Source organism: Stenotrophomonas maltophilia group sp. vghtpe118, assembly GCF_052605195.1.
In genome coordinates this window covers 4,015,227-4,072,897 of the sequence record NZ_CP199672.1, presented here as the reverse complement: position 1 = coordinate 4,072,897, position 57,671 = coordinate 4,015,227, and the positions used below count along the sequence as shown (strand labels likewise).

Below are 57,671 nucleotides of genomic sequence, written 5' to 3'. Positions count from 1 at the left end.
CCAGAAGCAGCGCTTCAACGTGCTGCTGTCGACCACGATCATCGAATCGGGCATCGACATCCCCAACGCCAACACCATCATCATCAACCGTGCCGACCGTTTCGGCCTGGCCCAGCTGCACCAGCTGCGTGGCCGCGTGGGCCGTTCGCACCACCGTGCCTACGCCTACCTGATCACCCCCGACCGTCGCGCGATCACCCCCGACGCCGAGAAGCGCCTGGAAGCGATCGCCTCGATGGACGAGCTGGGCGCCGGCTTCACCCTGGCCACGCACGATCTGGAAATCCGCGGCGCCGGTGAACTGCTTGGCGAGGACCAGAGCGGGCAGATGGCCGAGGTCGGCTTCAGCCTGTATACGGAGCTCCTGGAACGCGCGGTACGCAGCATCAAGCAGGGCAAGCTGCCCGACCTGGATGCCGGTGAGGAAGTGCGCGGCGCCGAGGTCGAGCTGCATGTGCCGGCACTGATCCCGGAAGACTACCTGCCGGACGTGCACACCCGCCTGACCCTGTACAAGCGCATTTCAAGCGCGCGCGACAGCGATGCACTGCGCGAACTGCAGGTGGAGATGATCGACCGCTTCGGCCTGCTGCCGGATGCAGCCAAGCACCTGTTCGCCATCGCCGAGCTGAAGCTGAAAGCCAATACGCTGGGCATCCGCAAGCTCGACCTGGGCGAGAACGGCGGCCGCATCGTGTTCGAGTCCAAGCCGAACATCGATCCGATGGCGGTGATCCAGCTGATCCAGAAACAACCGAACCTCTATGCCATGGAAGGGCCCGACAAGCTGCGCATCAAGCACCCGCTGCCGTTGCCGGAAGACCGCTTCAATGCGGCCCGCGCCCTTCTGACCACACTTGCCCCGGGTTGATCGCCCCCCGAACACCCCGCACCGGTCCCCACCCGGTGCGGGCGGATGACCATGTTCCCTGACGCCGTACCCGCCCCCGACCTGCTGCACGCGCAGGCCTGCCTGATCGATGCCCTCTCGATGTCGCTGCAGATGCGCGACGCCTACACCCGCCACCACTGCGACCGCGTTGGCCTGCTCGCGCAGCGCCTGGCCACGCACTGCGATCTTGATGATGAGGCTCGTGCGCAGATCGGCCTGGCCGCGCGCTTCCATGACATCGGCAAGATCGGCATACCCGATGACGTGCTGCTGGCACCCCGCCGGCATACCGACGAGGAGCGCGCGATCATGCGCGAGCATCCGGTACGCGGCGAACACATCTTCCTGGCCACCGGCCGCAGCGACGCCTTGCCGGTGGCGCGGCTGATCCGCGCCCATCACGAGGCCTTCGATGGCAGCGGCTACCCCGATGGGCTGCGCGGCGAATCCATCCCGCTGGGTGCGCGCATCGTCACCATCGCCGATGCCTACGATGCGATGACCAGCGTGCGCCCGTATCGCGACGCGATGGAGCATGAGGCCGCATTGCGGATCATCGACGAGCAGGCCGGCGGGCTGGTGGATCCGTACGTGCTGCAACGCTTCCATCGCATGCTGGAGCGGGAACCGGCGCTGGCCTGAGATCGGCCGGGCAAACGAAAGGCCCGGCGTTCGCCGGGCCTTTCGCTTCTCGCATCACGGGTAATCGATCACCAGATCACCACACGCTTGTCGTCGGCGCGCACCATCGCATCACCCGCCTTGCACTGGAATGCAGCGGCGAACGAGGGCATGTTCGACGGCGCACCGTTGGCACGGAAGTTGGCCGGCGCGTGCGGATCGGTGTTCAGGCGCACGCGCAGCTCACCATCGGTGAAGTTGCGGCGCCACACGGTGGCCCAGTTCATGAAGAAACGCTGGTCCTGGCTGTGGCCGTCAACCTCGACGTTCGCCTTCGGGTCTTCCTTCAGCGCCATCTGCAGCGCGTCATAGGCCACGGTCAGGCCGCCCAGGTCGCCGATGTTCTCGCCCAGGGTCAGCTTGCCCTTCACGAACACGCCCGGCACCGACTCGTAGCCGTCGAACTGGGCGACCAGCTGGTCGGTACGTTCGGTGAAGGCCTTGCGGTCGGCGTCCGTCCACCAGTTGTCGAAGTTGCCGTTGGCGGCGAACTGGCTGCCCGAGTCGTCGTAGCCGTGCATCATTTCGTGGCCGATGACCGCACCGATGCCGCCGTAGTTCAGCGCCGGATCGGCCTTGGCGTCGAAGAACGGCGCCTGCAGGATCGCCGCTGGGAATACGATCTCGTTCTTGGTGGCGTTGTAGTACGCATTGACGGTCTGCGGGGTCATGCCCCACTCGGTCTTGTCCACCGGCTTGCCGATCTTGTCCAGCATGTAGCGGTAGTTGAACGCGCGTGCTGCCTGCATGTTGCCCAGGTAGCTGTCGCCGTTGGTCTGCAGGCCCGACCAGTCACGCCACTTGTCCGGGTAGCCGATCTTCGGGGTGAAGCTGGCCCATTTTTCCAGTGCCTTCTTCTTCGTTTCCTCGCCCATCCACGGCAGCTGCTCCAGGCGCGCCTTCAGCGCCTGCGACAGGTTCTCCACCAGGTGCTGCATGGCCACCTTCGACTCGGCCGGGAACACGGCGTCGACGTACAGCTGGCCCAGGGCTTCACCCATGCCACCATTGACCGACTCCAGCACGCGCTTCCAGCGCGGCTGCATTTCCTTCTGGCCACGCAGGGTGGTGCCGTAGAAATCGAAGTTGGCCTTCTCGAACTGGCTGCTCAGGTACGGCGCGGCATCATCGATGGTGTGGAAGCGCAGGTAGGCCTGCCAGGTGCTGGCGGGCACATCGGCCAGCATCTTGTCCATTTCACCGAAGAAGCCCGGCTGCGCCAGCGAGAACTTCTGCGCGGCCGGTACCTTCAGGGTGTCGAACAGCGCGGTCCAGCTGAAGTTCGGGGTCAGCCTGTCGGCGTCGGCGGCGCTGAGCGGGTTGTAGCGCTTGGCCGGGTCACGCATTTCGATGCGCGACATCGAGGCCTTGGCCAGGCGGGTTTCGAAGGCCATCACGGCCTTGGCCTGCTCGGCGGCCTGCGCCGCGTCCACACCGGACAGGGTCAGCACCTGTGCGATGTAGGCCACGTAGGCGTCGCGGATCTTGGCCTGCGCATCGTCGAAGTAATAGCCCTTCTCCGGCAGGCCCAGGCCGCCCTGGCCGACATAGGCGATGACGTTGGCCGAATCCTTGTAGTCGGCATTGGCGAACAGCGAGAACAACACGCCCTTGCCTTCGGCCTGGCTGTCGCGCAGGTACTGGGTGATGGCGGCGGTGTCGTTCAGCGCGGTGATCTTGTCCAGCTGCGGCTGCAGCGGCGCCAGGCCGGCGGCTTCGATCTTGGCCTCGTCGTTGCCGGTCTTCCAGATGTCACCGATCTTGGCTTCCACCGAGCCGGCCTTGGCCTGGCTGGCGGCGGCCTGCTGCACCAGCGCGTGCTGCACTTCCAGCGAGCGCTCGCGCAGGATCTCGAAGCTGCCCCAGGTGGTCTGGTCGCCCGGCACCGGGTTGGCCTTCAGCCACTTGCTGTTGACGAAGCCATTGAGGTCGGTACAGGCCGAAATGGCCGGATCGAGGTCGGCGCTGTTGAGCGAGATCAGCGGCGTCTTGATCTGCGACAGGTCGAAGGCCGGCTTGGCGTCGGCACTGGCCGCCGGCGCGGTTTCGTTCTTGCCACAGGCGGCCAGCGAGGCAGCGATGGCGATGGTCAGGCCCAGCGGGACCAGGTTGCGGACGTTCATGAGGCTCTCCTGCGGGTAATTTCACAGGGTAGCCGGGGGCGTGAGGTTGGGGACCGGCCAAAGGTCACAGAGCCCACGGCGCAGCTCCCGCCGCGCGCCGGTATGCTCTGGCCTCTGCGATCACTGGACCTCATGACCATGGACGAACCTGCGCTGCTGCTGGCCCTCGACACCTGTGAGTTTCTGTTTCTTGCTGAGATTGGCGAGCCGGAAGCGAATCGTCTGCGCCTGGTCGTCGAGGAGGGCCGGGTGGTCGGAAAGCCCTCCCGGGTGGAGCTCGGTCATGGACGTTCAATCGATGATGTGCGTGCGATAGAGGTGGTGCCCCACTCGCAGCGGTTTGAACTGATCTGGGACCACTACATCAGCTACGCCGTGCACAACGAGTCCTACCAGAGCTGGGACGACTCCGAAGCCTGGAGCGGCAACCTGTTCCGCCGCTACAGCCATTCGAAGTTCCTTGAATATCTGGGCCGTGCCACCTTCGCTGATACCCGTTACCCGGGCCCATTCACGCATTATCAGGTGATATGCCAGGACCACGTCATCGACATTGCTGCGCTGCAGTCGCCGAAGGTGCGCCTGCTGGGTCCTTCGTAGCTGGCACATGCAGCCCCAATGAAATGGCTCTACCGGGTTGCGACAGCGTCAGCCGAGCGTGGGCTCGGCTCTACAAAAAGAAGGGCCGGCTTGCGCCGGCCTTCTGTTTCTTATTTCGCCTTGCCCTGGTTGGCTACGGCTTCGGCGGCCTTGCGCGCCGCTTCCGGGTCGCCCAGGTAGCGGAACGACTGCACGGTCAGGTCATCGTTCAGTTCGAACAGCAGCGGGATGCCGGTCGGGATGTTCAGCTCGAGGATTTCCTCGCGCGAGACGTTGTTGAGGTACTTGTACAACGCACGCAGCGAGTTGCCGTGGGCGGTGACCAGCACGGTCTTGCCGTCCTTCAGCTGCGGCGCGATGGCGTCGTGCCAGTACGGCAGCACGCGGTCCAGGGTGGTGGCCAGCGATTCGGTGCCCGGCAGCGCGTTGCGGTCCAGGCCGGCGTAACGGCGGTCATGGATCGGGTGGCCCGGATCTTCCAGGTCCATCGGCGGCGGCGGGATGTCGTACGAACGACGCCACACCTTGACCTGCTCTTCGCCGTGCTTGGCAGCGGTCTCGGCCTTGTCCAGGCCCTGCAGGCCGCCGTAGTGGCGCTCGTTGAGGCGCCAGGACTTGTTCACCGGCAGCCAGTCCTGCTCCAGCTCGGCCAGCGCACCCTGCAGGGTGTGGATGGCGCGCTTCAGCACGGAGGTATGGGCGACGTCGAACTGCAGGCCTTCCTCGCGCATCAGGCGGCCGGCGGCGGCCGCTTCCCGGCGCCCCTGCTCGGTCAGGTCGACATCGACCCAGCCGGTGAAGCGGTTGTCCAGGTTCCACTGGCTCTGGCCATGGCGCAACAGTACGAGTCTACGGGTCACTGCAGGGTCTCCAACGCGAGGAAAGGCAGGCCGCCATTGTAGCCCCGGCGGCCGCTCACCGTGCCGTGGCGCCACGCATGCGATGCTGCAGCCAATGAATACGGTGATCGACCCCGGGCGCTGGGAAGGCAGCGTCACCGCCGCTCGAGCGCAACAGCTGCAGCTGGCCGGCCGCGTGGAACGCCAGGACCGCCTGCCACGCAAGGTGCGCTGGCTGGCCGGGCTGGATGTCGGATTCGAGGACAACGGTGCCATTACCCGCGCCGCGGCGGTGCTGCTGGATGCAAGGACGCTGCAGCCCGTGGCGCAGGAGATCGCGCGCATCCCCACAGCGATGCCCTATATCCCCGGCCTGCTCAGCTTCCGCGAGCTGCCGGCACTGCTGGCCGCACTGGCACTGCTGCCGCGAACGCCGGACCTGGCGTTCGTCGATGGCCACGGCATCAGCCATCCGCGCCGGCTGGGCGTCGCCGCGCATCTGGGCGTGGTCACCGATCTGCCGAGCATCGGCGTGGCGAAATCGAAACTGGTGGGAAGGTTCGTCGAACCGGGCGCCGAAGCTGGTGCGCATACACCGCTGCTGGATGGCGACGAGCAACTGGGCTGGGTGCTGCGCAGCAAGGTTCGCTGCAAGCCGCTGTTCGTGGCCGGTGGCCATCGGGTCAGTGCCGATACCGCGCTGGGCTGGGTGCAGCGCACCCTGCGCGGCTACCGGTTGCCGGAGCCAACCCGGCTGGCGGATCGGCTGGCCTCGCGGCGGGACGAATAGCTGCGCCGGCCATCTCCCGGCGCGCGCGTCAATCGTCGATCAACGATGCACGTGGCCACGATGGCCCTGCGCGTCCTCGCCGTGGTCGTGGCCCTCATGGCCCTTGTGTCCGCCGCCGTTGGCCGGCGCCGGTTCGCCACAGGCTTCGCCGCAGTGGTCCGCCTCGATCTGCAGCGTCACGTGCTCGATACCGAAGTCATCATGCAGGCGACCGCCCAGCTCGCGGCGCAGCGCATCGGCGTCGGTGCCGTCGCGCATCACAATGTGCGCGGTCAGCGCCGGCGTGCTGGAAGCCAGCGCCCACACGTGCAGGTCATGCACGTCCAGGACTGCGGCGTGGCCGGACAGGCTGTCGCGCACCCTGTCCACGTCCATGCCCTTGGGCACGCCTTCCAGCAGTACGTTGATCGCCTCACGCATCAGTACGTAGGTACGCGGCAGCACCCACAGGCCGATCAGCACGGCCAGGATCGGGTCGATCGGTTTCCATCCGGTCCACTTGATCAACAATGCGCCCGCAATCACTGCCACCGAGCCGAGCATGTCGGCCCACACTTCCAGGTAGGCGCCCTTCACGTTGAGGCTCTCGCCACTGCCCGCCTGCAGCAGGCGCATCGAGATCAGGTTGATGACCAGGCCCGCAGCCGCGATCACCAGCATGCCGGAGGAGGCGATCTCCTGCGGCTGGCGGAAGCGGCCGATCGCCTCCCACAGGATGTAGGCGGCGACCACGAACAGCATGGCACCGTTGATCATCGCGCCCAACGCTTCCAGCCGTGCATAGCCGTAGGTGCGGCGCGCATCCGGCGGGCGCCGGCTCAGCCGTACCGCAACCAGCGCGATCATCAGCGCCAGCGCGTCGGTGGCCATGTGCGCGGCGTCGGACAACAGCGCCAGGCTGTTGGTCCAGAACGCGCCCACCACCTCGACGACGAGGAAGGTGGAGGTCAGGCCGAGCGCCCACCACAAGGGCTTCTCGTGGCGGATCTGGGACGGCAGGTGATCGTGGTCGTGGCCCATGGCAACAGCTCCTTTGCGATGCGGTGCAGGCTACGCGGTGCCGGCGGAGGAGACTATTACGATGTTTATAACATTGCAGGCCACACGAGCCCTCGCCGGCCTGCCGTCAGAACCCGAAGCGCAGGCTGGCCCAGTAGGCGCGGCCCGGTTCGTTGTAGGTCGCCGCGCCGGCATCGCTGCTGTTGGCCTCGCGGAACAGGCGCTTGTCGGCCAGGTTGTTCACGCCGAAGCCGAAGCTGACCGTCTCGGTCACCTTGTAGCGCGCGCTCACGCCCCAGATGTTGTACGCGCCACGATCCTGCAGCGCGATCGATGCATCGCAGCTGCCGGTGCAGCGGGGGTCGTTGTTGATGTTGGTGGTGGCCGGTTCCTGCTTGCCGTAGAACGTGCCGGTCAGCAGCAGCGACAGCCTGTCGGTGGCCTGCCAGTCCAGCATGGTGTTGATCGTGTACTTCGGGATCACCGACAGCGGCTGGCCGGTGCTCTTGTTCTCGTTTTCCACCATGTAGGTGAAGTTGTTGCTCCACTTCAGGCGGTTGCCCTGCTCGCCCAGCAGCGGAATCACCAGGTTGCCTTCAAGCCCCTGCACGATCGCCTTCGGCGCGTTCTCCCAGCGGAAGATGCGGCCCTTGGTGTCGGCGGTCAGCCCGATCTGGGTGTAGCCGGCCTGGATCTTGTCCTTGTAATCGTTGTGGAAGTAGGTCAACGACGCCTGCCAGCCGCTCTGCGGTGCCCACTCGATGCCCAGTTCCTTGTTCAGGCTGGTTTCCGCCTTCAGGTCTGCGTTGCCGCGCATGTAGCAACCGGCGCCCAGGCTCGGCAGCGCATTCGGGCAGCCGTTGCCACGGGTGTAGTACAGATAGTCCGGATTCGACTGGTACAGGTTCGGCGCCTTGAACGCGCGGGCGATGCCGCCCTTCACCACCCAGTCGCTGTTGATGCGGAACTGCGCATTGAGGCTGGGGCTGGTGTTGTTGCCGAACTGGCTGTGGTGGTCGAAGCGCAGGCCCGGGGTAACGATCCAGCGCTCGCCCAGGTAGATGTTGTCTTCCACGAACACCGCCGTGGTCTGCGCATCGGCCTTGCCGCGCGCACGATCGGCCGACAGCCCCGGGATGCCACCGCCGCTGCTGCTGGACTGGCTCATCGAATAAGGGTCGGTCAGCCGGCTGTCCAGGTATTCAAAGCCCAACGTCCAGATGTTCTCGGCGCCGCCCAGCGTGGTCGGGAAACTCACTTCGCCATCCAGCTGGTAGTTGCGCAGGCGCGAGGTCGACCAGTCGGTGCCGTTGAAGCTGCCTTCCGGGCCACCGGCCAGGCCTTCGTTGATGCGCGAGTTGTTCACCGCTTCAACTGCAGCGGTCACCCGCGAGGTGACATCGCCCCAGCGGCCACGATGGGTGATCGCGCCGGTGTTGCGGTACATGCGGTTGGTTTCCGCCTTGCCGTCGGCCAGGGCGGCCAGATCGATGCCGGTCGAAGTGCCGGTGGTGCTGACCGCGCGGTCACCAGCATAGATGTTGCCCTGGCGGCTGGTGCCGGCCTCGAACTCGACCACCTGGTCGGCGGTCACGTCCCAGCGCAGCAGCGCGTTGATGTCGCGGTTCTTGACGCCCTCGCGGCCAGCCGGTGGCACTGCGTTCGGCTGGGTGGCGTACTGGCGGTTGAGATCGAGTGAATCGGCGTCGGTCTTGTTGAGGTTGCCGTACAGGCGGAACGACAGCGTGTCGGTCATCGGCCCACTCAGCTGCAGGCCGACGCGCTCGCTGCCACCTTCGGCGCTGTGTTCGGGCACCAGCCCGTACAGGTCGACCGCACCGGTCAGGTCGCCGGTCGGGTGCTTGGTGATGATGTTGACCACGCCACCGGAAGCACCGGAGCCATAGCGTGCCGCCGCCGGTCCGCGCAGCACTTCGATGCGCTCGATCATCTCCGCCGGCACCCAGTTGGTGTCGCCGCGCGTGTTGCGCTCGCCACTGCGGCCCATGCGCACGGCATCGCGCGCACCGATGCGCTTGCCGTCGACCAGGATCAGGGTGTTTTCCGGGCCCATGCCGCGCAGGTCGATCTGGCGGTTGTTGCCGTACTGGCCCGAGGCGCTGTTGCCGGTGAGGTTGACGCCCGGCATGGTGCGCAGCAGTTCGGCGATGTCGTTGGCCGGTGGGCGCCTGGCGATGTCCTCTGCGGTGATGGTCGAGGTACCCAACGCCTGGCGGGCAATCTGCGAAGCGGTGACGTGCACCGTGTCGATATCGGTGGCGTCGGCTTCAGCCTGGGCGGTCAGGGCGCTGCCCGCCAGCAGGGCGGCAACGGCGAGCGCCAGCGGGCGCGGCGAGAGGACAACGGCAGGAGACATGATCTGGACCTTCTGGCAGGGCAACGGGGCCTCTGGCAAAGGGCTTGAGGCAACGACGAGGGGGAGGCGGAGCGTCGCTGCAGTCGCCTGCGGCCCGATCCGTGCGCGCATTCTCCCATCAATGCGAGTGATTCTCAAATGCGTTCGCTCATTGCTACCGCAGGCCTGATGTGCCCTGCGTGCCGGACGACCCTGCATCGCGCTTAAACTGGCCGGCTTGCCCACCATCAACCGCACGCCACCGCGGCCGATACCCGTGGTTTGCCGTACGCAGTCAGAGATCGACGTGGAACCACCCCAACTGGACGATGCCAGCCAGCCGCTGGCCGAGGCCTGGCAGCACTGCCTGCAACAGGCCGGCCCTGCCGCCACCGCGCTGCTGCACGCCGCCGCAACCGATGCCCCGCCGGCGTTGGCCCAACGCTTCTACGAAGTGCTGTTGCAGGACGGGCGTGCACGCCGCTTCCTGTCCCACGATCAGGTCAAGCAACGCCTGCAACCGGCCATGCAGCGCTGGCTGGTGCAGCTGCTGACCACCGATGCCGACGGCATTGCCGCCACCGTTGCCTCGCAACGGGTGATCGGCGATGTGCATGCCCGGGTCGGCATTCCGGTCGACCTGGTCACCCGCGGCGCACGCGTACTCAAGCACGAGCTGTTCGTGCGCCTGCGCGACGACGCGCCCGACAGCGCCACCGCGTTCGCCGCCATCGACTGCCTCAGCGCGATCATGGACATCGCCATGGAAGGCATGACCCTGGCCTACACCCATGCACGTGAGCGCTCCACCCGCGCCGATGCTGCCTACCGGTTGTTCTCGCTGGTGCAGAATGTCGGTACTGAACGCGAGCGTCAGCGTGCACTGCTGCTGGACTGGGAGAACGCCCTGCTGTACGCACTCGCCGGCCACGTGCAGGCCAGCGAAAGCGCCAGCCTGGCGACCTCGGAATTCGGCCTGTGGTTCACCCACAAGGGCATCCCCAGCTTCGGCGAGAGCAGCGAAACCCAGCAGGTCGGCCAACTGATGGCCCGCATCGACGGCAACCTGCAGCGGGCAAACCATGACACCCCGGCGCAACGACTGGCGGTGCTGCCGGCCATTCGCGAGGACCTGGCCGCCATCCGTACCCTGATGACGCTGTTGTTCGAACGCATCGGTGAACTGGATGCCGGCAGCGATGCCCTGACCAACCTGCTCAACCGCCGCTTCCTGCCTACCGTGCTGCGCAGGGAGATCGAGCTGGCCACGCGCAACCGCACGCCGTTCTCGCTGCTGCTGCTCGACCTGGATCACTTCAAGGCGATCAACGACGGCCACGGCCACGATGCCGGCGACCGCGCGTTGCAGCACGTGGCCGGCCTGCTCGGCCAGCTGACCCGCGGCAGCGACTACCTGTTCCGCTACGGCGGCGAGGAGTTCGTGGTGGTGCTGGTTGCCGCCAGTGAGTCACAGGCCTCGGTGATCGCCGAGAGCCTGCGCCGGCAGATCGCGCAGTCGCCAGTGGCACTGGCCAACGGCCAGGTTCTGTCGCTGACTGCCAGCATCGGCGTGGCCGGCCATGATGGCCACCCGGACTACGAACGCTTGATGGCACGTGCCGACGCGGCGATGTACGAGGCCAAGCGCAGCGGCCGCAACCGCGTGGTGGTGGCCAGCGCCGACCTGCAGGAAGCGCCGGGGCGGCGCGCGTTGCAGCGCTGAACTGGCGGAAATGAAGAATCCCGGTGGCGGATAGAGTCGACTGTTAGTACTACCGCGCGCAGCGCGGAGCTTTTTGCCGTCGGAACGAGGAGCAGTCGACTAACAGTCGACTCTACCGATTCGCGCGGCAGCCGCTGCTTTCACCGCCCGCCTCCGCCACGCTGCCCACCACAGCAGCGCCAGCAGCGCGATGCCGGCGCCCAGCAGGCACACGGCAGGCCAGCCGTGCCGGGCGTGCACCCAGGGCCCGGCAGCCGCACCGGCACCACTACCCACCGCATAGAAGAGCATGTAAAGCGCCACCAGGCGTCCATGCTGCTCGCCCGGCGCGCGCAGCAGCAGCGCCTGGTTCGAGACATGCAGCGCCTGCCCACCCAGATCGAGCACGATCACGCCCAGCAGCAGCAACGACAGCGACTGCGGCAGGCCCAGCAGCGGCCACCACGCGACCAGCATCAACAGCAGCGCGCCAAGACTGACCCGATCGGCAAAACCGCGGTCCATCCAGTGCCCGACCCGCGACGCCATCAATGCACCTGCCACCCCAGCCAGGCCGAGCGCACCGATGGCCGCAGTGGACCACTGCAGCGGTGGGGCCGACAGCGGCAAGGGGGCCGCCGCCCAGAACACGTTGAGTCCGGCAAACAGCAGCAACGCCAGTGGACCGCGCTCGCGCAGCGTTCGATCCCGGCGCAGCATGCCCAGCATCGAGCCGATCAGGTCGCGCCAACGCGGCGGCACCACGGGTATCGGCACAGCCGGCAGGCGCCGCCACAGCAGTGCGGCCAGGGTCGCCATCAGCGCTGCCGACAGCAGATAGACTGCTTGCCAGCCGGCAATGGCCGCCACCGTGCCGGACAGCACGCGCGCCAGCAGCAACCCGATGAACACCCCGCCCTGCACCACCCCCACCACGCGCCCGCGCTGCGCGGCCGGAGCCATCGCTGCCGTGTAGGCGATCAAGCCTTGGGTCAGCGCGGTGCCCAACAGCCCGGCCAGCAGCATGCCCGACAACAGCCAACCGGCCGTGCGTGCCGCTGCCAGCCACAGCAGGGCTGCCACCAGTGCCGCCAGCTGCAGCCGCAGCAGGTGCCGCCGGTCACCGCGATCAGCCAGCGGCAGCAACCCGAGCAATGCCAGCACGCTGCCGGCCTGGGTCGCGGCCAGCACCGCGCCGGCAACCGCCCGCTCCAGCGCGAAGGCGTGTGCAAGCTGATCCAGCAGCGGCTGCGCGTAATAGACGTTGGCAACGCTGGCGCCGGCGGCAACCGCAAGCAGCACCAGCAGGGGGCGTGGAATCGGCATGGCATTCGTCATCTGGTTTCATATTGAAACCAGATGCAGGCTAGCTACTTTGGTTTTAAACTGCAACCACATAGGACGGAGACCGCCATGCACGCAGACAGCCCCTGCCCCGTTGCCCGCAGCGCCGACCTGCTCGGTGATCGCTGGGCACTGCTGGTGATCCGCGATGCCTTCGACGGCGTCAGCCGCTTCGGCGACTTCCAGCGCAGCCTGGGCGCCGCCCGCAACATCCTCAGCGATCGCCTGCGCAGGCTGGTCGAGGCCGGCATCCTGCAACTGCAACCGGCCTCCGACGGCTCGGCCTACCAGGAATACGTGCTCACCGCCGCGGGCCAGGCGCTGTTCCCGGTGCTGGTCGCGCTGCGCCAATGGGGTGAACGCCATCGCTTCGGTGCAGACGAAGCTCATTCGCAGCTGATCGAATCCAGCACGCGGCGACCGCTGCCGTACATGCAGCCGCGCGGGCGCGACGGTCGGCCCCTGCAGGCCGCCGCCACCCGTGTGCGCAAGCTCAGGGACGACGGGCACAGCGCCTGACCCGCCCATTCGCGCACACCGCGACCCGGTCGCGCCGGTTAGCATCGGATGTTTCCGCCGCCGGACAACGACGATGTCGCGCTATCGCCCTTCCCTGATGACCGCCCTGCTGCTGCCGTTGCTGGCCTGCAGCGCCGGAACCACGCAGGCCCGCGAGGTTGCCGCGCCCGCCGACCACGTGCAGGCCGATGGCCCCTATGTGTTCCGCCAGGGCGACCGGGTGCAGGCCAAGTGGATCTGCGCCGACAAGGTCGAATCGCGCACGCTTGCCTCCGGGGCAACAGGGACCGATATCGCACCGCGCTGCGGCTACGAACACACCGTGCATGTGGCTGCGCCGAATGCAGCCTCGGTCTCGGTGCTGCCGGCCACACCGCGCATCGTCGCGCTGTCCGACATTCACGGCCAGTACGGGTTGCTGGTGCGCCTGCTGCGTGCCCATCACGTGATCGACGCGCAGGATCGCTGGGCGCTGGGCAAGGACACGCTGGTCATCGCCGGCGACGTGTTCGACCGCGGCCCGCAGGTGACCGAGGCGTTCTGGCTGCTCTACGGCCTGCAGCAGCAGGCGGCCGCCGCCGGTGGCGCCGTGCACTTCGTGCTCGGCAACCACGAAACCATGGTGCTGTACGACGACCTGCGCTACGTCAACCCCAAGTACCTGCGCAGCGCCCAGCTGCTGGGCCGCAGCTACCCGCAGCTGTATGGCGCCGACTCGGTGATCGGGCAGTGGCTGCGCACCCGACCGGTACTGCTGAAGATCGGCGATACCCTGTTCCTGCACGGCGGCATCTCGCCCGAGGCGGTGCAGCTGGCGCTGGACCCGGCACGCACCAACGCGGCCTACCAGGCCTCGCTGGGCCTGCCCAAGGCCGAAGTGAAGGCCGACCCGGCCACCGCACCGCTGTATGACGGCAAGACCAGCCCGATCTGGTACCGCGGCTATTTCGATGGCCGCCTTGACACCGCGGGTGTGCAGGCCGTGCTCGACCGCCTGCAGCTCAAGCGCATCGTGGTCGGCCATACGTCGATGCCACACGTCAGCAGCTTCCACGGCGACCGCGTGATCGCCATCGACAGCAGCATCAAGAACGGCGAGAACGGCGAACTACTGTTCATCGAGGAGGGCAAGCTCAGCCGTGGCCTGCTGGATGGCTCCCGGATGCCGCTGGCGCTGGGTGAGCCGGGGCTGCAGGACTGAATGGAGGGACAGCGTGACGGCGCCGGGAGGTGCCGGCGCGCTCCACCTTCACCCGGTTTGCGGCTACCCTTCGGCAGCCGAGAGGCCCGCCCGTCCAGCCGGTGGGCCTGACTGTTACAGGAGCCCCGCGCATGCGCGTTCTGATTGCTGAAGACGACCCGGACATCGCCTCCGGCCTGTGCGCCTCGCTGCGCCGGCAGGGGCACGTGGTCGACCACGTCGACAACGGTGCGCACGCCGATGCAGCACTGGGCTCGACCCAGTATGCACTGCTGGTGCTGGACCTGGGGCTGCCGCAACTGGATGGCCGCGACGTGCTGCAACGACTGCGCCAGCGTGGCGATGGCCTGGCGGTGCTGGTGGTGACCGCGCGTGACGGCCTGGCCGAGCGGGTGCGCGTGCTCGACCTCGGTGCCGACGACTACCTGGTCAAGCCGTTCGCACTGGATGAATTCGAAGCCCGCGTGCGTGCACAGCTGCGGCGGGTCACCAGCAATGGCAATCCGGACCTGCGCATCGGCCGCTTGCGCCTGGACCTGGCCGGGCACCGCGTATGGATCGACGACCAATCACTTGAACTGACCGCACGCGAGTTCGGCCTGCTGTCGGCGCTGGCGGTGCGTGCAGAGCGCATCGTGTCACGCGCGCAACTGGTGGAAGCGCTGTGCGACTGGGGCCAGGACCTGACCGACAACGGCCTGGACATCGCCCTGCACCGCCTGCGCCGCAAGCTGCAGCCGGGCGGCATGGGCATCCGCACCGTGCGCGGGCTGGGCTACATGCTGGAAGATGCGCAGGACGACAGCGCCCCGTGATCAGTGGACCGCCCAGCCTGCGCCGGCGCCTGCTCGCCTTCCTGGCGTTGCCGATGCTGGGCCTTCTCACCTTCAATACGATCCTGGCCTATTACGTTGCGCTGGACTATTCCAACCGCATCCACGACCGCAACCTGATCGACGACACGCACTCGTTCGCGCAGATGCTGAGCACCATGCCGGTGACCAGCGACCTGTCTCCGCAGGCGCGCTTCCTGATCGAGTACGAACCCGACGGCCATCGCTATTTCAACGTCGACAGCAGCCGCCAGGGGACGCTCAGCGGCAATGCAGATTTCAGTGCCTACGCGCCTTCGCAGGAATGCACCGGCGTGGACCCCACCCTGTACGATGGCATTCTCAACGGCCAGCCGGTGCGCATGGCCACCGTCTGCACGCGTGCGATGAACGATCCGCAGGACCAGCTGGCGGTGACCGTGGCCGAAAGCATGGCCGAACGACGCCAGCGCGCGCGCGAGATCCTGATGATCATCATCCCGCTGATGACCATGCTGGCGCTGGGCACTGCCGCGCTGGTCTGGTTCGGGGTGACCCATGGCCTGCGCATCCTGACCCCGCTGAGGACCCGCCTGGCACAGCGCCGCGGCGAACTGGCGCCGATCTCCGACGCCGACGTGCCGGAGGAAATCCAGCCACTGATCAGCACCATCGACGATCTGTTTGCCCGCCAGGCGGAAATGATCACCCTGCAGAACCGTTTCATCGCCGACGCCGCGCACCAGCTGCGCTCGCCGTTGGCCGGCATGGCCCTGCACGTGGACCAGGCACTGGCGCATGGCGACCCGGACACGGTGCGCGAGGCACTGCAGCACATCCGCCGGCTCAACCAGCGCACCGCGCGGGTCAGCACCCAGCTGCTGGCGCTGAGCCGGGCCCAGACCGTGCCGGAGACGGTGGAGGCACTGGACCTGTGCGAACGGGTGCCGCAGTGGGTCGGTACACGCGTGCCTGAAGCGATCCGCGATGGCATCGATCTGGGTTACCGCGGCAGCCCCCAGCCGCTGCGCGTGCTCGGCAACGGTGCCCAGCTGCAGGAAGCACTGGACAACCTGATCGACAATGCGCTGCGCTATGCCGGCCGCGATGCGACCGTTACCGTCGGCGTGCACGCGCTGGATGACAACGACGTCGAACTGTACGTGGAGGACAACGGGCCCGGCGTACCCGAGGACGTGATGCCGCGGCTGGGCGAGCGCTTCTTCCGCGCCCCCGGCACCACCGCCAGCGGCACCGGCCTGGGCCTGGCCATCGCCCACGAGGCGGTGGAGCACTTCGGCGGGCGCCTGACCTTCCTCAACCGCCCCGGCGGCGGGCTCAAGGTCGCCATCACGCTGCCGCTGCTGAAGGGCCCCTGACCCGGACCGGGGCGCTGAAAGGCTGGCGAAAATCGCGGTTGCGATCCTGACCCTCCCCACTGCCGTCCCGGAGCCGCCAGGTGACCGACTCGCACGACTTCTTCCTCCCCGGTGGCCCGCAGGGCGTGCTGCTGGTCCACGGCCTGACCGGTACCCCGGCGGAAATGCGCATGCTGGGCAAAGGGCTGAACAACGCCGGCTTCACCGTACACGGCGTGCAGCTGCCCGGCCATTGCGGCACCGTGGATGACCTGCTGGCGACCACCTGGGAACAGTGGTACCAGGGCGTGGAAGATGCGGCGGCAAGCCTGCGCGGCAAGGTCGACCAGCTGTTCGTCGGTGGCCTGTCGATGGGCGCGGTGCTGTCGCTGGCACTTGCTGCTCGACGACCGGACTGGGTGTCCGGCGTCGGCGTGTATGGCGCCACGTTCCGCTACGACGGCTGGAACATACCCGCCGTCGCCCGCCTCTCGTTCCTGCTGCCGTGGTTCAAGCGCTTCAACATCGGCCGCGACCGCATGTTCATGGAAGAACCGCCGTACGGCCTGCGCGACGAGCGCCTGCGTGCGCAGGTCAGCGCCGCCATGCTGTCCGGCGACAGCGCGGCGGCCGGCCTTCCGGGCAATCCCTGGCACGCGCTGGCCGAGATGCGGGCGCTGAGCAACTGGACCCGCCGCCACCTGCACCAGGTCACCGCCCCGTGCCTGGTGATGCACGCGCGCGAAGACGACGTGGCCAGCATGGGCAATGCCGAACTGGTGATGTCGCGGGTCAGTGGCCCGAAGGAACTGGTGGTGCTGGAGGACAGCTACCACATGATCACGATCGACCGCGAACGCCGCGAGGTGATCCGCCGCAGCGCACGCTTCTTCACCGGGATCGGTGAACGCAGCGGCGTCCTCAAGGCGGTGGCCTGAGATGGGGGCACTTGCCACGCTGCTGTGGCTGGCCAATGTCGTGCTCGATACCGGTGGCCAGCTCGCCTTCAAGGCCGCCGCCAGCGACCCGCAGGAGGGCGAGGGACTGCAGCGCTGGAAGCACATGCTCAGCCGCCCCTGGCTGTGGATCGGCATCGCCTGTTACGTGCTTGAGTTCGTCGCCTGGATCGCCTTCCTGTCACTGGTTCCGCTGTCCAAGGGCGTGCTGCTGGGCTCGATCAACATCGTGGCGCTGATGATCGCCGGCCGCATCCTGTTCCGCGAGAAGCTCACGCCATTGCGGGTGACCGGGATGCTGCTGGTCACCGCGGGCGTGGCAGTGGTGGGGGCCGGCTCGTGAGGCGCCTGTATGTGATCGGCTTCCCCCTGCTGATGGCCTTCGACACCCTGGCCCAGCTGTGCTTCAAGTACGCCGGCGATGCTGCGCTGCCGGTCGAGGCCAACACCACCTGGCTGCTGCGCGTGCTGTCGCAACCATGGGTGTACGGCGCCATCCTGGGCTACGTGGGTGCATTCTTCACCTGGATGAGCCTGCTGCGGCATGCACCGATCGGCCCGGCGTTCGCGGCCTCGCACCTGGAGGTCATCAGCGTACTGCTGCTCTCGGCGTGGCTGCTGAAAGAGCCTCTCACCCTGCACCACCTGGTCGGTGCGGTGCTGATCGTGGCCGGCATCGTCTGCCTCGCCCGCGCGGAAGCGGACGACCCGCACAGTCCCACCGAAAACGCTTCGTGAGCGCGTTGCGATGAGCCTGTTCGCGCGCGAACTGCCACCGACCGCCGGCCTGCCGATGCAGGCCACCGACTTCCTTCCCGGTGGCGGTGACCTGCGCGGGATCCTGGCCAACCAGCTGGGCACGCCGCCGCTGCAGCTGACCTGTTCCGGCACGCACGCGCTGCTGATCGCCCTGCGCACCCTGCGCAAGCGCGCGCCCAGGCGCGACACGGTGATCATGCCGGCCTACACCTGCCCGCTGGTGCCGATCGCGGTGCACAGCCTCGGCCTGCGCGTGCAGCTTTGCGATACCCGGCGCGGCCACTTCGACTTCGATCCCGGCCAGCTCGAACGGTTGGCCGATGCGCGTACGTTGGCCATCCTGCCGACCCACCTCGGCGGTCGCATCGCCGATGTCGAACGGGCCTGCGACATCGCCCGCAGCGCCGGCGCCTGGGTCATCGAAGATGCCGCACAGGCGCTGGGCGCACGGGTGGGCAACAGCAGTGTCGGCCTGCGTGGCGACATCGGATTCTTCAGCCTGGCCGCCGGCAAGGGGCTGAGCCTGCACGAAGGCGGCCTGCTGGTCAGCCGCGATGACGAACTGCGCGCCGAACTGGCCGAGCATGCCGCCGAACACGTGCGCTTCAACCTGCGCTGGGAGCTGCTTCGCAGTGTGCAGCTGCTTGGCCTTGCCGCCTGCTATCGCCCCTCGCTGCTGTCGCTGGTGTACGGCAATCCGCTGCGCAACGCACTGCAGCGTGGCGATCTGGAAGACGCGGTCGGTGATGTTTTCCCGCTGGACATACCGCAGCACCGGGTCAGCCGATGGCGGCAGAACATCGGTGCCCATGCCGCGCGGCGATTGCCGGCGTTCCTGCAGGCCGGGCGCCTGCGCGCACTGCAGTTGCGCGTGCAGCTGGCACAACTGCCGGCGGTGGAGGTGGTCGATGGCCTGGCCGGCACCGGCGGCACCTGGCCGATGCTGATGCTGCTGCTGCCCAGCCAGCGCGCGCGCGATGCCGCGCTGGACGACCTGTGGCCGCGGGGCCTCGGTGCCAGCCGCATGTTCATCCATGCCCTGCCCGACTACGCCTACCTGCGTGGCATCGTGCCGCAGGAGGACGTGCCCAATGCACGTGACTTCGCCGCACGCATGCTCACCCTTGGCAACAGCGCCTGGCAGACCCGTGAGGAGACGGCCGAAATACTGCAGGTCCTGGCCCGCGCCTGACCCGCACGTGCATGCGTGGCCTGCGCTCCGCGCATTCATCCATGTACTTTCCTGAACGCTTTCCCAGCCCGTCAAAAGCGCCTTTCAACAGGAAAGGAACGAGAAAGGCGGCCTGCCTACATTGAGCCTGCCCCGGCAATGTGCCGGACGCCTTTCTCATCGACGGACCTGCCCATGCACTGGAGCATCCTGTGTGACTTCGACGGCACCATCAGCCTCGAAGATGTCATCGACTCGCTGCTGGAAAAGTACGGCCAGCCGGGCTGGCAGGAACTGGAAGACCAGTGGAAGGCGGGAAAGATCGGCTCGCGTGAATGCATGCAGGGCCAGGTGCGGCTGCTGGAACTGGATCCGGCCACGCTTGATGCCCATCTGGACCAGGTGCAGATCGATCCAGGTTTCGTCGCCTTCGTCGCTCGCACCGAGCAGCTGGGCCTGCCACTGCGCATCGTCAGCGACGGCCTGGACTATGCGATCCATCGCATCCTCGCCAACCACGGCCTGGCGCAGCTGCCGGTGGTGGCCAACCACCTGCGCTGGTGCGATGACCACTGGGAACTGGAATCGCCCTACCAGGCCGAAGGCTGCCGCAGTGGCACCTGCAAATGCGCCTGCGCCGCGCAGGCGCGCGCCAACGAAGCACCGCGCGTGCTGATGATCGGCGACGGCAGCTCGGATTTCTGCGTGTCCGAAGACGCCGACTTCGTGTTCGCCAAGCGCCGCCTGATTACCCATTGCACGAATGCCGGCATCGAGCATGCCGCCATCGACACCTTCCACGATGCAATCGCACTGCTGCCGCGCTTGCTCGATGGCAGCCTGCTGCAGCCACGTCGCCTCGACGCCAGCCCGCAGCCCGCCGCACTGCCCCTGCTGCTTGCCACCGCCTGAGCACTCCCTTCCAGGCGCGCTCCCCTGTTACCCCTTTCGAACGTCCTTCACGGAACCGAACTGCATGAATATTTTTGACAAGAACGCCGACGCCGCTGCCTCCGATGCGCAGCTGCTGGCCGACGAAGCCCGCTACAGCTCCTTCGGCGACACCGTCCACTACGTCGATCCGCCGAAGATCTTCCAGCGCGGCGAAGGCAGCTACATGTTCGACGGCGCGGGCGTGCCCTACCTCGACCTGCAGATGTGGTACTCGGCGTGCAACTTCGGCTACAGCAACAAGCGCCTGAACGATGCACTGAAGGACCAGATCGACACCCTGCCGCAGGTCGCCAGCCAGTACCTGCACCCGACCCGCGTGCAGCTGGCCAAGACCATTGCCGTGGACATGCACGAGAAGTTCGGCCTCGACGGTCGCGTGCACTTCAACGTTGGCGGTGCTCAGGCCATTGAAGACTCGCTGAAGATCGTGCGCAACGCGCGCGGCGGCAAGAGCCTGATGTTCGCCTTCGAGGGCGGCTACCACGGCCGCACCCTGGGTGCGTCGTCGATCACCTCCAGCTACCGCTACCGCCGCCGCTACGGCCACTTCGGCGAGCGCGCGATGTTCATCCCGTTTCCGTACCCCTTCCGTCGCCCGAAGGGCATGACCCCGGACGAGTACTCCGACCACTGCGTGTGGCAGTTCGAGCGCCTGTTCGAAAGCGAGTACAACGGCGTGTGGGATCCCAAGGTCGGCCAGGCCGAGTACGCCGCGTTCTACGTCGAGCCGATCCAGGGCACCGGTGGCTACGTCATCCCGCCGCGCAACTTCTTCACCGGCCTCAAGCGCGTGCTGGACAAGTACGGCATCCTGATGGTCGTCGATGAAATCCAGATGGGCTTCTGGCGTACCGGCAAGCTGTGGTCGATCGAGCACTTCGGCGTGACCCCGGACGTGCTGGTGTTCGGCAAGGCGCTGACCAACGGCCTGAACCCGCTGTCGGGCCTGTGGGCGCGCGAAGAGCTGATCAACCCGACCGTGTTCCCGCCGGGCTCCACCCACTCCACCTTCAATTCCAACCCACTGGGCACCCGCCTGGGCCTGGAAGTGCTGAAGCTGGGCAAGGAAATGGATTACGAGCGCACCGTGCCGGAAAAGGGCGCGTACTTCCTCGACGGCCTGCGCGGCCTGCAGAAGCGCCACCCGGAAATCGGCGACGTCGACGGCCTGGGCCTGGCGCTGCGTGCGGAAATCTGCCAGGCCGACGGCTACACCCCGAACAAGGAGCTGCTGGACCGCATGGTCGACATCGGCCTGGCCGGTGACCTGCTGCACGACGGCAAGCGCATGGGCCTCGTGCTCGACGTGGGTGGCTGGTACAAGAACGTGATCACCTTCGCGCCGTCGCTGGACATCAGCTACGAAGAAATCGACCTGGCGGTCACCCTGCTCGACCAGGCGCTGACCAAGGCCAAGGGCTGAGGTCGATGCGCTGCCGGTTCCCGTGCCGATGGAGATGACGTCACGCGCATCCAGCACCGCGCTGGAACCGACCGCGCTGCTGGAGGGCTTCCTGGCCCACCCGCCGCTCGGATTCGAGGCAGGCCGCCTTCCCAGCGGCCTGCCGACCTTCCGTGCGCCGCTGGACCTGACCACCACGATGGATGACGAACTGCGCGGCAGGCTGCTCGGCCTGCCGCTGTCGCGCCTGTGGCGGCCGTGGATCACCTGGAAGACGCGCTTCGTCGGTGCCACCAGCACCGAGTACACCCCGCTGCCGGCACACGTTGCCCCGGAGGCGCTGGCCGAGGACGTGACGCGTCACGCGATCGGCGATGCCCGGCTGCTGGTGGTGAAGGACCTGGCGATCGATTCACCGCTGCTGGACGACGCCGCCAACGCACACAGCGGCGCCTTCCTGCAGGCGCTGCTGACACGCGGCTTCGTCGAACTGGAAGGCATGCCGCTGGCCTGGGTGGCGATCGATTTCGATTCGCTCGACGACTATCTCGGCCGCCTGTCATCGTCGCGCCGCAAGAACATCCGTCGCAAGCTCCGTTCGCGCGATGACCTGCAGATCGACTGCATCGCCACCGGCAACCCGGCCCTGGCCGACCCGCAACTGCAGGCCGAACTGTACGCGCTGTACCTGGGCGTATACGCGCAGAGCGCGGTGCATTTCGACCAGCTCGACCTACCCTATTTCCAGTACCTGCTGGCCGACAGCCAGGGCCAGGGACGGATGTTCCTGTACCGCCACCAGGGCCGGTTGATCGGCTGGAACCTGTGCTACGTGCATGCCGGCAAGCTGGTGGACAAGTACATCGGCCTGGCGTACCCGCAGTCGCGCGAGCACAACCTGTACGCGGTCAGCTGGATGCACAACCTCGAGTACGCGCTGCAGCACGGCCTGAGCCACTACGTGGCCGGCTGGACCGACTCGCGGATCAAGGCCGAGCTGGGCGCCCGCTTCACCTCCACCCGGCACGCGATCCACGCACGCTCCCCGCTGCTGCGCGCCGCCCTGCGCAAGCTGGCCCCGCACCTGCAGGGCGAACCTGATGGAGGCGGTTGAACGATGCCGTTGCGTTCCCCGCTGATCCTGGACCTGGACGGTGGCGTGCTGCCGCTGCCAAAGGCGCAGACCCTGGCTCTGCCGCAGTGGCACGATCCGCTGCGCTTCGCCTGCAGCAATGCCACCCTCGACCGTTTCGCCGCTGACGTGCTGGCACCGCTGCCGGCCCAGCTCGGAACCGTCATGCTCGGCAGCGGCGACTTCCACCACCTGAGCCTGCCACTGCTGCGCCGCATGCATGGGCAGGCCCCGTTCCAGCTGGTGGTGCTGGACAACCATCCGGACAACATGCGGTTCCCGCTCGGCATGCACTGCGGCTCGTGGGTGAACGCCGCCAGCAAGCTGCCGCAGATCTCGCACATCCATGTGCTCGGCATCACTTCCAGCGACATCGGCCTCGGTCATGCCTGGGAGAACCACTGGCGACCGCTGATGGGTGGACGCCTGACGTACTGGTGCATGGACGTGGACGTGGGCTGGGGCCACCGCCTCGGCATGGGCCGTGCGTTCCGACGCTTCGAGCACCCGGAGGCACTGGTCGCCGCGTTCGCCGCCGAGCAGGCCGCATCCCCGCAGCCGACCTACCTGTCGATCGACAAGGATGTATTCGCCGAGGACGTTGCGCGCAGCAACTGGGACCAGGGCCGCTTCCAGCTGGAACACGCACTGGTGGTGATCGAAGCACTGCGCGCCGGTGGCCTGGTCGGCAGTGACATCACCGGCGAAGTCTCGCTGGCGAACTACCAGAGCCGCTTCAAGCGCTGGCTGTCGTCGCTGGATGGCCAACCGGACATCAGGGCCGATGATCTTCTCGTCTGGCAGGCGCGTCACCAGCAGGTGAACCGCGAACTGCTGGCGGCAATCGCCGCCGCACCGACGGCCTGCTGACCGCGTCGGCAATGCCGGCCGTTGGCCGGCGTGGCTTCGGTAGTGCCGGCCGCTGGCCGGCAACCCCGTTGTTCCCGGGCTCACAGGAATGCCGGCCAGCGGCCGGCACTACACTGGGTTCCCACCTCGGAGCCGCCGCCATGCCCCAGACCGTCATCCCGCAACTGCGCATGCGCCACGCAGACACCACCCTGCCGTTCTACGTGCAGGGGCTGGGTTTCGTGGTCGACTGGGAACACCGCTTCGAGTCCGGCTTCCCGCTGTTCGCCCAACTCACCCGGGACGGCCAGACGATCTTCCTCACCGAGCACAGCGGTGACTGCGAGGTAGGCGGCGCGGTGTACTTCATCGTCGACGACGTCGACAGCCTGTACCGCGCCTTCAGCGCCGCCAACGTGCCGATCGAGCAGCCACCGCATGACACCGACTGGGGCAGCCGCGAAATGCTGCTGCGCGACCCCGACGGCAACCGCCTGCGCTTTGCCACCCACCTGGACTGAACAACGCGGGCTTGAGGCGGATATACGAAACATATACGCTTCGTATATTCCCACTCCAGGACCGCCGATGGGCATCGTCAACATCGATGACACCCTGCACGACCAGTTGCGCCGTGCCTGCACCGTCTCCAGCCGCTCGATCAACGCCCAGGCCAACTTCTGGATCCGGGTCGGCATGCTGTGCGAAATGAACCCCACGCTGAGTTTCCAGGACATCGTCGCCAGCGAACTGCGCGCAGCCGGCGTGCAGCCACAGGCGCTGGCACCCGGGCGGGCCTGACGTGGCGGTGATCAAGCAGCCACACGAAATCGCGCTGATGGCCGAATCCGGGCGCCTGCTGGCGCAGGTGTTCGCCGCGCTCGACCAGCTGCCGCTGCAGGGCCGCAGCACGATGGAGATCAACGAGTTCGTCGAACGCATGATCGTCGATGAACTGCAGGCGCGGCCGGCCAGCAAGGGCCAGTACGGCTTCCCGTATGTGCTCAACACCTCGATCGACAACGTGGTCTGCCACGGCGTACCCAGCACCACCGACGTGCTGCGCAATGGCCAGATCGTCAACCTCGACATCACCCTGGAGAAGAACGGCTACATCGCCGACTCCAGCACCACCTACCTGATCGGTGAGGTCGACTACGCCGCGCGCAGGCTGGTGCAGACCGCCTACCAGGCGATGTGGAAAGGCATCGCTGCGGTGCGCCCCGGTGCACGCCTGGGCGACATCGGCCACGCCATCGCCCGCCACGCGCGCAGTCACGGCTACAGCGTGGTGAAGGAATACTGCGGCCATGGCATCGGCCAGGAAATGCACGAGGAACCGCAGATCCTGCACTACGGCCATCCCAACACCGGCAGGGTGCTGGAGGAGGGCATGGTGTTCACCATCGAGCCGATGCTCAACCAGGGCAAGCCGGCCATCCGCCAGCAGCCGGACGAATGGCCGGTCTACACCCGCGACGGCAAGCTGTCGGCGCAGTTCGAGCACACGGTGGCGGTCACCCGCCACGGTGTGCGCGTACTGACCCTGCGCCCCGGCGAAGCGCCACTGTGCACGGTGGACGCGGCCTAGAGCGGACGCAACAGCAGTAGCGTGGCCAGGCAGAGCATGAACATCGCCACGCCTGCATCCAGCACCCGCCAGGCACTCGGCCTGCGGAACACCGGCTGCAACAGGCGCGCCCCATAGCCGAGCGAGCAGAACCAGGCCACGCTGGCCACGCAGGCCCCGGCGGCGAAGGCCCAGCGCAGATTGCCCGGGTAGCGCGTGGACAGGCTGCCCAGCAGCACCACCGTATCCAGATAGACGTGCGGGTTGAGCAGGGTGAACGCCAGGCAGGTCAGCAGCACCTGGCGCCCACTAGCGGCCTGCGCCTCGGCGGCTGCCAATACGCTGCCACCGCGCCACGCGCGCAGTCCCGCCTGCAGGCCATACCAGAGCAGGAACGCCGCACCACCGAAACGCAGCCCCTGCAGCAGCAGCGGCCACTGCAGCACCAGCGCGCCCATGCCACCGACGCCGGCCAGGATCAACGCGATGTCCGCGCCGGCGCAGGCCAGCACCACCCCGCCCACATGCCGCTGCTGCAGGCCCTGGCGCAGCACGAAGGCATTCTGCGCGCCGATGGCGATGATCAGGCCGACACCTGCGAACAGGCCGGCGGCGGTAGCGGCGATCCACATCAGGACAGGCCAGGCAGCGAGGGGACGCGCAGGGTGCGGCACCGCCCATGTTTAGACAATCTGATTTTTCTTTATCCTGTGCAGGAAAACTGAAGAGGCACCGGCATGGATCTGGTACATCCACAATTGGCCGCATTCGCTGCGGTGCTGGAAGAAGGCAGCTTCGAGGCCGCGGCACGCCGCCTGTCGATCAGCCCATCAGCACTGTCGCAACGGATCAAGGCGCTGGAAGACAGGCTCGGGCAGGTCCTGGTGGTGCGCCAGGCACCCTGCCGACCGACCGCAGCGGGGGAAGCGCTGCTGCGCCGGGTACGCCCGATGCAGGCACTGGAAGCCGAGGCGCTGGCCGAGCTGCTACCCGAGCGTGGCAACGACGCTGCCCGTACGCCCATCCCCCTGGCGGTCAACGACGACTCGCTTGATACCTGGTTCGTGCCCGCCATCGCCGACCTGCACCAGCGCCATGGCTACCTGTTCGACCTGCGCATGGACGACCAGGACCACACCCTGCAGTTGCTGCGCGATGGCAGCGTGCTCGGCGCAGTGACCGCCGAAAGCCAGCCGGTGAAGGGCTGCAACGTGCACCCGCTCGGCGCCATGCGTTACCACGCGATCGCTTCGCCCGGCTTCGCCCGTCAGTACTTCAACGATGGCATGCAGGCCGCGGCCCTGGCGCGCGCACCGATGCTGGTGTTCAACCGCAAGGATGAACTGCAATGGCGCTTCGTGCGGCGCCTGACCCGCGCGCGACTGCAGCCGCCGCTACACTACCTGCCCTCTTCCACCGGTTTCGTCGAAGCCGCCGCGTGCGGACTCGGTTGGGGCATGGCCCCGGAAACCCTGGTCGCGCCCGCCGTGCGCGCCGGCCGCGTGGTGGTACTGGAACCCCGCCGCTGGCTGGATGTGCCGCTGTACTGGCAACATGCCGCCGTGCGCTCAAGCACGCTGCAGCACATCACCCAGGCGCTGCGCACTGCAGCCAGCGGCACCCTTCGTTGAGGACAATCGGATGACCGCAGACTCGGGCTTCACGCCGCGCGCACTACCGTTTGCGCACTTCTTTACCACTGGGACGGCATGGGCGTGATCGGCCGACGTACAAGGATGCACCGCGCGAAGGCCGCGCTGGCGCTGGTGCTGGCGACCTGCCTGCCAACCGCTGCGTCCGCGCAGAACAGCAACGACGCCCCCGCATTGGACTGGGAACAGGCACGCCAACGCCTGGAGCAGGTCTCCGATGCGCTGGCGGCCGCAGATGCAGCGGTACGCAACAAGCAGGACCTGCAGGACGCCACGCGCCTGCTGCGCCTGCCGGAGATCACCGGCGAAGTGCGCCGCCTGCAGTTCCAGAAGACCCTGACCCTGCCACTGGGTTCGCTGGCGCCCGTGGCTGAAGCCTTCGGTATCGATTCGCCGCTGTCGTTCACCGAGCGCGACTGGCGTACACGCCCGGTAGTGACCGCGGTGCTGCCGCTGTACACCGGCGGCGTGATCCCGGCCGCGCAACGTGCGGCCAGCGCCGCCCATGAGCAGGCCAACGCCGAGCGCGAGGCGCAGCGCCAATCATTGACCGTGCAGCTGGCTCAGGCCTACTTCGGCCAGCGCCTGGCCGAGCAGGCGGTGGACGTGCGCCGCGACGTGCGCGACGGCCTCAACCGCCACCTGTCCGATGCAGAAAAGCTGGAACGCGAGGGCTTTGCCACCCGCGCCCAGCGCCTGCAGGCCACCGTGGCCCGCGACAAGGCCGAGCGCGAATACCAGAAGACGGTGAACGATCTGGCTACGCTGAAGGCCGCGCTGGCCACGCTGCTGCGCAGTGGTGGCGAGGTGCAGCCGGTGTCGCCGCTGTTCGTGCAGCGCGTGCCGCTGGAACCGGTGACCAGCTTCGAGCGCACCGCGCAGGCGCGCCAGCCGCAGATCGCGCGCTTGCGCGCGATGGTTGCGCAGGCCGAACAGGGCGTGCGCGTGCAGCAGGCCAAGCTGAAGCCGCAGATCTTCGCCTTCGGCCAGTACGACTTCCGCCGCCGCGACGAAATGCTGACCGACCCGGACTGGGCGTTCGGCATCGGGCTGAAGTACACCTTCCTGTCGCCGAACTCGCGGCCGGCGCAGATCAGCGCCGCGCGTGCGCAGCAGGAGCAGGCCGAAGCGGGCCTGCGCGAGGCCGAGAACCAGGTCGCACTGGGCGTGCGCAAGGCCTGGAACGAACTTGAGACCGCGCGCCAGCAGTTCGTGCTGCTCGACAGCAGCATCGCCCAGGCACAGGAAAACCTGCGCCTGCAGGAGCTGGCATTCCGCGAAGGCCAGGCCACCTCGCTGGATGTGATCGATGCGCGGCTCGGCCTGGGCGGCGCCCGTGTCGAGCGCGCACAGGCCGCCTACCAATACGACATTGCGCTGGCACAGTTGCTGGAGATCAGTGGACAGATGGACCGTTTCGAAGAATTCCGGCGGCGTGCGGACGAGGTGATCGACCATGAGTGATGTGCTGCACGACGATGCGACGACGCCCCCCGGCAAGCGGCGGCTGGGACCGATCCTGCTGGTGGTCCTGCTGGTCGCGGTGGTGCTCGGCCTGTGGCTGGCCTGGCGCAGCCCGGCCGACCAGATCCAGGGCATGGCCGATGCGGACACGATCAACGTGGCCGCCAAGATCACCGCACGCGTGGCCCAGCTGAAGGTGCGCGAGGGCGATCGCGTGCAGCCCGGGCAGGTGCTGTTCCTGCTCGACAGCCCCGAAGTGGCTGCCAAGGAACAGCAGGCGCACGGCGCATTGGCGGCTGCGCAGGCGGTGGCCGACAAGGCCGACGAAGGCGCGCGCAGCGAAGACATCCGCGCCGCCGAAGCGAACTGGAAGCGCGCCGAAGCCGGCGCGACACTGGCCGAAGCCACCTACCGGCGCGTGCAGAACCTGTTCAACGAAGGGGTGATGACCCGGCAGAAGCGCGATGAAGCGCATGCCCAGGCCACCAGTTCGCGCGAACTGGCCCGCGCCGCCCGCGCGCAGTACGACATGGCATTGGCCGGCGCCCGCGAGCAGGACAAGCGTGCCGCGCAGGGCCAGGTACAGCAGGCGCAGGGCGCGGTGGCCGAGGTCAACGCCGCGCGAGCCGAAGTGGAAGGACGCGCGCCGGTGGCGGGCGAGATCAACAAGCGCATGGCCGACCCGGGCGAGCTGGTGCCAGCCGGCTATCCCGTGTTCACCCTGGTCGACATCGACCGCATGTGGGTGGCGATGAACCTGCGCGAATCGCAGATGCAGGGCCTGAAGGTCGGCAGCAAGCTGCAGGGCAGCGTGCCGGCGCTGGGCCTGGATGGCGAGTTCGAGGTCTACTTCATCAATCCGGCCGGCGACTACGCAACCTGGCGTACCACCCGCCAGTCGTCCGGCTATGACGTCCGCAGCTTCGAGGTGCGGGTGCGCCCGGTACGCCGCATCGAGGGCTTCCGCCCCGGCATGAGCGTGCTGTTCGCATGGCCCCAGCACTGAGCCCGGACCGCAACGGCTTCGCCGCTTCGTGGCGGCGCGAGCTGCAGTCGCTGCGCGGCAACCGTGCCGACCTGCTGCTGGTCACCGTGCTGCCACTGCTGATGCTGGTCGTGATGGCATGGATGTTCACGCCGTCGGTGATGCGCGATATCCCGATTGCTGTGGTCGACCTTGACCACAGCAGTGACAGCCGCCTGCTGCTGCGCATGCTCGACGCCAGTCCCGGCGTACGCGTCGCCAGCCAACCAGCGGACCTGGAGGAGGCACGATCGCAGCTGCGCAGCCTGGACGTGTTCGCCATCGTGCTGGTGCCGCGCGATGTCACCCGGCAGGCGCTGCGTGGGCGCCAGGGCACGGTGTTCGCCTATTACAACGCCACCTACATGACCACCGGCCAGTCGGCGTCGCGCGACATCGGCGACGCGGTTTCCGCATGGAACGCACGCCTGCTGCGCGAGCGCATCGGCCTGCAGGTTGGCCCGGGCAAGCTGCGCGCGGCGCCGATCGCGGTGCAGTCGGACATCCTCTACAACCCGGCGCGCAGCTACGAATTGTTCCTGCTGCCACTGATCTTCCCGGCGGTGCTGTCACTGGTACTGGCACTTGCGGTGGCCGGCAGCCTCGGCCGCGAGATCCGCGATGGCACCCTGCCCGCCTGGCTGGCTCGCACGCCGTGGTCGGCGATCGCCGGCAAGGTCGCGCCGTACCTCCTGCTGTTCTCGCTGTATGGCGCGCTCGGCATCGGCTACCTGGCCTGGCTGCGCGGCGATGGTGTGGCCGGCAGCGTGCTCCTGCTGCTGCTCGCACAGCCCCTGTTCTACCTGGCCACGGCCACCTACGCGTTGTTTTTCGTCGGCGTCACCCGCGACATGGGTACCGCACTGTCCGCGGTGGGTCTGAGCATCGGCACCGCACTGGCGTTTTCCAGTGCCACCTTCCCGGTGCTGGACGGGCCGTTGTTTACCCGCGTCTGGCACCAGCTGCTGCCATTGAGCGCCTACATCAAGCTGCAGACCCAGCAGCAGTTCATCGGCTCGCCGCTGCAGGTTTCGGCATGGCCGCTGGCTACGCTGCTGTTGATGACGGTGGTGGCCGGTGGCATCGGCGGCCTGCGCCTGATCGCCTTTGCACGCACGCCTGCCGCCGCACAATCCGCAGGGGCTGACGCATGAGCATGCTCTGGCGCAGCCTGCAGCAGACCCTGATGGCGGTGCTGTGCGACCGCTACGCGATCGTGGTGATGGTCGGTGCGGTGATCCTGTATTCGTTCTTCTATCCAGCCGCCTACCGGCACCAGGTGGCCGGCAACCTGCCGGTGCTGGTGGTGGACGAAGACCATAGCGCGACCAGCCGCGAGCTGCTGCGCAAGCTCGACGCACTGCGCGTTGCGCGCGTGGTCGGGCAACCGGCGGACGTCGACAGCGCACGCCAGCAGCTCGAAGCCGGCCACGCCGAAGGCATCGTCGTGATCCCGGCCAACCTGGAGCGCGACATCCTGCGCGGCCATCCGGCCAAGCTGGTATTGCTTGGCAACGGTGCCTACCTGGGCCGCGCCAGCTGGGTGCTGGGCAGCGTAGCTGATGCGCTGGGTGCGTTCGGGCGTGATGCGGTGGTCGGCCAGGCCGCCTTCATGGGTGCGCCGCAGGCACCGCCGGTCACCCTGGTGCAGCGCCCGCTGTACAACACGCAGGAAGGCTATGGCAGCGCCATCGTGCCCGGCGTGGCCGAGCTGATCGTGCACCAGACGCTGTTGATGGGCATCGGCGTTCTGCTCGGCGGCCGCCGCCTCGCACTGGGCCGGCGCCTGCGCTTCGACCTGCCGACGCTGGCCGGCATGGCGTTGGGCTTCGGCCTGATCGGCCTGTTCGGCCTGTTCTGGTACGCCGGTTTCACTGCCTGGGTGCAGGACTATCCGCGCGGCGGCAACCCGATGGGCCAGCTGCTGGGCGGCACCTTGTTCATCGCCACCACCGTGGTCTTCGGCCTGTTCGTCGGCAGCTTCTTCCGCACCCGCGAGCGCGCCTTCCAGTACATCATCGCCACCTCCATCCCGCTGTTTTTCCTGGCCAACCTGTCGTGGCCGGCGGTGATGACGCCGCAACCGCTGGTCTGGCTGGCACAGCTGCTGCCGACCACCTCGGGCATCAACCTGATGGTGCGCCTGAACCAGATGGACGCCCGCCTGGCCGACATCAGCCACGAACTGATCACCCTCACCGTCCTGCTGCTGCTCTACGGTAGCCTCGCCACCTGGCGCCTCCTCGCCAAAAAAGGGGACGGAGGGAATTAAGTCGTAAGCGGCCTGTTCAAGCGGCGCGGCATGGCCGCTTTGATCCATCGTTTATGGATCCGGGGCATACCAGAACGGGATGCGGAACGCGCGGCGCCGTCCGGCCCCCCGCTCGCCGCCTGCAGCATTCCACACCAGTTCCAGGTCATGGCGTCCGGGTGCGAGCCCCCGGGTAGGCAGGTACCCCACCAGGCCGCGCATATCCAGGTCACGCCGCTCCATGGGCACGAAGCCATGCAGGTCGACCGGGGCGCCGTCCAGCTTGACCTGCCAGAGCCGGGAAAGGCACTCCACTGCGGCATTGGCGGCCTGTTGCCCGGTGGCCTCATTGCGCGCGTCCGGAAGTGCGGTGCAATGCTGGCGCGCCAGCGGATTGTCGCGTTGCGGGCGATGCGGAATGAACAAACGAAGCTGCGCACCGCTGATCGTGTCCGACGGGATCATCGGGTACGGCAGCAGCTGGTCATGCGCCGAACGCATCGATTCGTAATGCGCACTCAGCATGCCGTGCTCAACCGCCGCTTCCGTGACGATCTGGTAACGGTTGAACAGCGAGAACTTCAACGACGCCATCACCTGCACGGCCGCCAGCAGCATCGCTACCAGCACCGCGAACAGGTAGGCCGCCATGAACGAACGCGAGCGCAGGTTGCTCTGCATGGTCAGCTGCATGGTCTGCATCAGGCGCAACAGCGGAACCCGTTGCAGTGCCGCCAGCATGCCCTGCAGCAGTCGCTGCGGTCGCTCATGGGGTTGCCCGCGCGCCTGCCGCCGCGCCACGATCTTCTCCAGGATCCCGGGGGTAACAGCCAGCGCCAACATTGCGGCCAGCACAGTGCACAGGGCGAGCATGGCGACATGATCGGCGCCGCCGGACAGCGCGCCGATCACCATCGACACACCAAGCGTCAGGACGGCCAATACCAGGGTGCCCGCCAATGTCTGTACGGCAAGCAGGGTGGTCGAGAACAGCATCGTCGCCAGCCGGTCGGCACGTTCGATGCTGCCATCGAGGCCTCCGTCCCGGGCCTGCAGGAAGGCGCGCGTGACCGCCCCCATTCTTGGCAGGCGGTCCCAGTCAATGCCATCGGGGAAATGCGACCTGAGGCCGATCAGCCCGATCCAGTAGCCGCGCACCGTGAGGTGGATGATCAAGGCCACTGCCAGCACATAGCACATGCCGACACTGATGCTGAAACCGAACCAGAGCATCTGGAAGTACATGCCTTCGGTGTGCAGGCTGCTGCGCGCCCAGGCGTCGAACAGATAACCCGGCACGGCCAGCAGCGCAAACGCCAGCAGGCCCGAAATGAAGAGCTCGAGTTCATCGGTGCGATCACGCACCCGATGGGGATGGGCAGTCGCTTCCGGTATCGGGTCATGCCTTGCGAGCGGTGCCGGTTGGGGAGCTGGAGCCGATTCGTTCACTGGACATTCATCCGTTGAGTCGGCGCAGTATAGGCACGACGCCGGAGTCAGCGATACAGGTCCGGAACGAAGAACGCCGGCGCGGGGCCGGCGTTCGAGTACTGCGATGTGCAAGGGGGGAACGGGCGCTGTCGGCAACCGATCAACGATAGACGCGCTCGCAACGGCGCTCGACCACGCGGTCGCCGTTCTTCTGCTGGCTGTTGCCCTGGATCTGGCGACCGGCCGCACCACCGGCCACGGCACCGGCCACGGTAGCGAGCTTCTTGCCATTGCCGCCGCCCACCTGGTTGCCCAGCAGGCCGCCGATCACTGCACCCGTGGCCGTACCCGCAATGCGGTTCGGATCGCGCGAGTTGCGCTGCACTTCCACGTTCTTGCAGACCACGCGGCTGCCGTCATTGAACTTGCGTCCCTCATCGCGCGGGCCATAGGTCTGCGCGCCGGCCACCGACGAAGCCGCCAGCAGGGTGCCCAGCACAAGCAATCGGGTCGAGGTCTTCATGGCCATCTCCTGAGTTCCGGTATGACGCAAGTTTCCTCCTGCGGTTGGCAACCGGAAGTGAAATGCGCGTGTCCGCCACCTCATCGGCCATCGCGCGTTCAGGAAGAAAGTTGCGCCCATCGCGATCAGCCATCGCAATGGGCGCCGTCTCCCTACCGGCATGCCACGTTCCAGCTAGAACTCTTCCCAACCACCGGCATTGGCCGCCAGTGTCGGCTCGATGCGCGGCGACAGTGCCGCCGGCCTGCGCACCGGAGTAACCGTCGCGGCCACCGCAGCCAGGGCCGGACGCACGGCTGCAACCGCGGTTGCCGCACCGGTGCGGAACACCGATACCGCCTCGGCCAGCAGGTTGGCCTGCTCCGCCATGGAGCGTGCCGCCGCGCTGGCTTCTTCCACCAGCGCCGCATTCTGCTGCGTGGTCTCGTCCATCTGCACCACCGCCTGGTTGACCTGTTCGATGCCCGAGCTCTGCTCCTGCGACGCGGCAGAGATCTCGGCCATGATGTCGGTCACGCGCTGCACCGACGCCACGATCTCGCCCATTGTGGTGCCTGCCTGGCGGACCAGCGCCGATCCATCGGCGACCTTGCCGACCGAATCCTCGATCAGGCCCTTGATCTCCTTGGCCGCACCGGCCGAGCGCTGTGCCAGCGTGCGCACCTCACTGGCCACCACCGCAAAGCCCCTGCCCTGCTCGCCGGCACGCGCGGCTTCCACCGCCGCGTTCAAGGCCAGGATGTTGGTCTGGAAGGCGATGCCGTCGATGACGCTGATGATCTCGGCGATCTTCTTCGACGAGGCTTCGATGGCCGACATCGTGGTGACCACCTGGCCGACCACCTCGCCGCCCTGTGACGCGACACTGTGCGCGCCGATGGCGAGCTGGTTGGCCTGGCGTGCGTGCTCGGCGTTCTGCTTCACGGTGGAGGTCAGTTCCTCCATCGACGCCGCCGTCTCTTCCAGGTTCGCCGCCTGCTGCTCGGTACGCCGCGACAGATCGGTGTTGCCCGAGGCAATCTCGCCCGCTGCCAGGTTGATGCTGGACGCACTGGACTGGATGCGGCCGACAATCTGCTTGAGCTGATCGACGGTGGCGTTGCAGTCATCGCGCATGCGGGCGAACACGCCGTGGAAATCACCTTGCATGCGTACGGTGAGGTCACCGCGCGAAATAGCCTGCAGCAGCGTCGACACCTGTACCAGGTTCTCGTCGGTGGTCTGCATCAGACGATTGAGCCCGGCCACCATGTCGCGGAAATCGTAGGCGAAGCGACCTTCGTCACCGCGCAGGCTGAAGTCGCCTGCCGCGGCCGCTGTCGCCAACCGGCGGATCTCGCTGTTGATCGCCGACAGGCTGGTCTTGGTCTCGTCCATTGCCTGGGTGATCGCCGCCTTCTCGCCCGGCAGCGGATCCATGTCCACCGACAGGTCGCCACGGGCGTAATGCTTCATCACTTCGATCAGCCGGTTCTGCACCTGCACGTGCGAGCCGACCAGCGCATTCGTCTCGTGCACCATGCGCCCGTAGTCGCCGGGGAAGGCACCTTCGTCCATGCGATAGCTGAGGCTGCCTGCATCGTGCTGACGGGCCAACTCGCCCTGCGCCGCCATCACCGACTGCAACTGCGCCTGCATGTGCTGCATCGACCTGAGCAGCTGCGTCACCTCATCGTTGCCGGACGCGTCGATGCTGTTGTCCAGCCGCCCGTTGGCGATGCCGTCGGCCAGCTTCACCGCACCTTCCAGCGGGCGGGTCAGGCTGCGGGTGATGGCCCACGCGGCCAGCGAGCCCAGTATCAGGCTCAGCACGCCGAACACGATCGACAGCGTGCCGGTCCAGGATTCGGTTGAACGGTATTCCTCGCGGCTGCGCGCGGTCAGTGTCTCCTGATGCCGCAGCAGGGTCGAGATCGTCTCGTTCCATGCGGTAGCCAGTCCGTGCTCGGCGAGCAGTTCCTTGGCCGCACCGTCAAAATCACCCGCCTTCATGCGCTCGTGCAGATGCTGGGTGGAGGCGTCTGTCGCCTTGCGTGCCGCGTCGATTTTCGCAACCAGGGCATCGCCGGTGGCGTCGCGTGGAATCTTGATGTACTTGGCCCAGATACCATCGTAGGTCTGCGACAGCTCCTGCGCTTTCTGATAATCCTTGTCGAAATCCTCGCCGCGCTTGATCACCATCAGCCTGCGGTGCATCAACACTGCGTTGTTGGTATCCAGCATCTCGTTCAACAGCCGCATCTTCACCATGTTGACGTCCACCACTTTCGAGAACTGGGCAGACTTCAGATGGTTTCCGTACAGCGCCAGGCCGACGATGGCCACGATGAACAGCAGCAGCAAACCGAACCCGGCACCCAGCCGGGATCCCACTCGGAGGTTGCGTAAGGCGAGCATCTCAATTCCCTTGATCATGGCCGTATGATCGATGGCGGCGCAGGCAAGGGAAACTTTATAGGGCGATATTATTATATCGATCCAAAACTCTGGAACTGTGCAGACAGGTGTGAAAGCGGGCGACCCACGAGGGCGTTATATCCAGAAGGCATATCGCCACGTGTACCGAGAATAGGATAAGGCCGGGGCCTGCCGCCCCGCTATCTGGCATTACAGGGCAACAGGCCCCGGGAAGACCAGAGCCTTCCCGAGACTTGCCGCATAGACGCTCTCGAACTGGAAGGAGAGCACAAACTGGAACTCGCACGTCGCGGCGTAACGCTTGATGAAGTGGCATATTTCCTCCCAGGCACGTTCAAACCCGCTCGCGCGGAAATGAAACGAGCCGAGCAGGCCCACCTGCCACGAGGCCTCAATCCCTTCCGCTACGACAGCTTCCGGCGGGTCGACGATGCCGAACCCGAAGCCAGTGTTGGATGCTGGAAGATATCCACGCAGACCGTCAGTACCGTCGGAGTACTCGGCCTGGATCGAATCCAGGGCGTGCAGCACGGCACCCAGATCGGCACCGGCTTCGACTTCCAGAAACAGCGAAATGCTCATTATCGAACCATCAATCTGAAGCCAACAGCTTCATGACTCGGCATGGCCACTTTCGTCTTCGGCTTCATTTCTGTCCTGAAGAATTCCTGATTCATACGGACTACCCCTGCCCACCTTACCCATGGGAGCTCGCAACAATCCGGCTACCGCTTCAGATCAGTGTAGGTAGCACTCATATCCTTTATGCCCTCCTCGCTGTTCCCCATGGACGCTCTCACCGCGTCCAACCAGTCCTCCCACGCACCTGGATCCGTGGGGCTTCGATCCTCCTTAAGACTCCAGCCAAGTGAACCCAGCAGCCCCCCGATCTCATCGCTGGGGCCGCGGGAATAGTCGATCTGGAGGAAGTAGAACATCGCCATGTAAGCTTCCTCGATCGTCAAGAGCTGTTCTTTCACCAATAATCTCCCTGCATGCACCATTTCCAGAGCGACTCTCGCCGGATGTCAGCGATCACAATCCAATGAGGGTATGCCGGTTGAAGAACCGCATCTTCCCCTCGATCGTGAAGTCCGTGCGCCTGATTTCACCCAGCATCATCTCGCGTTGGGCGTCGTTCAACGTGCACGGCTCCAGAACATTGGCCTCCAGCACTCGCCCCGGGGGCGCCAGTCGCAGCTCGACAATGCAGGCATTGCCCTCGATGGGGACACCTGCTGGCCACGCCGTCATTGTGATCGCACGCATTTGCTCCTGGTACGCCACCCGCTCTGCTTCCTCCATCTGCGGGTCCGGCAGATACGGCGGGTTCGCCGCCACGTGCACAGCAGACTGCGTGGGCGTTGGCTCTGATATCGAACCAACGATCAGTTTGATCAGGGTGTTCTGTGAGGCCGTTACCGCCAAGGCGATCACCAGAGCGGTGTAGCTGACACCACCAGCCTTCTGCAGCTCAAGGTGCCGCCGATGTGCCCCGCGATGCTCGGCATCAACCTTGCGGACAATCCTTCGGCAATGCGACAGGTACAGCGGATTCGCCAGAATTCCTGCAAGTACGCGAAACACCAGGAAAGAGAGCAAGGACAACCATGGCAGCCCCAGCAGCACGAAGGTGGTCATCAGCAACGGCGAAAGGATGAACCAGATCGCGCCCCACGCATGCATGCGCCGGAAGAAGAACCAGAGTGACGAGAACAGGAATGCCGGCCAGTTCCATCGCCTTGGCGCCCTGGCGCTTGCTTCGTACAGCCTCCAGTGACGGAGATAGGCGCGGAACCTGTCACCTACCACGATCGCCAGTGCTTCCTTCTCGCTCAACCCATCTGAGGTTGCATCTGTGCTCTGCACCGCTTCACCGACGGCGCTGCCGAAGGTGGGTTCAATCCTTACTTTCATTATCCTCTATCCAAACTCGCCACGAAACTAAACCTTGCTCCAGGCAGGCTCCTCTGTCACCTCAACATGAGGCCTACTGCGGCCGGCAAGAATCTCGACTTCGAATTCACAACCGAATTCAAGATCCTCTTGCATCGCCCGCCCCACCCCATTCAATCGCTATTGCCATCAGAGAAGCCGCTACCCAAACCCCTGCGACCTAACCTTTCCAACCGACTCCATCCACTCAACCCAGACAGAGGAATCATTCAGGCAACTGGAATCATTTAAAGGCGACGTGAGACGCCCAATAACTTCGAACAGTGGAAGACCCTCACCGGATCGATCAAAAATCGCCTCGAGGAATACCAGCATTACTGAGAACGAATTCAGCAACGTCAAACACCCACCCGATGAACTCATTTGTGCGACACAGAATTCAGCATTAAGTGCGCCCCCAGCGGTGTTGACCTCTGCAAACGCGTCGCGCCAGTCATCCCACATTACCGGATCGTTGGGCAGGTCATCTGCCCACAAAAAAGAGCGCGCCGAAGATAATAGATCAACAAGAGCGTCCTGATTACTACCCCTATCCAAATAATTTTGCAGGAAAACGCACATCAACACATATGCAGCCTGAACAGAAATTTCTTTGAAATCTCCCATATCACCAACACTCATCCCGCCCCCTCTCTTCTGAACCGGCTCACATGCGCACTGCAAACACCATTGGCAATCAGCTGGCTGGTGGCCGTCACCGTACCTGCGGCAGCCGCCGTCGCCTGCCTGTCCATCAGCAAAGTACTTCCATCAGCAATGCCTTCACCGCGCGCTGCGCTGGTATCGATGTTGACGCCCAGCTCAGCCGCCAACATCTGTTTGCCATCGATGGTGAGGTGTGATCGATTTGGACTGGAATGCTACGTCCAATGCTCACGGCCATCTGCGCCAATCCAAACCAAGCCCGCCGGAGCATCGATCAAGAACCAAAGGCCGAATCCATCAATATCATCTTCGCCAGGACTCTCAAGCCATGCCTTTGAGATGAACAACAATTGTTCCCGCCAGTCACCCTCCAAGGTCCTCCCGTCCGATGCGAGTTTTACTTTCCGCTCTCTCAGCAAACGCCCCATCAACTCGAAGAACGCGCCCCTCCTTCCAGAAATCCCAACATCCCCCATCTCCATCGTCATGTGCTGCCAGACGGCACCAAGAGACAACCCAAACGAAGAATTCATCACTGCAGAATAGACTTCATCCCTCATTCTAGCCTCACCCCTACTTGCCCCCATTACCTATCGACTTGTCCCGCACATCAGTCGCCCAACTCGCACCAGATTGCGCTCGCCTGATCCCCTGCGTGGAAGTTGTTCTCAAACAAGTTCCTGGCAATCCTCACATTCAACACGGTCCCCGCCAGATCCTGCCCGACAACCCACCCGCCAGCGCTCCCACCGCTTTAGAGAGCGCCAGAACCGCCTCCGTTTGAATCATCGAACAGTCCAAGCTCTCCGGGCCACGAACCCATACTTGTACGAAACAGCCGCATTCACAAACGCCTGACACGCAGGGCTCGCCGAGTTCGCTGTACAAACCGAGAGCAGCTCACAGTCCATTCGCTCCGACAGTTGCTTGGCAACGTCACGCACCATCTTTTGGCATGACGTGTCGCTGCCATACTCGTCGAGTTGCTGCTTCATTACTCGAGCTTGATCCTCAGCAAGGAAGTTATTCTCAACCGAGTTCTTGGCAATCCCCGCATTCAACGCGATCCCGGCCAAATCCTACCCTAAAGCACCCAATAAGTTTCTGGCGATGGCACAGGCACAGCGAGCTCGCCAGTAATGCGTAAGCAGACGGCTCATCAGCGATGGCAACAGCGCCAGCCACAGCGCCCGCATCAACGATGCTGCAATCATCAGCAGGGCCGCAGTCTGGATTAGCCATTTCCCAGCTCATTCCGGCACAGCATTGAGCGAACGTACTCAGCCGATCCCGGAGTTCTTTCTATATACTTGAGACATGCCATACCCAGGTATCGACTAAACTCTTCATCACTAACAATCACAACGTCCGGGTCATACTTGAGCCCATATGAAAATTCCACCCCAGAAAAGTGATCATCCACGTCGAAGCTACTATTATCTGGGAATCTACAGTCAACATCATCGGTGCCAAAACCCCAGCCCCTTGATAAACACTCGAGCATCTGAATAAACACTCCCGAAGAATAAATCCAATCAAAGTAAGCAAAAACCACCCAATCAGAATCCCTCTTATCCATCCAAGATCCAAACAACTGATCACTCATACCAACCTCACTTAGGGTGGAAATTTTTAACTACACCGGCATCATCGATGTACACAACGAAAGAGACGCCTCCCGCATTGGACTCATATATCCTCTTCCCCGCAGCAACAGCGTCCTTGTAACCCTTCACAGCAGCTTCCTGGCCGAGCACCAAAACCTTCCTATCTGACATTATAGGATGCGATCATCGGTCGCCGTGGCACCACGCAACGCGGTATCGCCCCCGGCCTTCATCGAGATGTTATTGCGCGCCCCGCATCTTCTGCGGGCGATCATTGGGATTTCGAGCCGCGTCGACGTTGATGATCGGATCGATCAACCGGGACTTCGCCCCCCACCCGTAGAACCGATCCCACTCAGCTTCACGTAGTACCCAACCCTTGTGAATCACCCTTGCCGCAATCGCCAGTGGTTGAAATCCCCTAAGAGATCAAGCCTAAGCCCTCACGGAGCGGCGATTCCCTTCCAGATCAGACAATGGAACTCCCCAAAGGGCCGCGCGCATCATCAGTGAAAAATCTAGTGTCCAGATCCTGCGCCGGCTCCATCCCTCCAAACACAGTGCGCGCTTCACTTAGCAACTTCAATTGCTGGAAATGCCTATGGAGTATGGGCATGGCCACGGCAACATCCGACCAATCCATCTCGAATGAGAAATCTATAATTACCGTTCTGTCGAATCTAAAGACGCGAATCAGCAACGTAGGAATATGAACGGCGAATTCCAGCCTAAAACCATTGATCTCCTGGATCATGCAAGAACTGCACGGGAAGTCATCGACATTTCCCGCAAGCCAGTCGCCAACCGCTATCGGCTCGCCATCCAGCTCGGTCCGCGAGACGGACTCAGCCGTGCGACCGATCGATTCCAGCACCTAGGACTCGTTGACCCACGGGACGACCTCCATGGCAATCTCAAACGAGTCACTCATCAATAAACCCTCTCCGATTCCGTCAGCGACCGACTGGGTTAAGACCCTCGTCCATGTTTCGGATTCATTTTTCTTCGATCCGCCCCCCCCAGCAGCACTTAGATCTACGGACTGAAATAGCTACCATCTTCCAGCTTCCAGACAAAACCGCCAGGAACCCAGCCATATCCAGGCTTGGCAACCCAGAACATGTCCGGATCTCAGTCCAACTCAGGCGGCCAAGCCGCCATGAAACGCTCAGTCTGCTCATTAACGGTACCGCCCCAAAAACCATTCACATCTTCGAGCCTAGCCCTCCCTTCACTTAAAACAGCACCCGACCCCCATCGGAAGAACTGCCTCCTCTCTTCAAGCGAAAGACCGGGAAGATAGTCAAAACAATTCCACCAGATCACATCAACATCAAGAAGCCCCACACTACCAATAAATCCCCTTACATCAAGACCATCCAACCAATCATTAATCACTTTAACTTAATCTACACTTTCTCAGTCTAACGCTCATTTGGTGAAATTGTATCCACGGTCCACTTCGCGCCAGTGACATTACTCAAGCTAGAACGATTTATTAAGCCCATACTCACACCATCCTTTCTAATGAGATTACTGCAGATACACTCAAAGATGACAGGAATCGCATGCAATCTACAGCCAAGAAATCCCGAAAGACTCAAGCTCCTTCAATGTAATGAATCGAAGCCTTTCACCTCTCAAAGCCGAACCATTCAAGAATTCGCCATAGCCGCATACATCACACTGAAATGCGGGCGTAAAACTGATCAACCCCATATATGCCCGCATATACGCCTCCCCGCAGCGGGAACACACCCTGTCAATCTCGACGGCGACCAACTCCTCCATCAGATCTCTGACAAACTGCGCGACACCGTCATCACTTGCGTTTCTCAACTGGGTCGCACGCGAATGCACGCGCCCAACATCCGCTTCCCCGATCTCCGCGAATGGATATTCATCCAATCGACCATCCATATTCACAATCAAGTCAAAGCCATAGCTTAGGAATGGTTCTCTGCGAACCTCGCCCTCGCATTCCATAACCCATTGGATCAGTGCCTCAACAACACCCCTCGCACCCGAATTATTATTTACGCTCGAAAGACCTGAAATCAGTCTATTCCTCAAAATTCCCGACAAGCGAGCCATTACTCTCCACCCTTTATTGGAAACGTTGTAATCAAGTTTCCCGCCTTATCTGTAAACACTTTGATGACGGAGGTTGGCTGCCCCCCATCCTTCAGTGAAGATATCCCAATCGGCCTTCCAACATCAACAATACGAACGTATTGTCCTCCAGGAATTTCATAGACAGGAGAGCGAACAACAACCGCGCTTTGTAGAACCACCTTGAGCTCATCCGGATTAATACTGAAGATGGATCTATTTCCAGTTGGTGACTTTCCAAAGTGCCCATCTAGAACATGCTGAAAGCCCGCAGAAACCGGAGCCCCTGAGTCGCGCAAAGGCGTTGTTCGTGTCCGTCCGTTGGCCAGATTGACTCGCGAAAGCACTACACCACGCTGAACTGGATTTCCTGGAGCACTGAGACCCCCACCGTCATTGGTTACCTGTAACTTTGGCGGATTGGAATTTTCCGGACGAGAGAAGCCGTTCTCGTACCCAGCCGGCACGGAATTCGTTGTCGACGCCTCATCAGTTGGTCTGAGCGCTCGTGGCCGCGTTACACCAAGACCGCCCGTCTGAGGCAAAAGCCCAGTCCTGTTCACAAATCTCACTGCTCCGATGTTGGCCAAGGCCCCCATCGTCAACGTCAGCGCTCGTCGATTCTCTTCGCTCGCGCCACCCAACGTTGCGGCAATGAACGCGGCACTGGCGATAGCACTTGAAGCTTGAGCGTCATGTACAGCGAAGAAGTTCCTAAGCTGCATTGCTGAGGGAAGCAAGTCTTCGGAACGAGTTATTTCAAGCCCAGACTGCTTCAACGCAGCATCGTACAGGCGCTCGTTTGTCCCTTTGCCACGATAGATTAAATCTTCAAACCACGAATAGTTTGCATCCTTGTATGCCTTCTGGTCAGCCCCCAAACCGACATAGGGTCGCCCATAGGACTGCGACGGGTTGATTCCCTGCAATTCGCCAGGATTCAGAGAACCACTGTTGGCGAGGAACTGCTTCTGTAGCTCCGGAAGGTCTAGCGGACCGTTTTGCAGTTCGTAACGATTGATATAAGTCGCGAGATCTGCGGCTTGAACCTCAGTCAGGGTCTCTCCTGCCAACGCCTTCCGGAGCAACCCCGCACTCATCTGGTCCGCAGCATCAAGCAGAACCAGTTCCAAGGATTCCTGTTTATCCAGCCCCCCCTGCCGCTTGGCCTTCTCGCGGAGATGCACCATCCGAGCATGATCGTCATTGCCAAGGAAATTGTTCTCAACCGAATTCTTGGCAATCCCCGCATCCAACGCAATCCCAGCCAGATCCTGCCCTGACAACCCACTCGCCAGTGCTCCCACCGCCTGCGACAACGCCAGCACCATCTCCTTCTGCTCCGGGCTCAGCCTGGAAGGATCTCCCCCGGTCAACGTATTAGTCAGCACCTTCGCGGCCAACTCGCCGCCAGCCGCAGAGACCGCTCCGGTTCCCGCATTGCCACCATTGGCTTCCGCCAGCAGTGCACCCAATACCGCGTGCGACAGCAATTGCAGAGTCGCATTGGGATCGCTGCCGTGGTTCGAGTCAAGCTTGCTGCCGATGAAGTAAGCGGCATAGGGCGCCAGCGCATTGGACGCGACCTGACCGGCGCCCTGGCCGGCTACGCCCCCTACCACAGCCGTCGTCACTGCGCTCAGGGCACGGCTGTACTCACCGCCATCACCCCACTTCTTCGCATCGTTATAAGCTTGGCTGTTTGCGGTCAGCACCTTATCGCGTTGCGCTGCGCTAAGCGCGTTGAACGCCTTTTTATCATCGGTTGACAGGCCATCGTAGTACGCCTGGGTTGCCTTCTTGCTCTGATAGGCTTGAACGTCCCATGCAATCTGCTGGCTGGCGGCCATCACCGTCCCCGCCGCAGCCGCCATCGCCTGCTGGTCTGCCAGCAGCTTGCTCGCATCCGGCAATGCCTCCAGCGCACGATGCGCTCCACTGGCGTCGGTGTTGATGCCCAGCTCGGCCGCCGACGTCTGCTTGCCACCGATGGTGATGTTGCCCTCGGTCAAGGTGGCAAGGGTGGAGCTGCTGTCGCTGCCCTTCTCCATCATCGGCAGGCCCGGAGCACCTCGCGGTGCGGCCGTTCCCGGCTTGGGCGCCCAGCCATCCATCTGCCCGCCCGCACCACCACTGATGCTGCCGGAGCTGGCCGTGTAGTCCATGTGGTTCTGCAGGTCAGTGAACGTCAGCGAGCCCGCAGTCAGTTCACTGTTGCCCGCATGGGTGCTGGCAATCGCACCGCCCACCAGATTCACGTGGCCGGCATCGACGTGGTAGCCGCCGTTGCCGGCAAACAGGCCGCTCTGCTGGCCGACACCCTGATAGCTGCCGCTGGCCTTGCCTGCGCTCGCATACCCGTCGGCATTCCACGCGGTACCGAACGACACCTGCACGCGGCCACCCACCTGGCTGTTCCTGGACATGCTCTCGGCGATGTCCTGCAGCGACTCGATCGTCAGCGTGCCGCCGGTCTTGACGTCGATGCGATCAGCGGTCGCCGTGGCGCCACGCAGCGTGGTATCGCCCTCGGCCTTCATCGAGATGTTCTTGCCGGTCAGCGTGGTGTTCTGCCAGGTGCTGCTCTCGGCATTGGCCTTGCTGCTGCCAACACTCGCTTCGGCGTACACGTACACGCCGGTCTGCGCCCCTACCGAGACGCCCACGCCGACTTCGGCGCCGGCATTGCTGCTCTTGCTGCGGTCGGCCACATGCGCCTTGCCTGCTTCCAGCAGAATGTCGCCGGCCGAATCCAGGCTGAGGGTGTTGCCTGCACTCAGATTGCCCTGCACCACGTGAATGTCGCCCGTCGTGCTGGTGAGGTTGACGTTGCCGCCGCCCTGGATGGTGGAGCCACGCGACACCCTGCTGCTGCCATCGGCACTGCTGTTGGCGGTCTTGAAGCCGATGCCTGCTTCAGCACGGAACAGTTCGCCACTGCCGCCTCGGCCGGACAGCGCCGAGATCGCACTGGCTGCCTGGTACGCGTTGGCGCCCGCTGCCATGCCCTGCATCTTCTGCAGGCGATCATCGGACTGACGGGCCGCGTCCACGTTGTTGATCAGGTCGATCAACGGCGACTTCACCCGCGCGAACACGCCGATCTTCAGGTCCTTGTCGCTCTGCGAGTAGTGACCACTTTCGTCCGCGGTCAGCAACTCGATCTCGGCGGCGGTGATGTTCACGTCCTTGGCGGCCACCACGTTGCTGGCCGTCTGCGTGTACTTGCCCCCGGCGGTCAGGCTCACGCTGCCGCCCAGGCTGCCGATGCTGCTGGCCACCTGTGACACCTGCGCGCTGTCGTCCTGGTGCTGCTCGCGGTGCCAGCCGGAGAACTTCTCGGTATCCGATATCTGTACCGTGCCGATCGCCTTGCTGTCGGACGTATTGGCGTTGCTGACCGTATCCTGCCCGCTGCGCACCAGCAGATCACCGGCGGCACGGATGCTGACGTCCTTCTCGGCCGCGATGTTGGCTGCGGTCAGGCGGATGCTGCCTTCGGTGGTGGCCATGCGCACGCCGCCGCCGACCGACAACTGCGTGCCGGTGATGGTGTCACTGCTGCCGCTGCCCTGGCTCTGCGAGTTGTTGGTACCGAACGGCAGGCCGCTGGTGTTGTTGGCAAAGCCCCAGCCCTTGCCGCGGCTGCTGCTGTCGCTGCGCTCGGTGTTGTGGGCCACGTCGAACACGATGTCCTGGGTGGCCAGCAGCACAGCGTTGCCCTCGGCCGACATCTGTGTGCCCTGGCTGAGGATCGAGCCGCCGTTGGCAATCAACGTGAGATCGCCGCCTGCAGCCAACTGGCTGACGCGGGCATCACTGGTCGAATGGCTCTGTTCGCTGTTGGTGCGCTGGCTGCCGGCAGTCACCACGGTCGACGTGGTGGCCGCGCGCAGGCCGGAGGCGGCGCCTTCGGCGGTGCGGGTGATCCGCCCCATCGCCGAGCCACTATCGGCCATACCGTCGGTGGTCGAATCGCGGGCGCTGCGGTAGGCCTTGGTCGGGTCGTAGGTCACGCCCACCGAGAAGCCGCTGGACTTGCTGGCCTGACTGGATTGGCTGTCCGTGGTGTCCTGTCGCGCCAGCAGCGCAATGTCCTTGCCCACCAATGTCAGGTTCTCGCCTGCGGCGACGTCCGAGGCTTCGATCGTCAGCGTGTTGCCAGCATTGATCAGCACATTGCCGTCGCGCGAGGCGATCGCCGATCCCACCTGGGTGGTGGACTGCTCGGCGCGGGTGCTGCTGTTCTTCGCGCTGCTGTAGCCGACCGATGCCACGCCGTTGCCGAAGCCTCCGGTAACGCCGGATTTCTTTTTGCTCTCGCTGGACTCACTGCTGTGATGATCTTCGGCAGCAGTGATCAGCACATTGTTACCGGCCCCCAGAATCACGTTGCCGGTGGCATCGACCACCGCACCTACCGCAGTCAGATCGCGGCCAGCCGTGATGTTGATGCGCTCGCCCTGGATCGCCGTGCCGATGGCATAGCTGTCGCTGGCGTCGACGCTGCGCGTGGTGGTGGTACTAGACAGCGCCTTCTTTTTCTTGTCGTAGCTGTCCAGACTGTAGTCGTGCATCTCGTTGGCTGAGAGCAGGTTGACGTCGCGGCCCGCGGCCACGCTTACCGCGCCGTCATTGCTGTCGACCAACGCGGCTGTCAGGTTCACGTCCCGGCCTGCGCTCAGCAGCAGATTGTCCCCGGTCTGCAACGTGCTACCGCGCACCGTCTCATCACGCTGGCTGACCTGCAGCGAGCTGCGCTTGCCCGCGTTCGCAAAATCCCGGCTCTCGCTGTCCACCAGCGCCTGGCTGTTGATGTCCCCACCGGCCTGCAATGCCAGACCGCCCGCCGCCTTGATCTGCGCGGCGGCCAGGTTGATGTCCTTGCCGGCCGCCAGCACCACATCGCCAGCGCCCTGCACCGATGTGGCAGCGTGCGTCGTCCTGCTGCTGCGCTGATGGTTGCGTTCATCGAAGGTGGCGTCGCGGCGTTCCTCCAGCGCAATCGCGCCAACATCCAGAGTGCCGCCTGCGGCCAGCTGGGTCAGGCCGTCGGCGCCGGCGTTGCGGATCTGTGCGGCCTGCAGGCTGATGTCACCACCGGCCACCACCGACAGCATGCCGTCGCCACTGGGATCGGTTACATACAGACCGGCGACCCGATCGATGCGGTTGGTCTCGTACTGGTAGGTGCCACCGCCCTGCTGTGTCTCCACCGTGGAGGCCACCGTGACATTGCCCGCAGCCTTGACCGACAGCGCATCGGTGGCCGTCACGGCGGCACCCACAACACGGATGTCCTTGTCCGACGACAGCCCGACGTACTGGCCGGAAATGCTGCCGCCCAGATGCTCGATGTTGCCGGCATCGATGGTCACCAGCTTGCGCCCGGCGATGTTGCCGGTGTTGACCAGGTCATTGCCCAGTTTGATATCGACATTGGCGCCGGCCAGCAGTGCACCGTTGCCGTCCAGGTCGCCCGGGCGCAGGCGCAGGTAGACCTGCGGCACCAGCGCGGTGGTGGTGCTGCCATCGGCCAGGGTGACGGTCTGCTCGACCAGCCAGACAATGTCACTGGTCAGCTGTGCCATCTGCGCTTCGGTCAGCGCCACGCCGGGGCGAAGGCCCCATTCGCTGGCGACCGTGGCACCGGCCTCCAGCAGCGCGCGGTACTGCGCCTCGTCACTGGCGTAGCCGTCGAGGAAGCGGCGACCGGTCAGCTGGCCGATCTGCTCGCGCACCAGCTTCTGCTCGTAGTACCCATCACCCAGCCGCTTCTGCACGGTATCGGGCGAGTAGCCCATCTGGCCCAGCAGATGGTCCGAACTCAGCCAGGTCTTGTGGTCGGTGAAGCGCGGATCGGTCTCGACCAGATAGTGGCCGCCGTTGGGATTGACGTTGAACAGGCTGGCGCTCGGCGCGCGCGTGTCCGGTGCACCCATCGCGATGCGATCCGGTGATCCTCCACTGGCTGCGACCACGCGCGGCCCGGACGTACCGGTGTTGCCGCTCACGCCGCCGACGCTGCTCCCTTGCTGGGTACTGGCACCATCGGCCGCCTGTGCCAGCGCGCGTTCGGCACCGGTGCCGGCGGACTGGCCCGGCCCCTGCGCACCGCCATGGCCCGGCCCATCCGGCAGCGCCGTGGGCCCCTGCACGTTGAGGTTGGCCATGGCCGAACCGTTCTGCACGTTCGGTGCGTTCCGTCCCTGGTTGAGGTTGCTCAGGTCACCGACGTCGATGCTCAACGAGCCGCCGCTGACAATGCGGCCGCCAATCTTACCGGTCACCTCGGAAATGGCCGGAGCACTCCAGGTCATCACATCCCCGCCGAAGGTGTGGCTGACGTTGGAGAACTGGTGCGTGCGATACAGCGTGGCCGCCAGGTTCTCCACCTTTGCCGCGCCGGTCAGGCCGATGATGTCCAGATCGCCGCCGGCGGCAATGCTGCCGTAGTGGTTGCGCAGATCATCGCTGCGGATGCGCATCGCACCGCCTGACCGGATGACCGCATCGGCACCGACGCTCGGCTGCAACACATCTTCGGTCACGGTGCGCGTGGCCAGGCGATACTGCTCGTTGGCACTGGTGGAGTTGCCGCCCGCAAACTGTGGGCTGGTCAGAATGCGGTCGGGATCGTAGTCCTTGTAGGTCCACAACTGCACGCAGTTGGTCGTACAGGTGCCATACGCTGACGAGTAGGTGAGTTTGTCATCGACGTAGCGGAATGCCGGCGAATCGGGATGCAGGGTGGCCAGCTCGGCAAACGGATCGTCGGCACCAGCGGCAACCTGGTCCGGATTGACCTGGTTGTCCTGGCGGCCGACGTAGTACATCACCACCGTGCCGTCCTGCACGTTCAGCCGCGCACGCTCACCCAGCGCGGCATACAGCCCACCGCGCCCGAAGAAGTAGGCACTGGTCTGCGCGGTCAGTCGTACCACCGCACGGTGCACGGTGAAGCCATCCGGCGTGATATGCGGCGTGTCTTCCAGGATATCGGTCGGATTGAGGTAGTACACCTCGTGCGCCGAATAGTGACTGGTGCTGCGAATGTCCTCGGTGCCATTCTTGCCGTTGCGCCACCAGGCGGGTCGATCCATGCGCACCGGAGCGTTCACGGTGGTGGTCTGTGTGATGACCACGTTCTCGCGGATGTTGTTGACCACCTGCGCATCGATGGACAGGTTGCCGGTGACATCGATGACCGAGCTGATGTTGTCGATCCGCCCGGCAATGCCGCTGGCGATGCGATCGGCACTCAGCGTGCCGCCGATGGCAGCATCACCGCCGCTGTAGATCAGGCCCTTGCCGGTGTTCTGCAGCTCGCGCACGCCCAGGTCCAGGCGCTCGCGTGCAGCCACGGTGCCGACGCGGGTGGCACCACCGGCCTCTTCGGCGCGATTCTTCAGCACGCCGGTGGAGATCGCCACGCGATCACCATAGATGCGCCCGGTGCCAAGATTGTCGATTTCGCCGGCCTCCAGGTGGGTCAGCGCGCCATCGATCAGGCCCCGGTTGGTCAGCTGGCCACGGGCATTGAGGTGGGTCGTGCCCTGGCTGGAGATCTCACCCGAGGCCGCATTGGTGATGTTCTGGGCGTTGAGGTCGAGGTTGCCACCGCGCACCACACCCTGGTTGTCGAGGTCGCCGGACAGGTTCAGCGACAGCGTGCCGTTGGCGATCCATTCGCCACGTTGGCGCATGCCCTGCTGCAGGGTGAGGCCGAGGTCACGCTGCGCATGCACCTGGCCGTCTTCGCTGAGCGCACGTGCGACCAGGGTCTGGCTGCCATCGGCGCGCAGCAGGCCGCCGCTGTTGGCGACGTTGTCCGCCTGGCTGTCCAGGTTGCCGCCGGTGCTGATCACGCCGCCGGTGTTCTGCAGCTGGCCGTTGATCTGCAGCCGCGCACCGCCATCAGTGACGACCTGGCCCTGGCTGTTGTCCAGCCACTGTGCACCGAACTGCAGCTGGCCCGCCTGCAGGCCACGCGTGCCGTCGCCGCCACGGGTGTTGCGGTTGTCCACGCTGGCGGCCGTGAGGGTCAGCAGCTGGCCGGCCGCGATCGCGCCGTCGGCGTTGTCCAGGTGCCCGTCCAGGGTCAGGTCGAGGTTGCGCCCGGCCTGCACGCGACCACTGGCATTGGCCAGGCTCGCCGCCTGCAGCGACAGTTTCGCGGCGCTGGCAAGTGTTCCACCGGAACTGTTGTCGACGCGGGCCAGCAGCAAGCGCGCATCGCCTTGTGCATTGACTGCGCCGCCACGGTTGTCCAGCGCGCCACCATCCAGCTGCAGCTTCCCGGCCGCCAGCAATCCACCGCTGCCGGCCGTGAAACGGTTGTCGATGTCCTGCCCGGCCGTGTTGATGGCCAGGTCGGCCGCCGACTGCACGCGACCGCCCTGGTTGTCCATCGCGCCACTGCGAACGCTCAGCGCGCCCTTCTGCGTGCCCAGCGTGCCGGCGCGGTTGTCCAACCGCTGGCCGCGGGTATCGATGTCCAGCTGGCCGCCCAGCAGCGTGCCGCGCTGGTTGAGCAGGCCGTTGCCCTGCAACTGCAGCCGTTCGCCGGCCTGCATCGCGCCGTCGCTGTTGTCTACGCCTGCCGCCGTGGTCGCGCTCAGGTCCTTGCCAGCGACCAGGGTGCCGTGGCGGTTGTCGAGACTGTCGGCGCCCAGGGTCATCGTGCCGGTACTGGACAGCAGCCCCTGCTCGCCATTGTCGAGGCGACCGTCAACGCCCAGCACCAGCGCGCTGCCGCCCGCATGCACGGTGCCGCCCTGGTTGCCGAGGCTGGCCGCGGTGACCGTGCCGGCACCGCCGAGCAGGATGCGGCCCTTCTGGTTGTCCAGCGCCTGGCCGATCGCCAGCGTGGAGTGGCCCGCGCCTGCACCCTGCAGCGTGCCCTGTGCATTGATCAGCTGCTGCGCGGTGACAGCCAGCGCGCCATTGCTGGCCAGCGATCCACCGCGATTGTCCAGCACACCCTGTACGCGCAGGCGCAGCGCGTCTTCACCGGTTGCGGTGAGCGTGCCACCGGCGGTGGTCAGGGTATCGGCGGTGATGTCGACGCGGCGCGCCGAGGTGGTTGCCGCGGTCAGATCGAGGTTGGCGCCGTCCAGCGCGAAGCTGCCATTGCTGAGCACGCTGCCGCCGTTGCCCAGCAGGGTCTTCGCCGAGACCTGCAGCTGGCCGCTCCCCGCGTGCTGGATCCTGCCTGCACGGTTGTCCAGCACCTGTGCCAGCAGGGCCAGGTCGCCATTGCTGGCCAGCGTGCCACCGGCATTGCCCAGCGTCGTGGCCTTGATGCGACTGGCGCCTTCGCCGCTGGCGATGATGCGGCCACCGGCGTTGTCGAGCGTGGTGGCCTCAAGGTCGAGGCGATCGGCGCCCAGTGTCGCGTCACGATGATCCACGTCGCCAGCACGCAGGGTCAGCGTGGCCGAGGAGACCAGCGTGCCCTTGCTGCCGTCCAGGCGGCCGGTGGTGATGTCCAGGCCCTGGTTGCCGGCCTGGCGGATGCTGCCGCCACTGTTGTCCAGCCGTGCGGAAGTGACCGTCAGGCGATTGGCATTGCTGGCGATCGTGCCTTCGTGGTTGTCCAGCGCAGCGACGATCTGCAGCGTGCTGTCAGCCGTTCCGGCACCGCTGAGCGTGCCCTTGCGGTTGATCAGTTCACCGGCCTGAACATCCAGCGCGCCGTTGCCGGCGATCGTGCCGCCGCTGTTGTCCAATGCCTGCGCCACACGCACTAGCAGCGCCTCGCTGCCAGTCGCACTGAGGCTGCCGCCGGCATTGTCCAGGCGCTGCGCATCGATGGCGGTGCGCTCGGCCTGGGTAACGCTGCCGGCGCCGAGCACAAGCTCGCCCCCTTCCAGCGTCAGCGACGACTGGCTGAGGATCCGGCCCGCCGCGCCCTGCAGGCTGTCGGCCCGGATCTGCAAGGTGCCTCTGCCCGCGTGTTCGATCGCGCCGCCGCGGTTGTCCAGGCGCGCTGCCTGCAGCTGCACATCACCGGTACCGGCCAATCGGCCACCGTTGCTGTTGTCCAGCAGCTCGCGGACCTGCACCTGCAATGCAGCGCTGCCTGCGGCCAGTACCTTGCCACCCTGGTTGACCAGGCTGTCGGCCTGAAGCTGCACCTGGCCATTGCCGGATATCGCGCCGCCGCTGTTATCCAGCGTGCCGCGCACCGTCAGCGCCACACCCTGCGTGCCGGCCGACTGCAGCGTGCCCTTCTGGTTGTCGATGCGACCGGCGTCGATGCGCAGGCCTCCGTTGCCGACGATCTGGCCGCCCTGATTGTCGAACGCATGGCGCACGTCCAGCGCCAGCGCCGAGACACCCTGCGAGACGATCTGGCCCTGGCGGTTGCGCAGTGCCCCGGCGTGGATCTGCACGCTCTGCGCCGATGTCGTACCACCACTCACGTCCAACTCCCCGCCGGACAGCACCAGCGCGCCGTTGCTGAGCAGGCGCCCTTCGCTGCCACGCAACGTATCGGCCTGCACGCTCAGGGTGCCGGTGCCAGCCTGCTGAACCAGGCCGTTGCTGTTGTCCAGCGTGGTCGCGACCAGTGCCAGATCGCCGTTGCCGGCCAACGTGCCGCGGGCACTGTTGTCCAGCGTCGTGGCCTTCACCGAACTGGCCCCGCTACCCAGCGACAGCAGGCTGCCGCCCCGGTTGTCCAGCGTCGCGGCCAGGATCTCGAACCCGGCCGCACTGAGCGAACCGTTGCGCAGATCGGCGTTGCCGGCCGACCATTGCAGGCGGCCCAGGGTACTCAGTCGCCCACCGCTGCCGGCCCAGTCGCCCGTACCCAACGCGAGACCATCGCCACCGGCATGTTCGATACGGCCACCGGCATTGCCGACCTGGCCTGCGCGCAAGGCCAGCTGCGTGGCATTGGTGGCCAGCAGACCACCGTCGTTGTTGAACAGGCCCTGCACCGTCCACGACGATGCCGCTTTGCCGGCGTGGCGCAGTTCACCACCGCGGTTGTCGAGCGACTGCGCATCCAGCCACAGGTCGCCGGCCACGCTCAGCGCACCCTTCTGGTTCGACAACAGGCCCACCTGCAACGCGGCATCGCCATGCACCTGCAGCATGCCGCCGTCATTGCGCAGCTCACCCCCGGCCTGCAGCGCGCTCACTCCCAGGCGACCGCCGCTGTTGTCGAGACCGTTGCGTGCGACCAGTGACACCGTGCCGCCGTTGCTGATGCTGCCGCCGTCGTTGTCCAGCGTACCGGCGATGGCGATCAGGCCCTCGGCCAGGGGCAGCTCCGGCGACGTCGGCGTACCCGCCGAGCCGCCATTGCCGCCTCCGGTTCCCGGCGTTCCCGGCGTGCCGGTTCCCGGTGTTCCACCGCCATTGCCGGGCGACGTGCCGCTGCCAGCGCTGCTCCCGTTACCACCTGACGCTACGGCATCCAGTGCACCCAACAGGCCATTGCTACGGTTGCTGGCTGCGTCGGCCTTGAGCGCCAGCGCTTGCGCGCCGGTCTGTTCAATGGCGCCGCCATGGTTGCGCAACCCGTGCGCCTCCACCTGCAGGCGCTGTGCATTGAGCGTGCCGCCGCTGTTGTCCAGCGTGCCACCGGCGGTGATCGCAACTTCGCGCTTGGCCGCGATGGTGCCGCCATTGGCAAGATCGCCACTGGCCTGCACGCGCATGTTCTGCCGCGACTGCAGGGCGCCGGTGTTTTCCAGCCGGCCATCCACCGTCACCACCAGCTCGCCGGCCTGTGCGCCAATGCTGCCGGCATTGCGCACGCCCACGCCGTGCTCGTTGCCGACCAGCCAGATCTTGTTGGCGAACATGCCGCCCAGCGCGCCAACGTCCAGCGCGAAGGCCGGTGCCTCGCCGCTGGCCGCGGTCGCGCTGGCCTGGCTGTGGTCGGCACTGACTACGTTGTTGCCCAGCGTCGCCTGCAGCTGGTTGGCCCAGATGCCGGCGTTGACCTGCAACGAACGGGTGATCAGGTCGGTGTAATCGGCACGGCTGGTGTCCAGGCCATCGCCATCGATCTGGATCGCGCCACCGGTGACCCGATAGCCCTCAAGTGCGCCTGCACCCGTGAACATCGGCGTGCCGGTGGTCAGGGTCACCCGGCTGGCATTGAGGAAACCGCCGCCATTGACCTGGATCCCGGCCGGGTTGGCAATGATCACTTCGGCGCGCTGCCCGGCCACTTCCACATAGCCGTTGAGCCGGCTGGCCGGACCATTCACTTCATTGAGGATGACCCGTGCACTGCCGGTGGCGAGCCACGGGTTGCCCTGCACCCAGCCGCCCAGCTGCGTCTGCACCTGGCCGCGGGCGTTGTTGAGGATGACGCCATCGCGGCCCACGTCGAACTGCGAATAGCGGTTGCGCGACACACCCGCCGCCGACGGCGTGGTGATGTTCACCATCGGCACGCCATTGGGTGCGGTCACCATCGTCGGCCGTTCACGGCCCGGCGCATTCGGATCGGAAATGATGCGCGCATCGGACTGCGCCAGCGCAGGCGTTCCCAGGCTGACCCAGCCCAGTGAGCACATCAGTGCGAAACCCAGCGGCGACAGCGCGACGCTCTGCCGGCCCGGCACATGGCCGACCAGGCCACCGCCGCCCTTCACCAGCTCCGAAGCCACCTGCCAGACGCGCAGCGCGCGGTTGAAAACCAGACGATAGATAGTGTTCATGTCACGTGTCCTTGTGGCGGATCAGTAGCGCCAGGCCAGGCTGAAGCCGAATGTGGTGTAGTCGGCGGGGAAATGGGCGGGTTTGTGCAGCGCCGAACCCACGAAGCCATCCCAGGAAAGCTGCTGCCAGCCGCCGCGCAGGCCCAGTGCCATGCCGGCCAGGTCATGGCCGGACTGCCACTGCGCGGATGGGCCGCCAATGCGGCCGTAGTCGGCAGCCACGTAGAACTCCTGGCCGCCCCCGATACCGAGCGAAAGATCGTTGCGCAGCGACCAGCCACGCTCGCCACTGAGCGAACTTTCACCGTCGAAACCGCGCACGGTATAGCGGCCACCGATGGCGAAGCGATCCTGTGGCGAGAGCGGTGTGCGGTTCCACTGCGCCCGCCATGCGGCGGTGTAGCGCAGGCGCTGCCTGCCCAGCTGGAACGGCACGCTGAACTGCGCGTCGGCGGTGATCAGCTTCATCCGCGAGGTGCCTTCCAGCGGCAACGTCGGGTCCCACAACTGCGCCATCTCTTCCGGCGAACGCAGTGCGTGGAAGGCGCCCGTGCCACGCCGGTAGGCCACGCTGGCATCGAGCGTGGCAGTGCCGATGAACTGCTTGTGGGTCAGGCCCAGTTCCCAGCCAGCGGTGCGGCGGCGCTGCACTTCGATCTCGGTATCGTCGATGTAGTTCTTCGACTCGCGCTGCCAGCCGCGTGCGTAGGCACTGAACTTGACCTTGGCATTGCGCAGCAGCAGCCGGTCCACCCGCGCTTCGGCGTTGCGGCTGCGGCCGCTGTACTCATAGCGTTCAAAGGCGCCGACCACGTTCTGGCTGTAGTCGTAGGCGCTGGCAGTAGCACCGAACAGCCAGTAGCCGTAGGGCACGTCGTAGTGCGCGGTCCAGCTGTCGGTGTCCTTGCCGCGGCCGTTGAACACGCCACGGCCCGCACTGACGTAGAACAGCTCGTTCAGGCCCAGCGGATTGTCCAGCGACAGCGTCGCGTTGGCCTGCAGCTTGCCGGTGCCGCGGCTGCCGGCATCGTCCAGGGTGACGCTGGCGCGCACCGGCGAGCGCTGCGTCCAGTCGATCTGCAGGTCGCTCTGGCCCGGCGCCGCGCCCTCGCCGTCGGCCGGCGCGATCTTGATGTCGGCGCTGACGGTGGGCACGCGCTGCAGGTTCTCCAGGCCCTGCTCGATGTCACGCAGGTTGAGCAGGCCGCCGCTGCGGATCGGCAGTGCATTGGCGAGGGCCGGATGCCGTCCCTGCGGATCGGAGAACACGGCCTCGCGGAACCGGCCCGGCACCACCGACAACGCCAGCGTGCCCTGGTTGAGGTCCTGCGGTGCCGACAGCACGCGCGTGGTGACATAGCCACGGGCGATGATCGCGTTCTGCACACGCTTCATCACCACGTTGATGCCTTCGGTTCCCAGGCAACGGCCAGTGGCCGGATCGTCCGTCGGGTCGGCCGCCGCCAGTGCCCAGCCGAAGCGCTGGCTGTCTTCGCCTTCCAGCACGATGCGATCGATGCGTACGCACGGGTTCTCCCGCGCCGGCAGGCGGTCGCCCTCCTTCTGCGCGTCCCGCTCCAGGCGGACGTCGGGGCGTTGTTCCTGCTGCTCGCGCAGCACGCGTTCGCGCTCCTGCTGCCGCAGCAGTTCCTGCGCGGCGGGATCACCGGCCTGCTGGGCGGTCGCCGGCCATGCGGCAACGGCGAGCATCAATGACCAACCACGATGGAGCCTCGGCCCCGGGTGCTTCTTCCCTGTTTCCACGCTACGTTCCATTCGAAATCGTCCTGCCAGCGCCCGCGGTGCCAGCCGCGGTGCTGCAGGAACGTGAACCGAGGCTGCGCCACCATGGACAGCCACGGCATCGCGCGACAGGCGCAATGCCGGAGTACAGATCGGCCGGCGCGGGAGTTTCTGAAGGATGAATTTCCGGAGGGCGCGCGTCAGCCCGGTGCAAAGGCTCGCGGCAAAGCGCTGGCAGGTTGCGGAACGAGCGTTCGCCTCGTGCCTGCAAAGCGGCGCATGCTGCTGCACGACAGCCGTGCAGCGAAGTGCAGCCGCGAAGTATGCGGTGCACGGCCCACGCCCGCAAAGCGATTCCGTTCAGCCGCACACGCCCTGCGCGCGGGTCACGCTACAGTCGGCGCATGACCATCGTCCTACAGATTGAAGGCGCCGCCATCGATGACATCGCCAGCCTGTACGCGGAGATCAACCGCGTGTTCATGGCTGGCGAGGCGTGGCAGCTCGGGCCGAGCCTGGATGCGCTGGACGACCTGCTGCATGGCAGTTATGGCGCGTTGGCCGGCCAGGCGCAGGCCACGCTGATCTGGCGCGATATCGCCCACAGCCGCACGGCCCTGGGCATGGAGACCACCCGCCAATGGCTGCAGGCAAAGCTGGACACACCGGGCAGTTTCAATACGCAGGCCATTGCCCTCCAGCTGCAGGACATGCAACGGGGCGAAGGCCCGACCTACTTCGAGATCGTCATGCAGATCATCGACGGCCACCAGCAGATCACGTTGGTCCCGGCCTGACCCCCCTTTCCGTGCCGTACCGGCCTGCCACCGGTGGCGGCAGCCCTGCGCCCCAGCAGTTACCATGGACGGCCCTGTACGCGCTCCGCTGCCGCTGCCCTCCGGCGCGGCCGGATGCCCTGATCCACGAGTCCCATGTCCAAAGACAAGTCCACCGAACATACCCCGCTGATGAAGCAGTTCTTCGCAGCCAAGTCCGAGTACCCGGACCTGCTGCTGTTCTTCCGCATGGGCGACTTCTACGAGCTGTTCTACGACGATGCGCGCAAGGCCGCGCGCCTGCTCGACATCACCCTGACCCAGCGTGGCAGCTCCGGCGGCGCACCGATTCCGATGGCCGGCGTGCCGGTGCA

The 57,671-nt window shown here is 65.5% G+C and carries 48 protein-coding genes (2 of these 48 cut by a window edge); 28 read left to right on the top strand and 20 right to left on the bottom strand.

Translation table 11 applies throughout. The features are described from left to right. Both mfd and ACUDTM_RS18625 read left to right on the top strand, forming a co-directional pair. Positions 1-871, top strand: partial view of a transcription-repair coupling factor gene (gene mfd, locus ACUDTM_RS18630; RefSeq protein ID WP_329844202.1) — the 3' portion only. 2,594 nt of this gene lie to the left of the window's left edge; only the last 871 of its 3,465 coding nucleotides appear in the window; the start codon falls outside the window, past its left edge; it ends in the stop codon at positions 869-871. A gap of 45 nt (positions 872-916) precedes the next feature. Continuing rightward, complete coding sequence (locus ACUDTM_RS18625) at positions 917-1,534, top strand: HD-GYP domain-containing protein (RefSeq protein ID WP_061479525.1); 618 nt, start codon at positions 917-919, stop codon at positions 1,532-1,534. A gap of 68 nt (positions 1,535-1,602) precedes the next feature. Here the strand turns inward: ACUDTM_RS18625 and ACUDTM_RS18620 are convergent, their stop codons facing one another. Continuing rightward, entirely contained in the window at positions 1,603-3,696 is a 2,094-nt protein-coding gene (locus ACUDTM_RS18620; protein ID WP_072166853.1) for a M13 family metallopeptidase, read from the bottom strand. A gap of 138 nt (positions 3,697-3,834) precedes the next feature. On the opposite strand from ACUDTM_RS18620, the gene ACUDTM_RS18615 reads away from it, so the two are divergent. Further along, positions 3,835-4,296, top strand: coding sequence for a hypothetical protein (locus ACUDTM_RS18615; RefSeq protein WP_231109140.1), 462 nt, complete (start codon positions 3,835-3,837; stop codon positions 4,294-4,296). A gap of 110 nt (positions 4,297-4,406) precedes the next feature. On the opposite strand, the gene gpmA is transcribed toward ACUDTM_RS18615, so the two are convergent. After that, the gene (gpmA, locus tag ACUDTM_RS18610; RefSeq protein WP_005415787.1) at positions 4,407-5,156 is read right to left on the bottom strand and encodes a 2,3-diphosphoglycerate-dependent phosphoglycerate mutase; all 750 of its coding nucleotides are present in this window, start codon (positions 5,154-5,156) and stop codon (positions 4,407-4,409) included. 94 nt (positions 5,157-5,250) lie between these two features. Between gpmA and nfi the strand changes: the two genes are divergently transcribed. After that, positions 5,251-5,925: a deoxyribonuclease V gene (gene nfi / locus ACUDTM_RS18605; protein WP_353080169.1), complete on the top strand. Its 675-nt coding sequence runs from the start codon at positions 5,251-5,253 to the stop codon at positions 5,923-5,925. Positions 5,926-5,964: 39 nt separating this feature from the next. Here nfi and ACUDTM_RS18600 read toward each other — a convergent pair whose 3' ends face one another. Further along, on the bottom strand, positions 5,965-6,945 hold the full coding sequence (locus ACUDTM_RS18600; RefSeq protein ID WP_353080168.1) for a cation diffusion facilitator family transporter: 981 nt from the start codon (positions 6,943-6,945) through the stop codon (positions 5,965-5,967). Positions 6,946-7,051: 106 nt separating this feature from the next. Beyond that, on the bottom strand, positions 7,052-9,301 hold the full coding sequence (locus ACUDTM_RS18595) for a TonB-dependent siderophore receptor (protein ID WP_353080167.1): 2,250 nt from the start codon (positions 9,299-9,301) through the stop codon (positions 7,052-7,054). 286 nt (positions 9,302-9,587) lie between these two features. Between ACUDTM_RS18595 and ACUDTM_RS18590 the strand changes: the two genes are divergently transcribed. Next, complete coding sequence (locus ACUDTM_RS18590) at positions 9,588-11,003, top strand: GGDEF domain-containing protein (protein ID WP_353080166.1); 1,416 nt, start codon at positions 9,588-9,590, stop codon at positions 11,001-11,003. A 99-nt stretch (positions 11,004-11,102) separates the two neighbouring features. Here ACUDTM_RS18590 and ACUDTM_RS18585 read toward each other — a convergent pair whose 3' ends face one another. Next, the gene (locus tag ACUDTM_RS18585) at positions 11,103-12,320 is read right to left on the bottom strand and encodes an MFS transporter (protein ID WP_434556926.1); all 1,218 of its coding nucleotides are present in this window, start codon (positions 12,318-12,320) and stop codon (positions 11,103-11,105) included. 75 nt (positions 12,321-12,395) lie between these two features. Here ACUDTM_RS18585 and ACUDTM_RS18580 point away from each other — a divergent pair, with 75 nt between their 5' ends. The 15 genes from ACUDTM_RS18580 to map all read left to right on the top strand — a co-directional run bounded on the left by ACUDTM_RS18580 (position 12,396) and on the right by map (position 25,030). Continuing rightward, positions 12,396-12,845: a winged helix-turn-helix transcriptional regulator gene (locus tag ACUDTM_RS18580; RefSeq protein WP_072166856.1), complete on the top strand. Its 450-nt coding sequence runs from the start codon at positions 12,396-12,398 to the stop codon at positions 12,843-12,845. A gap of 73 nt (positions 12,846-12,918) precedes the next feature. Next, positions 12,919-14,046, top strand: a complete 1,128-nt coding sequence (locus ACUDTM_RS18575) for a metallophosphoesterase (protein WP_353080165.1) — start codon at positions 12,919-12,921, stop codon at positions 14,044-14,046. A 131-nt stretch (positions 14,047-14,177) separates the two neighbouring features. Continuing rightward, positions 14,178-14,861, top strand: a complete 684-nt coding sequence (locus ACUDTM_RS18570) for a response regulator (RefSeq protein WP_008265770.1) — start codon at positions 14,178-14,180, stop codon at positions 14,859-14,861. Continuing rightward, entirely contained in the window at positions 14,858-16,237 is a 1,380-nt protein-coding gene (locus tag ACUDTM_RS18565; RefSeq protein ID WP_188241161.1) for an ATP-binding protein, read from the top strand. Before ACUDTM_RS18570 ends, ACUDTM_RS18565 begins: the two co-directional genes overlap by 4 nt. Before the next feature lie 80 nt (positions 16,238-16,317). Further along, positions 16,318-17,154 (top strand): alpha/beta hydrolase, encoded by an 837-nt coding sequence (locus ACUDTM_RS18560; RefSeq protein ID WP_005415777.1) that lies wholly within the window; start codon positions 16,318-16,320, stop codon positions 17,152-17,154. 1 nt (position 17,155) lies between these two features. Further along, a complete protein-coding gene (locus tag ACUDTM_RS18555; RefSeq protein ID WP_021202495.1) occupies positions 17,156-17,515 on the top strand; it encodes an EamA family transporter in 360 nt (119 codons plus the stop codon). Further along, on the top strand, positions 17,512-17,910 hold the full coding sequence (locus tag ACUDTM_RS18550; RefSeq protein WP_134970296.1) for a DMT family transporter: 399 nt from the start codon (positions 17,512-17,514) through the stop codon (positions 17,908-17,910). The genes ACUDTM_RS18555 and ACUDTM_RS18550 overlap by 4 nt, the downstream gene beginning before the upstream one ends. 10 nt (positions 17,911-17,920) lie before the next feature. Next, on the top strand, positions 17,921-19,123 hold the full coding sequence (locus tag ACUDTM_RS18545; protein WP_188241162.1) for a DegT/DnrJ/EryC1/StrS family aminotransferase: 1,203 nt from the start codon (positions 17,921-17,923) through the stop codon (positions 19,121-19,123). A gap of 174 nt (positions 19,124-19,297) precedes the next feature. Next, positions 19,298-20,014 carry an MtnX-like HAD-IB family phosphatase gene (locus ACUDTM_RS18540; RefSeq protein ID WP_005415773.1) on the top strand — a complete coding sequence of 239 codons (717 nt, stop codon included), beginning with the start codon at positions 19,298-19,300 and terminating at the stop codon, positions 20,012-20,014. A gap of 64 nt (positions 20,015-20,078) precedes the next feature. After that, positions 20,079-21,479 carry an aspartate aminotransferase family protein gene (locus ACUDTM_RS18535; protein WP_111202231.1) on the top strand — a complete coding sequence of 467 codons (1,401 nt, stop codon included), beginning with the start codon at positions 20,079-20,081 and terminating at the stop codon, positions 21,477-21,479. A gap of 28 nt (positions 21,480-21,507) precedes the next feature. Further along, complete coding sequence (locus ACUDTM_RS18530) at positions 21,508-22,572, top strand: GNAT family N-acetyltransferase (RefSeq protein WP_111202230.1); 1,065 nt, start codon at positions 21,508-21,510, stop codon at positions 22,570-22,572. A 3-nt stretch (positions 22,573-22,575) separates the two neighbouring features. Continuing rightward, the gene (locus ACUDTM_RS18525; RefSeq protein WP_227836640.1) at positions 22,576-23,460 is read left to right on the top strand and encodes a hypothetical protein; all 885 of its coding nucleotides are present in this window, start codon (positions 22,576-22,578) and stop codon (positions 23,458-23,460) included. 140 nt (positions 23,461-23,600) lie between these two features. Further along, a complete protein-coding gene (locus tag ACUDTM_RS18520; RefSeq protein WP_072166862.1) occupies positions 23,601-23,960 on the top strand; it encodes a bleomycin resistance protein in 360 nt (119 codons plus the stop codon). 67 nt (positions 23,961-24,027) lie between these two features. After that, on the top strand, positions 24,028-24,240 hold the full coding sequence (locus ACUDTM_RS18515) for a ParD-like family protein (protein WP_006425741.1): 213 nt from the start codon (positions 24,028-24,030) through the stop codon (positions 24,238-24,240). A gap of 7 nt (positions 24,241-24,247) precedes the next feature. Next, positions 24,248-25,030 carry a type I methionyl aminopeptidase gene (gene map / locus ACUDTM_RS18510; RefSeq protein WP_188241233.1) on the top strand — a complete coding sequence of 261 codons (783 nt, stop codon included), beginning with the start codon at positions 24,248-24,250 and terminating at the stop codon, positions 25,028-25,030. On the opposite strand, the gene ACUDTM_RS18505 is transcribed toward map, so the two are convergent. Further along, positions 25,027-25,641: a LysE/ArgO family amino acid transporter gene (locus ACUDTM_RS18505; protein ID WP_072166863.1), complete on the bottom strand. Its 615-nt coding sequence runs from the start codon at positions 25,639-25,641 to the stop codon at positions 25,027-25,029. The two genes, map and ACUDTM_RS18505, sit on opposite strands and share 4 nt — an antisense overlap. Before the next feature lie 105 nt (positions 25,642-25,746). Here ACUDTM_RS18505 and ACUDTM_RS18500 point away from each other — a divergent pair, with 105 nt between their 5' ends. The 5 genes from ACUDTM_RS18500 to ACUDTM_RS18480 all read left to right on the top strand — a co-directional run bounded on the left by ACUDTM_RS18500 (position 25,747) and on the right by ACUDTM_RS18480 (position 31,421). Continuing rightward, complete coding sequence (locus tag ACUDTM_RS18500; protein WP_053498160.1) at positions 25,747-26,640, top strand: LysR family transcriptional regulator ArgP; 894 nt, start codon at positions 25,747-25,749, stop codon at positions 26,638-26,640. 78 nt (positions 26,641-26,718) lie between these two features. After that, entirely contained in the window at positions 26,719-28,125 is a 1,407-nt protein-coding gene (locus ACUDTM_RS18495) for a TolC family protein (RefSeq protein ID WP_072166864.1), read from the top strand. Continuing rightward, entirely contained in the window at positions 28,118-29,131 is a 1,014-nt protein-coding gene (locus tag ACUDTM_RS18490) for an HlyD family secretion protein (protein WP_088496392.1), read from the top strand. Before ACUDTM_RS18495 ends, ACUDTM_RS18490 begins: the two co-directional genes overlap by 8 nt. After that, on the top strand, positions 29,116-30,303 hold the full coding sequence (locus ACUDTM_RS18485; protein WP_088496391.1) for an ABC transporter permease: 1,188 nt from the start codon (positions 29,116-29,118) through the stop codon (positions 30,301-30,303). Before ACUDTM_RS18490 ends, ACUDTM_RS18485 begins: the two co-directional genes overlap by 16 nt. Beyond that, positions 30,300-31,421: an ABC transporter permease gene (locus tag ACUDTM_RS18480; protein ID WP_111008064.1), complete on the top strand. Its 1,122-nt coding sequence runs from the start codon at positions 30,300-30,302 to the stop codon at positions 31,419-31,421. Before ACUDTM_RS18485 ends, ACUDTM_RS18480 begins: the two co-directional genes overlap by 4 nt. A 51-nt stretch (positions 31,422-31,472) precedes the next feature. Here the strand turns inward: ACUDTM_RS18480 and ACUDTM_RS18475 are convergent, their stop codons facing one another. The 7 genes from ACUDTM_RS18475 to ACUDTM_RS18445 form a co-directional block, all read right to left on the bottom strand. Further along, positions 31,473-32,765 carry a hypothetical protein gene (locus ACUDTM_RS18475; protein WP_181452519.1) on the bottom strand — a complete coding sequence of 431 codons (1,293 nt, stop codon included), beginning with the start codon at positions 32,763-32,765 and terminating at the stop codon, positions 31,473-31,475. Positions 32,766-32,991: 226 nt separating this feature from the next. Then, positions 32,992-33,360 carry a glycine zipper 2TM domain-containing protein gene (locus ACUDTM_RS18470; protein WP_005415760.1) on the bottom strand — a complete coding sequence of 123 codons (369 nt, stop codon included), beginning with the start codon at positions 33,358-33,360 and terminating at the stop codon, positions 32,992-32,994. Positions 33,361-33,528: 168 nt separating this feature from the next. Continuing rightward, a complete protein-coding gene (locus tag ACUDTM_RS18465; protein ID WP_088496410.1) occupies positions 33,529-35,751 on the bottom strand; it encodes a methyl-accepting chemotaxis protein in 2,223 nt (740 codons plus the stop codon). Between the two features lie 210 nt (positions 35,752-35,961). After that, positions 35,962-36,354 (bottom strand): hypothetical protein, encoded by a 393-nt coding sequence (locus tag ACUDTM_RS18460; RefSeq protein ID WP_065196526.1) that lies wholly within the window; start codon positions 36,352-36,354, stop codon positions 35,962-35,964. Positions 36,355-36,497: 143 nt separating this feature from the next. Then, the gene (locus tag ACUDTM_RS18455; RefSeq protein ID WP_138952904.1) at positions 36,498-36,752 is read right to left on the bottom strand and encodes a hypothetical protein; all 255 of its coding nucleotides are present in this window, start codon (positions 36,750-36,752) and stop codon (positions 36,498-36,500) included. 55 nt (positions 36,753-36,807) lie between these two features. Continuing rightward, entirely contained in the window at positions 36,808-37,689 is an 882-nt protein-coding gene (locus ACUDTM_RS18450) for a DUF2628 domain-containing protein (RefSeq protein WP_445391444.1), read from the bottom strand. 180 nt (positions 37,690-37,869) lie between these two features. Further along, positions 37,870-38,349 carry a hypothetical protein gene (locus ACUDTM_RS18445; protein WP_146257850.1) on the bottom strand — a complete coding sequence of 160 codons (480 nt, stop codon included), beginning with the start codon at positions 38,347-38,349 and terminating at the stop codon, positions 37,870-37,872. Positions 38,350-38,378: 29 nt separating this feature from the next. Between ACUDTM_RS18445 and ACUDTM_RS18440 the strand changes: the two genes are divergently transcribed. Beyond that, positions 38,379-38,570, top strand: coding sequence for a hypothetical protein (locus ACUDTM_RS18440; RefSeq protein WP_088496390.1), 192 nt, complete (start codon positions 38,379-38,381; stop codon positions 38,568-38,570). An 18-nt stretch (positions 38,571-38,588) separates the two neighbouring features. Here the strand turns inward: ACUDTM_RS18440 and ACUDTM_RS18435 are convergent, their stop codons facing one another. The 7 genes from ACUDTM_RS18435 to ACUDTM_RS18405 form a co-directional block, all read right to left on the bottom strand. After that, positions 38,589-38,933, bottom strand: coding sequence for a DUF596 domain-containing protein (locus tag ACUDTM_RS18435; protein WP_065196596.1), 345 nt, complete (start codon positions 38,931-38,933; stop codon positions 38,589-38,591). A gap of 674 nt (positions 38,934-39,607) precedes the next feature. Further along, complete coding sequence (gene cdiI / locus ACUDTM_RS18430) at positions 39,608-39,979, bottom strand: ribonuclease toxin immunity protein CdiI (RefSeq protein ID WP_141239355.1); 372 nt, start codon at positions 39,977-39,979, stop codon at positions 39,608-39,610. A gap of 470 nt (positions 39,980-40,449) precedes the next feature. Continuing rightward, entirely contained in the window at positions 40,450-40,854 is a 405-nt protein-coding gene (locus tag ACUDTM_RS18425; protein WP_088496389.1) for a hypothetical protein, read from the bottom strand. Between the two features lie 257 nt (positions 40,855-41,111). After that, positions 41,112-41,378, bottom strand: a complete 267-nt coding sequence (locus tag ACUDTM_RS18420; RefSeq protein ID WP_143592500.1) for a hypothetical protein — start codon at positions 41,376-41,378, stop codon at positions 41,112-41,114. Between the two features lie 177 nt (positions 41,379-41,555). Further along, positions 41,556-42,074 carry a hypothetical protein gene (locus ACUDTM_RS18415; RefSeq protein WP_143592499.1) on the bottom strand — a complete coding sequence of 173 codons (519 nt, stop codon included), beginning with the start codon at positions 42,072-42,074 and terminating at the stop codon, positions 41,556-41,558. Further along, the gene (locus ACUDTM_RS18410) at positions 42,074-54,778 is read right to left on the bottom strand and encodes a hemagglutinin repeat-containing protein (protein WP_445391443.1); all 12,705 of its coding nucleotides are present in this window, start codon (positions 54,776-54,778) and stop codon (positions 42,074-42,076) included. Before ACUDTM_RS18410 ends, ACUDTM_RS18415 begins: the two co-directional genes overlap by 1 nt. A gap of 21 nt (positions 54,779-54,799) precedes the next feature. Further along, on the bottom strand, positions 54,800-56,488 hold the full coding sequence (locus ACUDTM_RS18405; RefSeq protein WP_409349628.1) for a ShlB/FhaC/HecB family hemolysin secretion/activation protein: 1,689 nt from the start codon (positions 56,486-56,488) through the stop codon (positions 54,800-54,802). A 437-nt stretch (positions 56,489-56,925) separates the two neighbouring features. On the opposite strand from ACUDTM_RS18405, the gene ACUDTM_RS18400 reads away from it, so the two are divergent. Both ACUDTM_RS18400 and mutS read left to right on the top strand, forming a co-directional pair. After that, positions 56,926-57,318 carry a barstar family protein gene (locus ACUDTM_RS18400; RefSeq protein WP_088496385.1) on the top strand — a complete coding sequence of 131 codons (393 nt, stop codon included), beginning with the start codon at positions 56,926-56,928 and terminating at the stop codon, positions 57,316-57,318. 135 nt (positions 57,319-57,453) lie between these two features. Continuing rightward, on the top strand, positions 57,454-57,671 hold the 5' end (the start) of the coding sequence (gene mutS / locus ACUDTM_RS18395) for a DNA mismatch repair protein MutS (protein ID WP_445391442.1). 2,374 nt of this gene lie beyond the right edge of the window; the window shows 218 of its 2,592 coding nt (coding positions 1-218); its start codon is at positions 57,454-57,456; the stop codon falls past the right edge of the window.

Coding starts and splice junctions, on each gene's coding strand:
- ACUDTM_RS18600 (WP_353080168.1), bottom strand. CDS start 6,945: ATGGGCCACGACCACGATCACCTGCCGTCCCAGATCCGCCACGAGAAG.
- ACUDTM_RS18465 (WP_088496410.1), bottom strand. CDS start 35,751: ATGCTCGCCTTACGCAACCTCCGAGTGGGATCCCGGCTGGGTGCCGGG.
- ACUDTM_RS18410 (WP_445391443.1), bottom strand. CDS start 54,778: ATGAACACTATCTATCGTCTGGTTTTCAACCGCGCGCTGCGCGTCTGG.
- ACUDTM_RS18495 (WP_072166864.1), top strand. CDS start 26,719: ATGGGCGTGATCGGCCGACGTACAAGGATGCACCGCGCGAAGGCCGCG.
- ACUDTM_RS18500 (WP_053498160.1), top strand. CDS start 25,747: ATGGATCTGGTACATCCACAATTGGCCGCATTCGCTGCGGTGCTGGAA.
- ACUDTM_RS18615 (WP_231109140.1), top strand. CDS start 3,835: ATGGACGAACCTGCGCTGCTGCTGGCCCTCGACACCTGTGAGTTTCTG.
- ACUDTM_RS18450 (WP_445391444.1), bottom strand. CDS start 37,689: ATGAAAGTAAGGATTGAACCCACCTTCGGCAGCGCCGTCGGTGAAGCG.
- ACUDTM_RS18480 (WP_111008064.1), top strand. CDS start 30,300: ATGAGCATGCTCTGGCGCAGCCTGCAGCAGACCCTGATGGCGGTGCTG.
- ACUDTM_RS18535 (WP_111202231.1), top strand. CDS start 20,079: ATGAATATTTTTGACAAGAACGCCGACGCCGCTGCCTCCGATGCGCAG.
- ACUDTM_RS18575 (WP_353080165.1), top strand. CDS start 12,919: ATGTCGCGCTATCGCCCTTCCCTGATGACCGCCCTGCTGCTGCCGTTG.
- ACUDTM_RS18620 (WP_072166853.1), bottom strand. CDS start 3,696: ATGAACGTCCGCAACCTGGTCCCGCTGGGCCTGACCATCGCCATCGCT.
- ACUDTM_RS18520 (WP_072166862.1), top strand. CDS start 23,601: ATGCCCCAGACCGTCATCCCGCAACTGCGCATGCGCCACGCAGACACC.
- ACUDTM_RS18490 (WP_088496392.1), top strand. CDS start 28,118: ATGAGTGATGTGCTGCACGACGATGCGACGACGCCCCCCGGCAAGCGG.
- ACUDTM_RS18470 (WP_005415760.1), bottom strand. CDS start 33,360: ATGGCCATGAAGACCTCGACCCGATTGCTTGTGCTGGGCACCCTGCTG.
- ACUDTM_RS18585 (WP_434556926.1), bottom strand. CDS start 12,320: ATGACGAATGCCATGCCGATTCCACGCCCCCTGCTGGTGCTGCTTGCG.
- nfi (WP_353080169.1), top strand. CDS start 5,251: ATGAATACGGTGATCGACCCCGGGCGCTGGGAAGGCAGCGTCACCGCC.
- cdiI (WP_141239355.1), bottom strand. CDS start 39,979: ATGAGTGATCAGTTGTTTGGATCTTGGATGGATAAGAGGGATTCTGAT.
- ACUDTM_RS18400 (WP_088496385.1), top strand. CDS start 56,926: ATGACCATCGTCCTACAGATTGAAGGCGCCGCCATCGATGACATCGCC.
- ACUDTM_RS18580 (WP_072166856.1), top strand. CDS start 12,396: ATGCACGCAGACAGCCCCTGCCCCGTTGCCCGCAGCGCCGACCTGCTC.
- ACUDTM_RS18460 (WP_065196526.1), bottom strand. CDS start 36,354: ATGAGCATTTCGCTGTTTCTGGAAGTCGAAGCCGGTGCCGATCTGGGT.
- ACUDTM_RS18505 (WP_072166863.1), bottom strand. CDS start 25,641: ATGTGGATCGCCGCTACCGCCGCCGGCCTGTTCGCAGGTGTCGGCCTG.
- ACUDTM_RS18570 (WP_008265770.1), top strand. CDS start 14,178: ATGCGCGTTCTGATTGCTGAAGACGACCCGGACATCGCCTCCGGCCTG.
- ACUDTM_RS18405 (WP_409349628.1), bottom strand. CDS start 56,488: ATGCTCGCCGTTGCCGCATGGCCGGCGACCGCCCAGCAGGCCGGTGAT.
- ACUDTM_RS18440 (WP_088496390.1), top strand. CDS start 38,379: ATGCGCACTGCAAACACCATTGGCAATCAGCTGGCTGGTGGCCGTCAC.
- ACUDTM_RS18445 (WP_146257850.1), bottom strand. CDS start 38,349: ATGAGTGTTGGTGATATGGGAGATTTCAAAGAAATTTCTGTTCAGGCT.
- ACUDTM_RS18525 (WP_227836640.1), top strand. CDS start 22,576: ATGCCGTTGCGTTCCCCGCTGATCCTGGACCTGGACGGTGGCGTGCTG.
- ACUDTM_RS18540 (WP_005415773.1), top strand. CDS start 19,298: ATGCACTGGAGCATCCTGTGTGACTTCGACGGCACCATCAGCCTCGAA.
- ACUDTM_RS18515 (WP_006425741.1), top strand. CDS start 24,028: ATGGGCATCGTCAACATCGATGACACCCTGCACGACCAGTTGCGCCGT.
- ACUDTM_RS18530 (WP_111202230.1), top strand. CDS start 21,508: ATGGAGATGACGTCACGCGCATCCAGCACCGCGCTGGAACCGACCGCG.
- ACUDTM_RS18435 (WP_065196596.1), bottom strand. CDS start 38,933: ATGAGGGATGAAGTCTATTCTGCAGTGATGAATTCTTCGTTTGGGTTG.
- ACUDTM_RS18415 (WP_143592499.1), bottom strand. CDS start 42,074: ATGGCTCGCTTGTCGGGAATTTTGAGGAATAGACTGATTTCAGGTCTT.
- ACUDTM_RS18545 (WP_188241162.1), top strand. CDS start 17,921: ATGAGCCTGTTCGCGCGCGAACTGCCACCGACCGCCGGCCTGCCGATG.
- ACUDTM_RS18485 (WP_088496391.1), top strand. CDS start 29,116: ATGGCCCCAGCACTGAGCCCGGACCGCAACGGCTTCGCCGCTTCGTGG.
- ACUDTM_RS18595 (WP_353080167.1), bottom strand. CDS start 9,301: ATGTCTCCTGCCGTTGTCCTCTCGCCGCGCCCGCTGGCGCTCGCCGTT.
- ACUDTM_RS18555 (WP_021202495.1), top strand. CDS start 17,156: ATGGGGGCACTTGCCACGCTGCTGTGGCTGGCCAATGTCGTGCTCGAT.
- ACUDTM_RS18625 (WP_061479525.1), top strand. CDS start 917: ATGACCATGTTCCCTGACGCCGTACCCGCCCCCGACCTGCTGCACGCG.